The sequence below is a fragment of the Neolewinella aquimaris genome (assembly GCF_014197245.1).
Lineage (GTDB): Bacteria > Bacteroidota > Bacteroidia > Chitinophagales > Saprospiraceae > Neolewinella > Neolewinella aquimaris.
The window spans coordinates 1-57,671 of the sequence record NZ_JACIFF010000007.1; the positions used below are offsets into that span (position 1 = coordinate 1).

Below are 57,671 nucleotides of genomic sequence, written 5' to 3' on the forward strand. Positions count from 1 at the left end.
CCTGCCGCGGTAGCTCGGTTCGTGGCATCCTGCCGCGGTAGCCTGGTTTGTGGCATCCTGCCCCGGTAGCCCGGTTCGTGGCATCCTGCCGCGGTAGCCCGGTTCGCGGCATCCTGCCGCGGTAGCTCGGTTCGTGGCATCCTGCCGCGGTAGCTCGGTTCGTGGCATCCTGCCGCGGTAGCTCGGTTCGTGGCATCCTGCCGCGGTAGCTCGGTTCGTGGCATCCTGCCGCGGTGGCCCGGTTCGTGGCATCCTGCCGCGGTAATTCCCGGAGTAGTTATTCTTAACCCGTGGTGAACCCGGCAAGATGCCGGGAACCAACTTTCCCCGGCAAGATGCTGGGAACCGCTATCCACCCGACGAGACGTCGGGAACCAACACCCCCTCTACCCCCATACCGAATAGCGCGAAATCATACCGAGTAGGATCCACTGCGTCGAATTGCTTCAGGTTATCGGTCAGCTCCTCCACGGCGAGCCAGTCGCACTGTTTGCGGGTGAGGAGTCCGAGCGACCGTCCAACCCTTTCCACGTGAACGTCGAGGGGCATGCACAGCTGATCGGGACGGATGCGGGTCCACTGCCCGAAGTCCACTCCCCGTTCGTCTTGCCTCACCATCCAGCGCAGGAACATACACAGGCGCTTGCACCGGGATTTCCGGGCGGGGGTGGCTACGTGCTTGCGGGTGCGGTTTGGAGCATCCGGTAGGCTGAAGAACAGCTCGTGAAAGCCGCGCAGGGCGGGTTCGATCGTCCGGTCGCCGGGATTCAAGTGACGAGCGAAGGCATCCTCCAGGCTAGTGTGGTGCGTATAGTACCAGCGCAGCCACTGCACGAAGTAGTGGGTATCGATAAGCGTGAAGGTGCGGTGCTTCCAGTCACCCAGCACCCGCGCCACGGTAACCGGACAGTGGCCCTGTTCCATAATGAAGCGGTAAGGTTGGCCGCCCATCGCTTCGATGAGCTGCTGTCCCTTGTCGATGATGGTGGCGCGGCGGCCCCATGCGAGGGTGGCGATCCAGAAACCGACGATTTCCCGATCGCGGGGATCATCAAAGGCGTGCACCAGCCCGATGGGGTCGTCGTGGATGAACTCGGGGCGGTTGAAACGGTCGTGGTAGTGATCTAGAAGCTCCTGCTGATGGGCGGTAGATAATTGAGAATGCTGCACGGAGAGAACTACCCGTAGCCGGAGCGTTTGGTTGGCTAGCGGTTGGACGGGGTGCAGCCGTTGGACGGTGTATATCCGTTGGACGGGTGTAGTGAATTTCAGTGATTGCTCAAAATTATTCGAGGAAATGGTTGAGTATATACACCGCAGCGGTGACCGTAATCCTAATGCGCAGGAAACACTTTCACTCTACGTGTTCAAACTTATTTATCCCCTCAGAGCTACTCCCCCACCAGCCGCAGGTAGTCTTCCACTACTTCCAGGGCGGCGGAACGGTCCTGGCGGCGCAGGGAATCACGGAGGGTAAGGACCTGGCTTACGGACAGTACGGCATCGCGGGCTACCAACTGGGCGCGGTCCTCAATCCAGCGGTCGATGATCAGCAGGTGGTCGGATTCGGTTAGCTCATCGTGGCGGTAAGCGTCCACTCCCTCCTCCAGGCCGACAGCGCGGTAGTCACGGCTACGGGTGTTCAGAAAAAACAGGTGATCGGGGTCGCTGACGTAATCTTCACCGCGGGCCGCACGACGGTCGCGGGTGTTGCCGTCACAGGCCGACAAAAAGAAGCAAAGGAAGACAAGTGACAAAGAGCGCATTCGGGGCACGGTAGTACGTCACTATAATGTAGGTCGCCGGATTTGGTTCGTTCGTTATTCCCCCCTCGGCCCCTTACCTTCGCCCCTTCCCCGACCCTTTCTCCATGCGCTGGACCCTCCCGATATTTTCGGCACTGTTGCTCGTTTTTTGGCTGTGCTTTGGCAGCTTGGCGGGGCTGTTCGGTCTGCAACTGCCCGCCCTTGGCCCTTTTTTCGATCCGGCCCACGGCTTCTGGCAGAACACCGGCGAGGGAGCGCGACTCGAACAGCTGAACTTTCACCTCGACCACCCCTACGCCCGGGGCGAGATCCACTTCGACGAGCGCGGCATTCCGCACATCATTGCCGGCGACCTGGAGAGCGCCTGCTTTCTGCAGGGCTACGTAAACGCCTACGACCGCATGTGGCAGATGGACATCAGCACGCGGGCAACGGAGGGGGCGCTGGCGCAGGTGCTGGGCAAATCAATGGAGCAACGTGATTTGGCACAGATCCGCAGGGGATTTCGGGAAGTAGCCCGTCGCTCCGTCGATACCATATCCAGTCAATTTCCGGACGATTACCGCGCCCTACAAGCGTACTCCGACGGGATCAATGCCTACCTCGATCAACTACAGCCGGAGGACTACCCCGTCGAGTACAAACTACTCGGCCACGAGCCCATCCGCTGGTCGCCCTACCGCACGGCGCTGCTGATGAAGGGAATGTCGGCCGGCCTCAGCGGCCATTATAACGACGCCCGGGCGACCCGTACCCGGGCGGAGCTCGGTCGGGAGCGTTTCGATGCGCTGTTCCCCGAACGGTTTCCGGGTAACAGTCCGGTAGTCCCCGATCCGGAAAGGAATAGTGTGGTGAGCCGATTTTCATTGCTTCCTTCCTTTGGCACTGCACCCGCGACCCCGCCCGAAAAGGTCAGTGCCCCCGCTGTGCCACCTTCTATAAAGCAATCGGAGCATGCCCCATACAGCTGGCTCACTCCCGACCCCGCCAACGGCAGCAACAACTGGGCCGTCGGTCCCCGGCGCTCGAACACCGGCGCGCCCATCATGGCCAACGACCCCCACCTGCAACTGACCTACCCGAGCGTGTGGTACGAAGTACAGATCACCTTCCCCGGTTGCAATGCCCGCGGCGTGGGACTGGTCGGCGCACCCGGACTGATGATGGGCTTCAACGACTACATTGCCTGGGGGGAAACGAACGTCGGCCACGACGTGACCGACTGGTACCGCATGGACTGGACCGATAGTACCCGCACCGCATACCGCCTCGACGGCCGGGAGCAGCCGACGCAGTTCATCAACGACACCCTGCGCATCAAGGGAGAAGCCGACGTGGTAGTGCGGACACCCTGGACCGTTTTCGGGCCGGTTCCCGACAGCGAGGGTGATTACGCCGACCTGGCGATGCGCTGGCGGGCCCACGACGAGCCGGGAAAGGACACGCGGCCCCATACCACCGTGGCCACCTTTCTCAATCTGATGCAGGCCAGGAACTATGCCGACTACGTCGAGGCGCTGCGGGGATACGCCGATCCGGCCCAGAATTTCCTTTTTGCGGCGCGCGACGGAGATATCGCGATCCGGCCGAACGGCTTCTTTCCCCTGCGTGCCGAGGGAGAGGGACGGTTCATCCGCGACGGAGACAGCACGGCGAACAACTGGCGGGGGGTGATCCCCTTCGACCGGCGGCCGGTACACTATAATCCGGCACGCGGGTACGTAAGTTCGGCCAATCAGGAGACGACCGGACCGGATTACCCGTACTACTACCTCGGTAATTTCGACGATTACCGTGGGCGCTACATCAATCGGGTACTTGCGCGCACCCAGACCATGAATCAGCGGCGGATGAAGGAGTTGCAACTGGACGACTACTCCCTCTTCGCCGAAGAGCTAGCCCCGCTGCTGATCGCCCGCCTCGACCGGAGGAGCCTGAACGAAGAGGGGCGGCAACTCCTCCGCATACTCAGCGAGTGGGACTACCACTACTCCGGAGACAGCCGCGGGGCGACCCTTTTTCACCAATTCGCGGAACGGCTGTTTGAATTGACCTTTGATGAGTTTCCGGCCCACTCCGGCAAGCTGCGGCCGGATCGCTGGAAGTGGAATGAGTTGCTGCGCGACCGGCCGGACGACGAGATCTTCGACATCGACTCCACCAAGTCCTTTCGCGAGACCGGCCCAATCCTCACCCAGCGGGTGTTTGACGAACTGCTGGAGGAGTATGCTGGCGAGCTGCCCGCGCCCTGGGCCGTTTACCGGAATGCTTCGATCGACCACCTCGGTAAAATCCCGGGTTTCGGTTCTCCGCTCATTACTACGGGCGGATCGCGCACCACGCCGCGGGTGATCGATGACAACTTCGGTGGAAGTTGGCGGATGGTTGTCGAACTGGGAAAAGAACCGCGGGGGTGGGGCGCACTTCCTGGCGGCGCTTCGGGCAACCCCGGAAGTAAATTTTACGACAACGGCTTCGAGGAATGGGAGGAGGGGCGCTACCACGAGCTGACCCGTTGGCAACAACCCCGGAACCCGATCGGAAGCTGGATCTTCGAATAATTGATATGTACCGATTCTTTCTCTTGCTGGGAGTTTTGTTGGTGAGCGTCGCGTGTCTGATCACGGGTGCGAACTGGTATGCCGTGGCGGTCGGGGCTGCGGCCCTGTGTTTTCTGCTGCCGGTATGGCGGAGGAGTGCCTTTTACTATTCCTTCCTGGCGGTCCTGATGGTGTGGGGGTGTTACGCCGGCTACCTGCACCTTTTCTCCGAGGGCCGATTGGCGGACAGGCTGGCGGTGACCTTCAGCGTGCCGACCGGTTGGGTCCTGGTGGTCGTCACGGCCCTGTGGGGGGGCATTACCGCGGGACTGGGGGGACTCTTCGGGGCCTCGCTCAGAATCGCGCTGGCGGGAGGTAAGCGGTAATTTTGTTTCTTTGGTGCGATTGTTCACCGCTGCTTCAGGCGGACCGTCTTCGCGGATTTCACAGATTACTTGCAGTACAGGCCCCCTGGCGCGACTGCCCAAACCAAGCTTAACCAGACTAAATGAATACTACGACCGTACGGCACCCGGAAGACGGGGGCAGCATTTTCGGCCACCGGCCGGGACTCTTCGTGCTCTTCTTCACCGAAATGTGGGAGCGCTTCAGTTACTACGGAATGCGGGTGTTGCTGGTCGTTTTCCTGGTGGATGTTGCCTTCGGTGATACGCCGTGGGAGCGGGCGGACGCGCTGGCGCTGTACGGAATTTACACCGGCCTGGTGTACTTCACCCCAATGATCGGGGGCATTCTGGCCGACCGCCTGTTGGGGTACCGGCGCGCCGTGGTGCTGGGAGCGTTGATCATGACGGCCGGTCATGCGGCGATGGCCTTCGAGACCTCGGGGCTTTTCTATACCGGCTTGGGGCTGCTGATCGTCGGCAACGGACTGTTTAAACCCAACATTTCTTCCATCGTTGGCCAGCTCTACGCGGACGATACGGAGCGTAAGGATGGCGCTTATACCATCTTTTATATGGGCATCAATGCCGGCGCATTCCTGGGTATCCTGCTGTGTAGCTACTACGGCGAAAGCGAGGCCTACGGATATGGTTATGGCTTCGGACTGGCGGGCATTTTCATGTTCATCGGGCTCATTCAGTTCTGGTTTGCCCAGGATATTTTTGGCGACATCGGGCTTTCCCCCCGGCAGGCGCGCGAGCTGGAGGACAGCAAAACATCACGTACCGAAACCGTTGCCGTAGAGCCCGAGGGCTTTACCGTCGATGCTTCGTTGGAGCCCCTGAGTACCGGTGAGGACATGACACCGTCCGTTGGTGGCGAGGGCGATGGCAAACGGGCCGTCACCTGGGGGATGATCGGACTGGCGATCGCCGCCGTCTTCTACTACCTCATTTCGACCTTCACCGATCCGCAGGCGAATCTCTTGCAGACCGTGAGCCGGGAGTTTATGCCGCCCATTATCTTGGGTTCGGTGGTAGGCTTTGTGGGCTGGATCGTGTCGGATAAATCACTCAAGAAGGTGGAGCGCGACCGGGTTTGGTCGATCATCGTCTTCAGCTTCTTCATCATCTTCTTCTGGTGGGCCTTCGAGCAGGCGGGGGGCTCCATGACCATTTTTGCGCTCGACTACACCGAGCGTTCGCTGACCGGGGAGGGGGCAATGTGGTTTAGACTGGCTAACACCGGTATTACGGTCATTCCGGTGATGGTCCTGACCTGGGTGCTCTTCAAGCTCTTCAGCATCACCTTCAAGAACTACAGCGTATCGAATATGGTGCTGGGGCTTGCCTTTATCATCATCTGGTTGCTCATCGGCAACATGCTTTACGAGCAATTCACCGAGGAGGCTCCCGAGGTACCCGCGGGCTGGTTTCAGATCTTCAATAGCCTGTTCATCATCTGCTTTGCTCCGGCCTTCGCCAAGTTGTGGGAAAAGAAGATCTCGTTTCTGCGGCGGGGTCCGGTCAAGTTTGCGCTCGGACTAACCTTGCTGGGGCTTGGCTTTGCTATCCTGGCCATCGGCTCTCTGAGCATTCCCGACGGAGCTAAGACGGCCAGCGTCAGCATGTTCTGGCTCATTGCGGCCTACCTCTTCCACACGCTGGGAGAATTGTGCATCTCGCCGGTGGGGCTGAGCTACGTTTCCAAGCTGGCTCCGGTAAGGCTGGTCGGACTGATGTTCGGCGTGTTCTTCGTGGCCAACTTCATTGCCAACTTCGCTGCGGGTCTGACGGGCTCTTACATTGATCCCATCGCCGAGGAGATCGGCCTGAGCGGCTTCTTCGCCATCTTCGCCGCCGTGCCCATTACGGCCGCCATCATCTTCGTCGCCATCAGCGGCTGGATGAAAAAGATGATGCATGGCATCGAATAGGTGGTTCCAACAACTGCAGACGATCTTCTACGCCCTGCTCATGGGCCAGTTGCTGTTTGCCATCATCGTCTGGTTCATGATCCGGGGCAAGGAACCGCGCTACTTCATGGACGGGGAGACCGATCTGTGGATCATGGTCGGCTACGCTGTGTGCATGGTGGGCGGGGCCTGGTTCATCGATCAGTTTCGCGCGCGTACCGTGACCAAACAGAAAAACATCCGGGAACGGGCTCCGAGCAGTTACCGGGCGACGGTGCTGATCCGCCTGGCCATCCTCGAAAGCGCTACCCTGCTGCTCACCGCCATCTCTCTCCTGACGTACAACTTCGAGCCGCTGGCCATCCTGGTGCTGATGTTCGGAGTATTTTACTGGTTTCGGCCGACGGTGGAGGAGTTTGCGGAGCGGTACGCGGGCGGCGAAGGATTTTGAATTTACCTATTGCCCAGGGCTCGCGGAGCGTTACTCCGCCCGGATTACTTCCCGGTGAACGGGCGTGCCTTCCACGTCGTGGTGAATAAACGCAATGGTTGGCGTATCCCCCTCCCGGTATACGCTTACCGAGAGAAATCCGCCCTTCACTCGTAAGAATTTATGCTCCGGTCGGTGATCGTCGGGGGTCCAGCCCTGGGCGTGGGAATCACTCGAGGGGCCCTGACTGAATTCCTTTAGGCCCGTCTGCGGATCGACGGATACGTACTGCCAGTGACGGTCGCCGTTGATGACGTACATACCTTCGTCGGCAAGAAAACTACGTAACCACTCTCCTTCCGTGCGGTGGGAATCATTGGCGTGATTGTCCGTCTTGCGGTCGCGGTCGGGACCGACTATCGGAGTAGATGACACCAGGATCTTGAAGGTAGCGTCGGAATCCCGCACGGTCGACTGCAACCATTCGATCTGTTCGCGGCCCAGGATGGTTTTATTCGGGCCGTCAGTCTCCTTGTTATCACTACGAAAATCGCGGCCCTCGGTGATCCATACCTGCAGGTCTTTTCCCCAGCGGATGGTCCGGTAAGCCCTGCTGCCGATCGGCGTTTGTTCCTCCCAGATGCGCTGCCCGTCCCCGAAGGTCAGTTCCCCGTAGGTGGCGGCGGAATCGGATACGTCGTCCTTCAGCAGATCGTGGTCATCTTTCTGAATATAAAGGGGAGTATGGTTGTAGAAATCTACCAGCGCGGGCCAACCGTTTATCGCATTCCACTTATGGCGGGCGAGTGGCAGGGTTATAGCTAGGGGGCCGGGTTTGTCGTAGTAGACGTAATCGCCGGTCTGGCAGTGAAAATCGGGTTCCATCGCGAGCATACTGTCGTACATACGGAAGCCCCGGACGGAGTCGTCGTGGGACCAAAAGTACTGACAGGTCGAAGCGGTAAAGGTCACCGGTACGACCGCATCCGGCCGCGGAGCGGTGCGAAACTTGCCGGTCAACCGCGATATGGGGCCTCCTTCCGCCTTCCGACCCTCCACGACGACGGAATAGCTTGTCGCGGGACGTAGCCCGCCAATTCCGGTCTTGATGGTATAGTCTCGGTAAGGGGAAACGGGATGCCATTCCCGTACGATGCTCGTGTCCACCGACGTCAACTCGATGCGGACTTCGCCGAAGGTGCCCGCTACCGCCCCGTCCATTTGGGCCACCGGCATACCGTCATCGAAGTCGATCGGGTGGCGAAAGGTGGACTCCTGGCGCTCGTGATTGACGGGTACCGGTATGGCGGATAGGCAGAGTCGGGTCCATAAAATGATGGACGAATCCGTCACTTCACCGACCTTGAATCCGTTCGTGAGAAAAACGGAATCAGGCACCTGTGCCCCAGCCGACGCTCCGGTGCACAGCGCCAACAGCATGAACAGGTACCGCCAGGACGGATGACGCGTCCGGGAATCGAAGGGGTATCTATCGGCGGCTTCCATGACCTATACGAACTTCTCCCCGTGCTCCGATTCCGCCTTGCTGCGCAGGGCCTTTATCTCCTGCTCCCGGTTGCGGGGGTATACGAGCAGGACGTCGCCTTCGTCGATGACGAGGAGGTCGTCGACGCCGCCGACAACGATGAGCTTGTCCTTGGGGCCGCGGATGTAGCTGTTGTGGGTGTCTTCGATGATGACCTTACCGGAAATTACGTTGCCGTCCTTGTCCTTGTCGCTCTCGTGGTAGAGGGCTCCCCAGGCTCCGAGGTCCGACCAGCCGAACTGGGCGGGGATGGTGAAGATGTTGCTGGCGTTCTCCATGATCGCGTAATCGACGGAGATGCTGGGAGTTTGGGGGTAGAACTCGTCGATGAAGGACTGTTCCTCATCCGTGTTGTAGTAGTTCAGGCCCTGGGAGAGGAGGGCGTAGATTTCGGGTGCAAAGTTTTCGTAGGCCTCGAGGATGGTCTTGGCGCGCCAGATGAAGATGCCGGCATTCCAGAGGTAGTCGCCGCTGCGGAGGAAACTTTTGGCGGTATCCAGGTCGGGTTTTTCGGCGAAGCGCTTGACGCGGTAGACGTCTTCCGCCTCCGTCGTCTCATCAATGAACTGGATATAGCCGTATCCGGTATGCGGTGCATCGGGTGAGATGCCGAGGGTGACCAGGGCATCATTCTCGGCCGTAAAGCGTAGGGCCTTGTTGATGTTGGCGGTGAAGAGGCTGTCGTTGACGATCAGCGCGTCACTGGGGGCGATCACGAAATTGGCTTCGGGATCGAGGGCGTGCAGCTTGAAGGCGGTATACGCTACGCAGGGGGCGGTGTTGTTCCGGCTCGGTTCGCAGAGAATCTGCTGGGGGGCGATCTCGGGGAGGTGTTCCTGGACGAGGTCCTTGTACTTGCCGTTCGTGACGATGTAGATTTTATCGGCCGTCGTGAGCTTTAGGAAGCGCTCGAAGGTCATGCGCAGCAGGCTGCGGCCATCGCCGGCGATATCGAGGAACTGCTTGGGCTTATCCTCCCGGCTGGCGGGCCAGAAGCGGGAGCCGACGCCACCGGCCATTATGGCTACGTAGGTATGTTCGTTCATGGGGGGTATTCTGTTCTGTGGAGAAAGGGCAAAAGTACGACACCCCCGTACAACGCGGTCTATGACCGCGGCGTGCTCCGCTGCCTCCGGCAGCGGCCTCAACCCGCCAGCGCCCTAACTTTTACGAAATTACTTCTCATCTCCTCCGTGTAGTAGTTTCCGCACCAGTTTGTCGGATCATCCGTCAGCCCTGCCTTAACGGGATTATTAAGTACATACCACAAGGTTCGTTCAAAATGGCCGAAACGCACCGTACGGCTATATTCTTTTTCTGCCCAAACCCTACGACCCTTAGCATCTTGCATCCGATTCAGTTTAGTCGCAGTGAAGCGCTTGTGCTCGGTTAGAATATCCGCAAGGGGGGTACTGGAAGCGGAGCGGTTCTCTAACAGTACATGAACGTGGTTGCTCATCACACTTATGGCATAAATACGCAGTCCGTACCGCCGCGCGATGAATTTCCAGGAATCAATGACTACCTGCTTTGCCGCAGCGTCCTGTAGAAATCTGGGTCCCTGCATGGCTTTGTCCAGTAGCGTATCGAAAGCTATGTAATAGTCCAATTCACTCTCCGTTAGCCTTTGTCGGAAAGTTTTGCGAGCAGTTGCGTTCGTAGCTCGCTCTTCGAGGCTAATGTCTTCCTCCAGCTTTGCCCGCCGCAGTCGGTGTGAACTGTGCAGTTTAGATAGACCTAGATTGGGAATACTGCCGTAGAGGCGGTACGTGATGTGGGTCGGTGTGGAAGGGACGGGGGCGGTTCGCATGGGTGGTTTTTGCGATAAACATACGTTTTGTTTTTTATATCCACAAAACAACATGTTTTGTTTTTCTAGCCGCTGCCGGAGGTAGCGGAGGACTTCGCGGCTGCAAGCCGCATTGTATCTGGGCACCCCGCTGCCGGAGGCAGCGGGGGACGGCGCGGCTGCAAGCCGCATCGTACTTTCGGGGCGTGACGGACCTAGACCACATCACCCGTTTCCAGCGCAGCCGCAAATCCGGGGACCTGCTGCCGCTCTATCAGCGGTATGCGGAGCTCATTTACGGCTGGTGTCTGGGGTATTTGGGGACGGCGGAGCGGGCGGAGGACGCGGGAGCAGAGATCTTTACGGTACTGCTGGCCAAACTGGCAAAGCACGAGGTGGCTAACTTTCGCTCGTGGTTGCAGACCCTGGTCCGTAACCACTGCCTGATGCAACTGCGGCGGGAAAAGCGGGACCCCCTGCGGCAATCCCGGGAACCGCTTATGCAATCGGAAGAATTGATGCATCTACCGGAGGAAGCGGAAGCCACGCCGGATACCCGCCCCCTGCACCACTGCCTGAAGCAACTCGGGGAGGAACAACGGACCTGCATTCGGCTGTTTTACCTGCAGGAAGGACATAGCTATCAATCCATCGCGGACCAACTAAATCTAAGCGTAGGCCGCGTACGTTCTCACCTGCAGAACGGCCGCCGCAACCTGAAAATCTGCCTCGAACGGCGACAAACCGAATAAACCGATCCACGTGACCCCCGAGCAAAATCGTAGCGAAGAGCTGTTGCGCCGCTGGATCAGCGGAGCGATCACCGCGCCCGAGGAGGCCGAACTCGAGCGGAGAGCTTCGGGCGACGACGGCCTGCGGGAAGCCTTCGAGGCACTGCGGGACCTACCGGAAGCAGACCACCACGCCCGCATCGAGGCGATGGTCGCCCGCGGGCAGCCCGCCCAGGGACAGCGACGCAAGCTCTTCCCCCGCTACGCCGCGGCCGCAGCCACTTTGTTGTTGCTCGGCATCGCTACTCTGCTTTTGCCCCATTACTACGCGGAGGAGGAAACTGCAGCTATCGCCATGGAGTCGGCTCCGGTAACCGAGGAACCCAGCTCGCCTCCGACCTTCACTGCTCCCGCGCCCCGCCGCCCCCCCGAAGTGGCGGAAGCCGTTGACCCAATCCCGCCGCAGGCGGAAGTAACCCAGGCCGAAAAAACGGCGCCCCAGACCTCCTTTAATGAATCGAGGGAAATGGACCTGGTGGATCAGGATTCCGCCGAACCGGTCATTGCTGCCGCCTCGCGTAGGGGATTGTCCCGGGTGGCCGACGAATTTCGTGCCCGCCCCGCGGAAGGCTACCCCACCCTGCGCGAACGAATCGTGACCGAACGGCCGGATGACCTTCCCACGGGAGAAGTAAGAGTAGAATTTCTCGTAAACCCGGACGGCAGCCTCAGCGACCTGCGCTTTCCGGATGAGCCCGGAGAGCCTACCGTCAACTACGTAACCAAGGCGTTGGTCGAATCGACGTGGGAGAGTCTAGACCGATCCGGGCCCGTGCGCGTTTACCTTACCTTGCAATTCGAATAGTTTATACCAGTAACATGACGTACGAAAACTTCACCACCAAGGCCCAGGAAGCCATCATCCAGGCGCAGAAGATCGCCAAGGAGATGGACCAGCAGCAGGTGGATACCCCCCACTTACTGGCGGGGATCATGACGGTCGACGAGAGTGTGGCCGACTTTATCCTGAAAAAAGTAGGCGTCGGACTGGCCGACGTACGGCGGGAACTGAAGCAAATCCTACAGGACTACCCCCGCGTAAAGGGCAGCAGTAAGCAGTACCTGACCGGCGACGCCAACCGTGCGCTGAGCCGGGCCAAGAAGATGCTCGTCGATTTTGGCGACCAGTACATCAGCATCGAACTCATGATGCTCGGCATCATCCAGGGAGCCAGCGACAAGGGCGCGCGCATCCTGAAGGACCTGGGCGCAACGAACGACGGCATCCGCGGTGCCATCGAGGAGCTACGTAAGGGAAAAACCGTCGACGAGCCCAGCGGCGACGACACCTACAACCTCCTCGAAAAGTACACCGTCAACCTCAATGAGCGGGCGGAAAACGGCAAGCTCGACCCCATCGTAGGCCGCGACGAGGAGATCCGGCGACTGCTCCAAATTCTGAGCCGCCGCAAGAAAAATAACCCCCTGCTCATCGGTGAATCCGGGGTGGGTAAGACGGCCATCGTAGAGGGCATCGCCTGGCGCATCGTGAAAGGCGATGTGCCCGAGAGCCTGCGCGAGAAGCGCATCTTTGTACTCGACATCGCCGGCATGCTGGCCGGTGCGAAGTACAAGGGCGACTTCGAGGAACGCCTGAAGGGGGTCATTAAGGAAGTGACGAACAGCGACGGCCGCTTCATCCTTTTCGTCGACGAGATCCACACCCTCATCGGGGCCGGCGGCGGCAACGGGGCCATGGACGCCGCTAACATCCTTAAACCCGCCCTGGCGCGGGGCGACCTGCGGACGATCGGGGCCACCACCCTCGACGAGTACCAGAAGTACTTCGAAAAGGATAAGGCCCTGGTGCGCCGCTTTCAAACCGTCCGCATCGAGGAGCCCAGCGTGGAGGATACCGTCTCCATCCTGCGCGGACTGCAGGAACGCTACGAAGTGTACCACAAGATCGAGATCCTTGACGAGGCGCTCGTCGCCGCGGCCGAACTGAGCAACCGCTACATCAGCGACCGCTTCCTGCCCGACAAGGCCATCGACCTCATCGACGAAAGCGCCGCCCGCCTGCGCCTCGAACTGGACAGCGTGCCCGAAGAGATCGACGAGTGGGACCGCCGCGTCCGCCAGCTCGAGATCGAACGGGAAGCCATCAAGCGCGAGAACAGCGCCCCCAAGCTGCAGATCATCGAGGAGCAGATCGCCAACGCCCGCGAAAGACGCGACAGCCTCCGCGCCCGCTGGCACAACGAAAAGGAGCTGGTCGACAACAGTCAGAACATCAAAAAGACCATCGAGGAATTGGAACACGAAGCCGCAAAGGCCGAGCGCAACAGCGACTTCGAAACCGTCGCCAAGATCCGCTACGGACAACTCCAGGACCTAAAGAAACAACTCGCCGCCGCCGACAAGGAACTCGAGAACCTGCCCGACGAAAACCGCTTCACCAATGAGGAGGTCACGGCCAACGACATCGCCGAGGTAGTGGCCCGCTGGACCGGCATCCCGGTACAACGCATGCTGCAGAGTGAACGCGAGAAACTGCTGTTGCTGGAAGACGAGCTGCACAAACGGCTCATCGGTCAGGAAGAAGCGGTGCACGCCGTTTCGGATGCCGTACGCCGCAGTCGGGCCGGACTCCAGGACGAGAATCGCCCCATCGGCAGCTTCATCTTCCTCGGACCCACGGGTGTCGGCAAGACCGAACTCGCCAAGGCCCTGGCCGAAGTGCTCTTCAACGACGAGCGCGCCATCACCCGCATCGACATGAGCGAGTACCAGGAGCGCCACACCGTGAGCCGGCTGGTGGGTGCGCCTCCGGGCTACGTGGGCTACGACGAGGGCGGTCAGCTTACCGAGGCCGTGCGCCAGCGCCCCTACTCCATCGTGCTGCTCGACGAGATCGAAAAGGCCCACCCCGACACCTTCAATATTCTGCTGCAGGTACTCGACGACGGGCGGCTCACCGACAATCGCGGACGGGTGGCCAACTTCAAGAACACCATAATCATCATGACCTCCAATATGGGGTCGGACACCATCCTCGAAAACTTCGAGGACCTGGCCAACCTGGACGAAAAGCACCGACAGGACATCATTCAGACCACCAAGGAAGAAGTCTTCCAGACCCTACAGGAAAACCTGCGCCCCGAGTTTCTCAACCGCATCGACGAGCGCATCATGTTTCAGCCGCTTACGCGGGACGAAATCAAGCAGATCGCCCGCCTGCTGCTCCGCAAGACCGAGAAGATGCTTGCCCGCCAGGGGATGGTCCTCAAGATCAGCGACCGTGCCCTAGGCTGGTTGTCCGAGCGGGGCTACGATCCGCAGTTCGGCGCCCGGCCCATGAAGCGGGTGCTGCAGGCCGATTTGGCCGACGAGCTTTCCAAGGACCTGATCTCCGGCAAATTCGTGGCCGGCGACACCATTTACACTGACCTGAACAACGACCGGCTCGTTTTCAGCAAGGAACCGTTTCCCGTCGCGCCGGCGGAGGAGAGCAGTCCGGAGCTTACCGCCGAGGCCGAGGCCGTCGCGCGTGAACTATCGGAGGGGCAGGACACCGGCAAAAAACGCAGCCGGCGCAGCAAGAAAAAGTCGGAGGAAGAGGTCAGCGATCCCGCAGCCAATGTTGCTGAGCTTAAAAAAGCAACCCAGGACTTACTAGACGCGACGGAGAAAGCGAAGGAAGGATAAACCAGGTGGTGGCGGGATGCAGGGCGGTCCCCGAAGGAAGCGACAAGGTGCTGCGCCGAACCAAATGATAGCAATTAAAGTTGTATAATCTGTTCAAACACAGATTATGAAAACCATCGCGCTCAGGTTCGGCCTCTACTTTTTTGGTGGCTTGGTAGCCATATTTTTACTGAGTTACCTACTTGGTCTCGCGGCGAACTACCAGTTGAGAGTGGTCAATGGTTTTCTGCACATGGCCGTACTTTACTACGGCATCAGGGAACTGCGTGTAAGACAGCCCGACACTCACCAGAATTACGTCAGTGGCGTCGCTCAGGGGCTCTACATAGGTGCGGTGGGCACTGTCCTGTTTTCGATCTTCACCGTCCTGTTCCTTGCCGGTGCTCCCAATCTAATGGCGCAGTTACAGGCAGCGACCCCCCTGGGCAATTCCCTTACCCCCGTTACCGCCGGCGTATTCATCCTTATGGAGGGAGTTGCCGTCAGCCTGATCGGCTCTTACCTACTAACCCGCTACGTCGATGCCCGACTGGAGAAAAAACGGGGGGCGGAGAGTGACTACACAAGTCGCAGATCGATCGCGGAATAGTTATTCTCGGCGAGTAAGCACCCGTGGCAGGAGAAATACACAGGCTGGGCGGCGGCGCGCGGGTGCAATGTCTCACTCCGAGGGCGTAATCGTGTCAATTTTACAATAAGCCGTGCCCATGAAGTGGAAGTGAGTGGAAAGTTGCGGGTGGCAAGCTATCTTTAGCAGTCGTTAACCATCGATTATGCACCGTTTTTTACCCCTCTTCCTGGGTCTCCTGACCCTGGCCTACTGCGCCCAACAACCCGAAAACAAGGAGCCGACCTACCCCGATCGTACCATTGAGCTGGAGCCCGGTCAGGCGGCCACCCTGGCAACTAAGATCCGGGCAGAAAGCAACATCCAACTCGACGGCGACCTGGAGCTGTCTCTCTGGGCCAGCGATTCCCTCGTGACTGACCCAATCGCTATCAGTGTAGCGCCGGACGGAAAAATATTTTACACCAGCGCCACCCGTCAGGAGCACTCGGAATTCGACATTCGGGGCCACCGCGACTGGATGACGGCCTCCATCGCCTTCGAGACCGTCGAGGATCGCCGCGCCTTCCTCCGCAAGACCTTCGAGGAGGGCAGCGAACAGTCGGAACGCCACCTAAAGGACCTTAACGGCGATGGCAAGCGCGATTGGCGCGACCTCACGACCGAGAAGGAACAAGTGTGGTTCGTCGAGGATCGCGACGGCGATTCCGTAGCCGATCGCGCTAAGCTGTACATCGAAGACTTCGGCGAGGAGATTACCGACGTAGCCAACGGAGTAGAGTACGCCAACGGGGAAGTTTACATCTCCGTCGGGCCCGACCTCTGGAGAACGAAGGATACCGACGGCGACGGCGTTGCCGATGAAACTACCTCGATCAGTCACGGCTGGATCGTACACGTCGGCTTCAGCGGCCACGGCATGTCGGGCGTCACCGTCGGCCCGCAGGGCCGCATCTGGTGGGGTGCCGGCGATGTCGGCATGAACGTCGTCGATAAGGACGGCAAGGAGCACAAGTACCCCAATCGCGGCACCGTCGTGCGCTGCGACCCGGACGGCAGCAACTTCGAGGTATACGCCATGGGCGTACGCAATACCCACGAATTCGTCTTTGACGACTACGGTAACCTGATCTCGGTCGACAACGACGGCGACCACAGCGGCGAAAGCGAGCGACTGGTGTACCTGATCGACGGATCCGACACCGGCTGGCGCATCAACTGGCAGTTCGGCAAGTATACCGACCCCGATAATAACGACTACAAGGTGTGGATGGAAGAGCGCATGTACCAGCCCCGCTGGGAGGGTCAGGCCGCCTACTTCCTTCCCCCGATCCAGAACTACGTGAACGGTCCGACCGGCATGGTCTACAATCCCGGCACCGCCCTTGGCCCCGAGTACTACAAGCACTTCTTTGTCGCCGAGTTCCGCGGCAACCCGGCCAATTCCCCGATCCACGCCTTCACGCTCGAGCCGGAGGGCGCGGGCTTTAAGCTGGGAACGACGAAGGAGGTCGTGAGCGGACTCTTGCCTACCGGCCTCGACTTCGGTGCCGACGGTGCCCTCTACTTCGCCGACTGGATCAACGGTTGGAACACCAAGGAACAAGGTCGCATCTGGAAACTCGACGTACCCGGTGGTGCAAGTACTCCCATCCGCCAGGAAGTAAAGCAACTACTCAACCTGGATCAGACCAAAGTATCCCTGGATTCCCTGTCCCTCCTGCTCGCCCACCAGGATCAGCGCGTCCGTCGCAACGCCCAGTTCGAACTCGCTAAGCGGGGCGACGAAGGCTATGAGACCCTACTTGCCGCCGCTCAGTCCAACCCTAATCAGCTGGCGCGCATTCACGGAATCTGGGGCATCGCCCAAATGGCCCGCGAGGACCACGACCGGGGTGATGAATTGGTCGGTCTGCTCGGAGACAAAGACCCCGAGATCATTGCCCAGGCCGCCAAAATGATTGGTGATGTCCGCTACGACGATGCCGGCGAGGAACTTATCGCACTCCTGCGTAATCCCGAGCCCCGCGTCCGCTTCATGGCCACCGAGGCCCTCGGCCGTACCAAAAACGGAGATGCCGTGCAGCCCATTTTAACGATGCTCGAAGAGAACAACGACCAGGACACTTACCTGCGCATGGGTGGCATGATCGCCCTCGGCCGCATTGGCGATACCGAAGCCATGGTGGCACTGAAGGACAACCCCTCCCGGGCCCTGCGCACGGTAGCGGTAGTAGCACTCCGCCGCATGGAATCGCCGGAGATCGCCCAGTTCCTCGAGGACCAGGACGAGTACATCGTCGCCGAAGCCGCCCGTGGCATCAACGATGACTTCTCCATCGAAGACGCGCTACCCCAGCTGGCCGCAACCCTCGACGATCCACGCTTTACTTCCGAGCCGCTGATTCGTCGCGCGATCAACGCGAACCTGCGCGTCGGGGGAGATGAAGCCGTGCAGCGGCTGGTCCGCTACGTACAACGGTCGAATGCCCCCGCCGTGCTCCGCGCGGAAGCGCTGTCTACCCTGGCTACCTGGGGTCACCCATCGGTCCTGGACCGCGTCGACGGACGGTACCGTGGCGAACTCGAGCGAGATTCTACGGTGGCTTCCGAGGCCATTGCTCCTGCGATCGCCGAGCTGATCGCCCGTGGTGAAGATGAGGTGCGTATGGCCGCAATCCAGGCAGCCGGTCGGCTCGGACTGGAAGAAACCATCCCCCAACTCACGAAACTGCTGGAAGGGGACCGCTTGGCACCAGTACGGATTGCTGCCCTCAATGCCCTGAACGACCTGAAAGCCCCCCAGCTGGACCGCAACCTCGAAACCGCGCTGGCCTCCAACGACGGCAACCTCCGCGCCCGCGCCCTGGAGATCCTCCCCAGCTCCGGCATTGCCGAGGAACGCTCGATGCAGTTGTACGATAAGGTGATGCAGGGAGGCACGATCGTCGAACAGCAGGCCGCCCTCATGGGCCTGTCCGAAATGAAGGGAGAAGCTTCCACCGAACTCTTTGCCCGCCTGCTGGACCGCCTCGAGAAAGACGACATCCCTACCACGGTTCGTCTCGATCTCGCCGAAGCGGTCGAACAGCATGGCGACCCCGAACTAAACGCACTGCTGACCGACTACGGCGGCAAGCTGGACAGTGACCTGGGCCTGTACGCACTCGCGCTGGAGGGCGGAAACGCACGCCGCGGCCGTAACATCTTCTACAATAACGAATCCGCCCAGTGCGTGCGCTGCCATGCCGTGTTCGAGTACGGAGGCAACGTCGGACCCGGGCTGGAGGGAATCGCCGACCGGCTTACCCACCGGCAGATGCTGGAAGCCCTTATTCGCCCCAGTGCCCGTATGGCGCCCGGCTACGAAATGGTCCTGCTCACCCTAAACGACGGATCGGCCACCGCCGGCATCGTAATGGAGCGTACCGACGAAGCCATTAAGATCAAAGTGGGTAAGGAAGATATTCAGACCGTCCCCCGCAGCGAAATCGCCGAGGAGGAAACCATTCCCTCCAGCATGCCGACCATGGAGGACAAGCTAACCCGGCGCGAAATTCGCGACGTGGTAGCCTTCCTGGCCAGCCTCGAATCGGAAGAGTCGTAGTACCCGAAGGACATAATGGAAGTCGGTAGAACCCGTCCGTAAACCACCCGTTCAAAAGTGGAATGCATTGACGATTTTCTCACGATCAACAATCTATTATGTCTACTACCCATAAGGACATTGCCGCTAAGTCGGGCACCTACACCCTCGGCAACGACATTACCATCCACCGACTCGGCTACGGTGCCATGCGCCTCACCGGCGAGGGCATCTGGGGACCACCGAAGGACAAGTCGGAAGCCATCCGCGTGCTAAAGGCGACCCAGGACCTCGGCATCAACTTTATCGATACGGCCGACAGCTACGGGCCCAACATCTCCGAAGAGCTCCTCGCCGAGGCCCTACACCCCTACCCCGACGGACTGCTCATCGCCACCAAGGGCGGTCTCGAACGCACGGGACCCAACCAGTGGCCCGTCAACGGTCGCCCCGACCACCTCGAAAACGCCCTGAAGGGAAGCCTCAAACGGCTTAAGCTCGAGCGCATCGACCTGTACCAACTGCACCGCTTCGACGAAAAGGTGCCGGCCGACGAGTTTCTCGGTAAGCTCGCCGAACTGCAACAGCAGGGCTACATCCGCCACCTTGGCCTGAGTGAAGTGAGTGTCGATCAAATCGAGCAAGCCCAGCAGCACTTCGAGGTCGTCAGCGTCCAGAACAAGTACAGCCTCACTGACCGCAAGTGGGAAGACGAAGTACACTGGACCTGCGAAAACAACATCGCCTTCATCCCCTGGTACCCCCTCGACGCCGGTGCCCTGGAAAATAAAAACCTGCAACGCATCGCCGAGAAGCACAACAGCAGCATCTACCAAATCGCCCTCGCCTGGTTGCTCGCTTACAGTCCCAATATTCTACCCATTCCCGGTACCAGCTCGCTCGACCACCTGAAGGAAAACACTCAAGCCGCCGCCACTCAATTAGATGAAGAGGATGTTAGTCTTTTAGTAGGTTAGTCAGTTAGTCAGTTAGTCTTTTAGTCGGTTAGTGCTTTAGATCGACACGGACCAACTGAGCAACCGGTGCTCCGCAGCTAAAGCTGTTTTTCACCACGCATGGAACACCGATTCTCACGGATTCTAATTATAGATTTACGTGGCACACCAGAATCAGAGGGCCCGTCGCCAAGGTGTACTGTCCCTCTCCATACCGTCCTAAACGACTAACGTACTACCCGACTACCGTACTACCCGACTACCCCACTACCCCACCAACACCCTCCACCCCCACCCCTCCACTCCCACCACATCCCCTTCCGTCAAGCTCACCGGGTCACCCGTCAGGCCGTCGGTGTATGCCCCGTGCCACAGCTGTTCCCCGAAACGCAGCTCCCGCGCGCCGCCGCAGAAATTGAAGACGGCCAGGATTTTACTGTGCTCGTCCTGGCGAACGAAGGTGAGCACCTCGGATTCGTGATTGCTGGGAACGCGGATCATGGTGGCGCCCCAGGGTGCGTTGGCGAGTGCCGAATGCTGCTTTTTCAGGGAAATGAGTTTACGAAAGAGATCGGCGAAATGATGCTCGCGCCAGGCGATCGGATCGCGCTCGAAAAAGGCCAGTCGGCGGTCGAGGCCAGCTTCCTGTCCGTTGTGTATGAGGGGGATGCCCTCGCCGATGAAGGAGAGCGCGATGGCCGTTTCCACTCCCGGCCCCAGGAGCTCGTACATGCTGCCCTCCCAGGCGTTTTTGTCGTGGTTGTCGGTGAAGGTCATGCGCATGGCGTCCTCGGGCCAGGCGCGCTCGTTCCAGGAGTAGTAGACGTACAGAGCCGCCACGTTCGCCTTGCCGTAGCAGATGCGGTGGACGGCCTCGTGCCAGCTCCAGGCGTAGGTAGCGTCGAAGGCGGCACGGTGCAGGTCCCTGGCCTCCCACTCCGCCAACAGGAAGACGGGCTTGATTTGATCGAGGCTGGCGCGCACTTCTTCCCAGAAATCGACCGGCACGTAGCCCGCCACGTCGCAGCGGTAACCGTCGATGTCGCACTCCCGCACCCAGTATTCCATGGCCTCGCGCATGTAAGTGCGCAGGGGGGCGTGGCGGTAATCTAAGTCGATGATGTCGGACCAGTCCCACCAGGGTGTCGGCCGAAAGTCGCCCTTGTAGTCAAGGGCGTACCATTCGGGGTGGCGATCGACAAGCACGTTGTCCCAGGCGGTATGGTTGGCGACCCAGTCGAGGATGACGTATAGGCCCAGTTCGTGGGCGTCCTGGACGAAGGATTTGAAGTCCTCCAGGGTGCCAAATTCCGGGTTGACGCCGTAGTAATCCTTGACGGCGTAGGGACTACCCAGCGTACCCTTCCGGTTCTTCTCCCCGATGGGGTGGATAGGCATGATCCAGAGGATGCCGACGCCTAATTCTTGTAGACGGGGCAGCTCTTTTCGCGCCGCGGCCAGGGTACCTTCCGGCGTGAACTGACGGGTATTGATCTGGTAAACGGTGGCGGATTTACTCCATTCGGGGTGCGTCATGGGTCGGTTTCACTTAAGGGTTTTTGGCTGGTGTGGATTCTACACTTTAAGGTTTCGGAAGTTACCTTGTGCGAAAACCATTCATAAATGAGACGTAGAAATTTTATTCGGGCCGGGGCCGCAGGTGCAGTGGCCGTTGCGGCGAGCAGTGCAAGTATGGCATCCCCCATAGTGCAGGAGGGTGCTGAGCTGATCGAGTGGCGGACCTACGAGATGAACTTCGGTGGCAACCAGGGACTCCTAATGAGTTACCTCAACGAGGCACTCAAACCCGCCCTGACCCGTAAGGGAGCTACCCAGTTCGTAGTATTTAAGGAATATGGCGATCCCAATCCGGCAATGATCTATGTCATGATCAGCTATCCCGACGCGACCACCTATATGGCGGCACAAGACCTGAGCGGCGACGACGCCTTTGCCTCCGCCTCCGTCGAATACGATGAGGTGAAGGCCGAAAAGCCCATCTACACCCGTTTCTCCTCCTGGTTGCTCACTGCCTTCGCGGGTATGCCCCAGTCGGTTGCCCCCGATGCCGAGTCGGGACTCTTTGAACTACGGATCTACGAAGGCTACTCCGAAGACGCCGTCCGCCGCAAGATTCGGATGTTTAACGACTACGAGATCGAGATCTTCGACAACACCGGACTAAAACCCGTCTTCTACGGCGACATGATTGCCGGTCCCCACCGCCCCTCGCTGATGTACCTGCTGCAATTTGAGGATATGGAGGCACGCAACGAGAACTGGGGCAAATTCGGCGCCGACGATACCTGGAACCGCATCAAGGTGCTGCCTGAATTTGCCAATTCGGTGTCCAACATTCGGCGCACCTTTCTGGTCCCCGCCTAGTGTGGCAGCGCCTGCTTAAGGGCCTTCGCGAAACGCGCGAAATCTTCAATGTGGGGTAGGTGCCCCAGCCCCTCCAGTTCGATGAGGGTGCCGTCGGGAATTTGCCCGACGATGGTCTTGCCGAGCTGGTCGTAGCGTCCCAGGGTCTTTCTGACCTCCTCACCTACCAGCGGCTTGCCGAGGGCGGTGCGGTCACGGGTACCCAGGATGAGCACGGTCGGCACCTGCAGCTGACTGAATTCGTACACGACTGGCTGGGTAAAGATCATGTCGTAGGTGAGGGCCGCGTCCCAGGCAACGTAGGCGTAGTCCTCACTGATGGCCCATCCGGCCAGCACGTTCACCCAGGGGTCGTAGGCCGACTTCCAGTTGCCGTCGTAGTAGTTCTTCTGTTGGTATTCCCTGATGGATGCGTAGTCCTTCTTCAGTTCACCTTCGTACCACTCGTCAACGGATTGGTAGGGGACCTTCAATTTCCAGTCTTCGAGTCCGATGGGATTTACCAGGATCAGCGATTCCGTCGTTTCGGGGTACATAAGGGCAAACCGGGTAGCAACCATTCCGCCCATCGAGTGGCCCACTACGACGGCACTATCGATCCGCAGAGAGTAGAGCAACCACCGCGTGTTGTGGGCCAACTGGTGAAAGGTAAACTGATACTGCTGGGGCTTGGACGATTTACCAAACCCGACCTGGTCCGGCGCAATGACCCGGTAGCCCTGATCGAGCAGCAGCTTTATGGTGGATTCCCAGTAGGCGCTCGGAAAGTTTTTGCCGTGCAGCAGCAGTGCGGTCTTTCCGTTGAACCGCGGGGGCGTCACGTCCATATATACCATCTCAAGGTCCTGCAACTGAGATTGGAAGGAATAGACCTTGGTCGGAAAGGGGTAATCGTAGTCGGTCAGTCGCTCATCCAGCGGACGCACGGCATCCTCCTGCGCGGCGAGGGGAAACAGGGGCAGGAGGAATAGTAGAGTGAGGATGCAGCGTCGGAAAGGTGTCATAGTGCAAGGGAGGTTAATATCCGTAAGCCGGTTGCCCCCTGTCCGCAGCTTCCGGCTAGCGGACCCGGCAATTCGGTAGGGCCCGGCGTACCCGTTCGATTTCAGCGGCGGGCAGCGGGTTGCCGGTCAGAATCAGGGTGCGCAAGTTAGTGAGCTTGCTCAGATCATCGGGCAGTAAGGTGAGCTGATTATTCGCCAAGACCAGCAGTTTGAGCTCCGTCAGGTCCGTTAGCTGGGGGGGCAGTTCCGCCAGTTCGTTACCGGTAAGGATCAGGGTATGCAGATTACTCAGTGCGCCGATCGCCGCCGGCAGCCGTCGCAGGTTGTTACCTTCCAGGTTCAGTTTGCTCAGTCGCTTCATTCCCGACCAGTCTAGGTCCACCTCCCGCAGCTGGTTGTAGCTCAGGTCGAGGTGGGTCAATTGGTGCAGGCGGCGCAGCGATGCGGGAAGCCGGCTCAGCTGATTGCCCTGCAGGTTGAGCACCCGTAGTTTACGGCAACGGCCGAGGCGCTCGGGGAGTCGATCCAATTCGTTGAAGCCGGCCTGGAGATAGGCGAGTTGTCGCAGGTCCGCAACCGCATCGGGCAGGGTCTTTAATCGGTTCTGGGTCACTTCCAGTTGTTTCAACCGGCAAAGGTTCCCGACGGATTCCGGCAGTTCGCGCAGGTTGTTTTCCTGGAGGTTCAGGAGCTCGAGGCGGCGTAATGCCGTGAGTTGGGGGTCCCATACTTCCAGCTCGTTCCGCATCAGGTTGAGGTACGTCAATTGCCGCAGCTTTTCCGTCCCGGCCGGCAGACTGAAAAGGTGGCGGTCGCGCAGGCTGAGTTGTCGCGCGGGAACGTTCGCCGCCAGGGCTGCGGAAACATCGGTATACACCGGCCATTCGTTGTTGGCATGCTGGGCGGGGAGCGCGGGAGCAACGAACAGGGAGAACAGCAAAGCGATCTGGTACGTCCGAAGCGGCATCACTAACGAATGAACTGAAGCACGCGGCGCGTAACGCGCCGGCCGACGGTGATCTGCAGTACTACCTGATTCGCCGTGGCGAACGGCGACACGTCATACGTCCAGGTCCGGCTGCCGGCAGTTCCGCTTTGGTGATCCAGGGTAGCAAGGTGCCTGCCCGTCAGATCGTACAGATCGAACGTCAACATTTCGCCGGCGGTGTCTTCCATGCGGATGGAGAGTTGTCCGGCGGTCGGGTTCGGGAAAACGGACAGGTGGGTACGTTCGGCCAGTTCATCCACGCGGGTCGACCGCTCAACTTCGATGTATTCCAGTCGGGACAGCGAATCCTCTCCCTGAGTGTTGCTTACGCTGAGTTGCACCCGGTAGCGTCCGGGTTCGCTGTAGCTTACCTCTACGACGGAGTCCGTGGAGACCGCCGGCATCCCGCCGTCAAACACCCACCGCCGGTTTTCCACGCCGTTCGTACTTACGTCGGAGAAGGTCACTATTTCTCCCGGTTGGATGATCCGTAGATCGGAGATAAAGTCAATCACCGGTGCCTGCTCGCCCAGGTTGCCGCTCCGCGAAAATATGACCGCCGACGAGAGGTTAAAGACGATCGAATCGCCGGTCGCATCCCGCTGCGGTTCACTGGTGGCGGCCGGGTGCTGAATGCTAAAGAAGCCGAAGCGGTAGTCGGGGCTGAACGTTAGACCGGTGGGCTCGGCATCAATGGGCATACTGCTGAACAGTTTTACCCGGGGTACTTCTTGGGTATGATCGGGGCCTACCGTCCAGATGTAGTTGTTGTCGCCGTCCTGCAGTACCCACAGGTTGCCCCGGTCGTCGAAGACGAGGTTGTCGTTTCCGATCCCCCAGGGTTCCTCCACGGTTCCCTCTACCGTATTCAGTGAGTAGCTCATTCCCCCTACGAAGGTCGTGAACTCGGTGATGCCCTTGCTTCCATCGGTAAATTGGTAGATACGTCCGGCACCTTTGGAGGCGAAGTGTATCTGTCCGGTCAGGGGATTCACGTCTACGTCCTCGATGCCGTTGAAGTTGGTTGCACCCAGGGCAATGGCCAGCGCACGGGTGTTGTTCCGGTCTTCGGGGGTAGCGTTGGGCACCTCGACCCATTTGCCGGTCGTCCCGGCGGGTTCGAATCCGTTCATTGGCTCGTCGAGCACGAGGGTGTAAAGTTTGCCCGCCCTCAGGTCACGGGCCCGATCGGCGACAAATTTGAACAGGGCCCCCGAGGTTCCGTCTTCTCCGGTGAATAGGGTCTTCTCGTCGGACAGTATAGTGGCGTTTTCGTGACTGGCCCGACCTATCGCCCATAGTTTTTCCGGCTTGCCGTTGCCGTGTTCCAGTACACGGGCGGTGGCGGGGTCGATCTCGACCAACCAGCCTACGTCGTCGTAACCGTCGTTATTCGCATCACCTGAGGTGTAGGTTTCTTCACTGGTGATCACGGTACCCCACGGGGTGACCCCTCCGGAGCAATTGCGCATGGTCGTCACGAGGTCCGCGCCGGAGAAATTTACCGCCCGGGAGCTATCAATTCGCCAGAGGCGGGCGGTTGCATCATAGTGTACGCCAAGGTTCGAAACGCCGCCGGGCGTGGTTTCGTGGTTGATGCTTAGGTAGCCGCGCTCACTGCTTCCTGCGATGGGAAGGTAAGCCGTGAAATCATGGTTGGCCGGTACTATTCCCCCACCGATCGTATACCTCGTCCCTTCCTTGTGGATCTGTTGGAAGCGGTGACTTTCGTGCGGAAGGATGAACTTCGCGGTCGGAGCGGTCGGCACGATGGAGGTGTAACAGCTGAGGTGGGCATCTCCGTCCGCACAGGTCGGTACGGCACTACCACCCCCCTGCACCTGTGCGAACAGCCCCGTTGCACCCAACAGGCAAACCGGGATGAATTGAAGCGCAGTTCTCCATAATGTAAACGTACCCGTGAATCGGTGCATAAAGTTGTAGCCATTAAGTGAGCCAAGCCGGTACTCTAGTGGATAGTTTGCTCTGCAATTCTATCCGTAAGCGATTGCATAAAGGCAATCAACGCTTCCTTTTCTCCGGAGGTCAAATTTAGCGGATTCGCCGGTAACGTTTGCTTTGGCCCGGTATGTCCCGCTCCCGCGCCCCCGCCCAAGTCGTAAAAATCGATCACCGAGGCCAGGTCCGGATACGCCCCGTTGTGGAAGTAAGGAGCCGTATGGGCGACGTTGCGCACGGACGGAGTTTTAAAGGAATGTTCGTAGAGCGAAATTTCCTCGTGGGCAAGCCCCGCCGCCGCGCGTCCGCGATCCGGATCCAGTATAGTGACTTTAGCAAAGGGATCGGCGAGTACGCCCAGCACCTCGCTTTCCGTCTCCGTATACCGGGGGGGCAACAGTCCCGAGAAAGTGGGCGCGAAGTGACAACTGCCACAGCCTGCCTTGCCCATGAACAGGTTGTATCCCCGCCGGGCGTTGGGGTCGAGAACGTTCGTTTCTCCCCGGGCGTAGCGATCGAAGGGACTATTAAAGGAGCGCAACGACAGTACATAAGACACCAGCGCCGCACTGAAGGTCCGCCGGTCGATGGTGCTGCGGGAGCCGAAAGCGGACCGGAACTGTTGCCGGTACCGATCGTCGGCCCGTAATTTGGCTATAATCCCGTCGTAGTGGGTCGCATATTCCGCCCGGTCGTAAATAACGTGCTCGGCCTGCTGTTCCAGGGAAAATGCCCGCAGATCGTAGAAATAGCGATCCGCGTACACGGCATTGATTAGGGTGGGTACGTCGCGATTCGTTCGATCTCCTCCCCCGCTGAAGAATTGATCCGGTTGGTGACAACTGCCGCAGCTCAACTCGCCCGTACCGCTCAGTCCCTTGTCGTAGAATAAGTTTTTTCCCAGCGACCGGAGCGCCGGATTGTCCTCCTCCTCCGTTAGCTCGGTGTAGGCGTAAGGATCGAGAAAACTGTCTCCGTACAAGTCCTTACCCTTATCGTTCAGACCGGTCGGAAAGCGGCGGCTCGGGGGTAAGTCTGCTGTTTGTTGCAAGCTACCTAGAGCACGGTAGAGCCCATTCAGGTGTTCCCGTTGGTAGGTAAGCCGGTCAAAGGTATCAAACTCCAGGTCCGGGGCGAGCGCTGCCGCCGCCGCCCGCATCCGCTGTAGGACGTCTCCGTAGGCGGGGAATTGGTTCAGTTCCGTGTGCTTCTCCAGGACCTTCTGCATGGAGATCAGGGCGGCCCGTGATTCGTCCAGGCCGGCGATTGATCCCGGGGTATCGTAGCCGGTGAGGTAAAGGGTCGGTATCCGGATCAACTCACTCCGCATGGCTTCCACCACTTCACTAGTCGGGTAAGATCGACGGTCGACGTCATGCTGCAGCAAGCGGGCGTGGTTGTGTAGCTTACGCGCCAGTATGGCCAGTTGGGAGCGGTCGATTTCGCGCTCGTAAACCATTTCGTCGAGCACTTGCAGGCCTTCCGGCTGTGTTACCGTGGCGCGTGCACCGGTCTTTACGGCCCTCGGTAGGGGTGGTCCGTTAAGGTGGTCGTTTGCGTAGGTGGGGTAGTAAAATTCGATCAGCCAGGCAACGCTTTTGTAGGCTATTCGGGTAGTGTACAGGGTACGTTGCAGTGATTCTTGGTTTCCACCGCCCCGTCGGTACGCATCGGCGAGGGAAGCGAGGCGATCCGTTTGTGCCACGAATTCGGCAAATGCAGCGGCAGTCGTTTCTTCTGCGGAGGCCTGCCGGAAAGTCATAGCCGACCCCGTCAGGAGCAGCAACATCAGTACAAAAATTACGCCTCCCTTCATTATCCCGGTGCTCGGACTAATTGCCAATGGATGCGTAAAGATAGCCCACCGTGTTCCGGAAGCGGTCAGTCGACCTTACGGTACTGGAGGAGCTCCTCGCCGCTTTCGTCCACCAGCGTCAGGCGCAGCGATTCGATTGCGTATCCGGCTACGCGGTTGAGGGCGGCCGTCACGCGATCCGGCACGTCGCTGTTCATACATGCCTTGCGGGTCATTGCCAGCGGACCGAACCGGAGGTTTCCCTGCTCTGCTTTTTGGAGGGTGCCGTTGAAGGAGTTGCAGCCGTTGTTTCCCATCACCCGCTGTTCGGCGAGCTGAAACTCGATGGTGGGTTGCCGCAGGTCGGTGGCAGCGGTAAGGTCGACGGCTTCGCCCGCGATGCGTTCCAGTACCCAGATGTCATTCAGTAACAGGGCCGGATCGTGATTTTTTTCGAGTACTCGGATAAGGGTGTACTCGATGCTGCTGCCGTCAGCCGGCACCTCCGCATCGATCAGTGGCGTTTCTCGAACCGATAGTTTATAGAGATAGCCGGGTTCGTAGTCGAAGCCGGCGATGGTGGCGTAGAAGTATTCCCATTCCCCCCCGTCGAGTTCCGGACCCCGCTTCACCTGCAGGCAGGTCTGCGGGCCGGCTCCGGTGCAGGGCACCGTCCGGCTATTGATCCAAAAGGTGGAGACGGTCGAGTTGATGACCCGGTTAGCGGTGGACGTACAGCCACCAACGGCCAGAATCAGGAAGCCAATTACCAGGAGGGCAACGGTTGGTTTCATACGTAGGGGATTTCCCATGAAGCGTCTACCATTGGAAAAGGTTGACCCCCGCCCACCGGCCTACTTCCTTGAAATAGAACAGACCAAATAACCACGGGCCCTCCTCAGTGATGAGAAGGGCCCGTTGTAGCGCGAGGGTGACTTCCCCGATATTTATCGGGGCCGACCTCAGGATTATGAATCCTGCACCTCGTACCTCTTTATTAATTTTTCACGCATTTCCGGGTATCTGAGTAGATCTTCCAAATACTTTCTACTCTTCATCCGCTTGACGTGACGCTCAATCCGCAAAGCTTGCAAGCGACTTTGACAGTTTATGGCCACTTTAAGCTGCCACGGTTGACCTCTTCGAGTAAACTTAGTCGCTAAGTCCAGTGAGTTGTGTTGCTCCAATCTTGCCTCCGGCAAGAGTTCGGTGCTACCGATATAGTATCGCTCGAGCTTAGCGCTGTACAGTATGTAAACGTGAAACATATGTAAAAATAACCGCGGGCCCTCCTCATCACTGAGAAGGGCCCGTTGGTAGCGCGAGGGTGACTTGAACACCCGACCTCAGGATTATGAATCCTGCGCTCTAACCGGCTGAGCTACCGCGCCAAATTGCCGTAAGCGGCCGCAAATATAGGAAGCGTACCGGTATTTTCACCAACCCCACCGTAAAAACTACACCACCGCTTCGGCGATCGCCCGAATGGTAGAACTGTCGCCCATCGTGTAGTAGTGCAGACAGGGGGCGCCCCGTTCCTTCAGTTCCTTGCTCTGGGCTACGCACCATTCGATTCCGGCCTGTATCCGACCCTCGGCGTTTTTTGCCTTGGTGATGCTGCACACCAGTTCGTCGGGCAGATCGACGTGGAACAGCCTGGGCAGCGCGTTGAGCTGATACAGCTTAGTGACGGGTTTCAGCCCGGGTACGATGGGCACGTTGATCCCGACCTTACGGCAGGCATCCACGTAATCGAAGTACTTCTGGTTATCGAAGAACATCTGGGTTACGATATAATCGGCACCGGCATCCACCTTAGCCTTCACGTAGCGAAGGTCGTGTTCCAGGTTGGCCGCTTCGAAGTGCTTTTCCGGATAGCCAGCTACTCCGATGCAAAAATTGGTCTTGCTGGCGTGCTCGTCCTTGATGAGTTCGTCCAGGTAATGGCCCTGGTTCATATCGACGATCTGCTTAACCAGATCACTGGCGTAATGGTGGCCTTCTTTTTCGGGCACGAAGCGACCCTCGAATTTCCGGGCGTCCCCACGCAGGGCAAGCACGTTCTGCACATCTAAGAAGGCCAGGTCGATCAGGGCGTTTTCCGTATCCTGCTTGGTGAATCCACCGCATAACAGGTGGGGGACCGCATCCACGCCGTAACGGTGCATGATGGCAGCACAGATACCCACCGTTCCGGGGCGTTTGCGGATCGCGGTCTTTTCGTAGTATCCGCTCGGCCGCTTCTTGTACACGTACTCCTCGCGGTGGTAGGTCACGTCGATAAACGGTGGCTTGAACTCCATCAGCGGATCCAGGGTATCGAAGATGGCCTGCATGCTGCCGCCCTTGAGGGGGGGCAACACTTCAAAACTGAGGAGCGTCTGACCCTTGGCCTGCTCAAAATGATCGGTTACGCGCATAAGAAAGTGGAATCCAACTGGAACCGCAAAGGTAATAACCCCAATGTGTATTCTCTAACGCCGCCGTCTTCTACCGGCCCAGCACCCTACCCCCCCAGCGCCTCAAATAAATCCCCCCACCCCTTCCGCGTTCGTACCACCACGTCTAAATATTCCCGCCAGACGGCCCCGTCCTGTTCCGGATCCTTCACGACAGCTCCGGACAAGCTAGCCGCCAGGTGTTCCGTCTCGATGTCGCCAGTACCGAAGTGGTAACTGAGCGCCCGACTCTGGTTTACCACGGAGATTGCTTCGGCGGTCGAAAGGGTGGAACTGGGCGATTTGAGTTGGGTACGACCATCTTCAGTACGGCCGCTTCGCAATTCGCGGAAGATGGTGACCAAGCGGGTAATTTCCGCAGCAGCATCCTGCCGCACGGGAGGCAACTGCATACGGGCAGCCGCGGCCCGACTACGATCGGTGACGATCCTGACTTCCTCCTCCAGCGTTGCCGGCAGGGGCATCACGACGGTGTTGAAGCGCCGGCGCAGCGCACTGGATAACTCATTCACGCCACGGTCGCGGTCGTTCGCCGTAGCGATCACGTTGAATCCCCTCCTTGCCTGCGTTTCTCGGTTGAGCTCGGGGATGGGCAAAATCTTTTCGGACAGAACGGTGATCAGTGCATCCTGGACATCGCTGGGAACGCGGGTCAGTTCTTCAATGCGCACCAGCTTGCCTTCCCGCATTCCGACCATTACCGGTGATGGTACCAGGGCGGCTTCGCTGGGTCCTTCCGCCAGTAAGCGGGCATAGTTCCAGCCGTACCGCAGGGAATCCTCGCTCATGCCCGCCGTGCCCTGTACCAACAATTTGGAATCGCCACTGATGGCCGCCGTAAGGTGCTCGCTCACCCAGGTTTTGGCGGTACCGGGCACCCCCACGAGCAGCAGCGCCCGGTCGGTCACGAGGCTGGCCACCGCTACTTCCATCAGTCGGCGGTCGCCGAAGTACTTCTGGGTGATTTTCGTGCCGTCCGCCAGGGTGTCACCCATCAGGTAGCGAACAACGGCGCGCGGACTCAGTCGCCAACCACCCGGTTTGATGCCGGCATCGTCAGCTTCCAGTGCGGCCAGTTCCTGCGCGTAGGCGGTCTCGGCGTGGGGCCGGAGGATGTCTTGTTCGGCCATGATTAATTCAGTCGGCCGGTGAGGCGATCGCGGTCCATGAGCAGGGTGGTCAATCGGTCTTTGCCGTTGAACAGCTTGACGATGTTCTTCTGGTCCGCGTAGAATTCAGTGAGCACACTGTTCTGTACCGTTACGTTCTGGGGGGGATCGGATGCTTCGGCGACCAGGTAGATCCACAGGCCGTGCATGTCGTCTTCCAGTTCCCATCCGACCAGCGCCACGGGGAGCAATTCGCCGTTCCACTCGATCTTAAAGTGCTTTTCCAGGTAAGCCGTGACGTAGCGTTCGCTGTCGATGTGCTCATCCGCCGTGCCGAGGTCCAGAACGGGTGCGCCGGCGTCCTGCATAGCCTCCTCCAAATCGTCCACGAAGACGTGCATTTCCACCTGAACCTCGCTTTTTGCGGAAACGTAGCGGACATTCGTCTTGCTCACGTGATAATCGTGGGCGGGCGGGGCAAACAGCAAGAGTAGGATTAACGGCAAATTCATGGCGGTAAAGATACTTACAACCGTCGGACGGTGTCACCCCGTCCAACCGCTTAGCCGTCGGACGGGGTCGGGTTACTCGAGTCGGTAGTAGAAGGCTAAGTACAGCGTATCGGCAATGATCGCACCCTGCTGCGTGATCGGCGTAAAGCCGATATCCACCAGGAACCGACCCAGTCGCTCGGTTTCTTCCAGCAGGGCCCGGTCGGCGTTGACTTTCATCTGTCCGGATACGGGAGCAGCCTGGGTGTCGTCGGTCGCGATTACGGATAGGTTGATCGGCTCGGCCCCCTCCGGCAGTTCGGTCAGCGGCATGGCCTCCCAGCTCGATCCCTCTTCATTTACGTGAATGGCCAGCAGGTACCTGCCCCCACGGCGGGCCTCCCGCGCCACTTTGGGGTACTTTACTTCCTTGTAAATGGTCTTCAGCAGGTGCCGCTGGGCCGTCATTTCCGCCGGAACCTCCCGCAGGGTAGGCGCGGTGTTAGCGGACTGCGCAGTTAGGAAGGTAGCGGACAAAAGAAACGCGAGGACGAGAAAGAGGGTCGGTACGGAGTGGTAGCCCAGGGTGTAATTGTACATAGTTGGTTATAGTCTTCAGTAATGAATAGTCAGTTCGGAAAGAACGGCTCCGACAGTAAAATGGATTAACGCTGTTGACCAAATTGCGTTGCACCTGCGCGCCGCCGCCCCCCCCGTCCGGCAATTCATTTAACCGACGGGGTCACCCCGTCCGACGGCTATAGCCGTCGGACCGCTACCGCCCACCCCCACCCCACCCGCCACTCACGGCCCCACCCGCATCTTTTATTCCCCTCAAAATGTTAGTTTTACCTAAATAATTTCAGACGCTATGGCATTCCTGCGCCTCTTTAAGACTCCGAAAAATCAGCAATTCGCCTACAAGCCCCGCTACTGGGACCCTAAAAAAGAAGAGGCGGAAGAGCGGCGCCTGCGCGTCGAAGCCCTGCAGAACGGGGGCGTGGACGGTATAAAGGAACGCCTGCGCGGCGGCTTTCGTCGGGGGGCGGGCGGAGAGGCGGCCGGCCGCTACCGCAGCCAACGGGTAAAAAAATCGAACTACAGCCTGATCATTATCCTGATCACGCTCATCGTAGTTTGCTACGTGGCGTACAAACTTTACTTTCCCGACTTCGAGCAGTTGCTCGGTTAATTCTGCGTAGTTTGGCCCCGAATAGTTGCACCGCCTTATGACGGACAATCTCGTCCACCTACTACCCGATGCCATCGCCAACCAGATCGCCGCCGGTGAGGTCATTCAGCGACCCGCCAGCGTGGTGAAGGAGTTGGTGGAAAACGCCATAGATGCGGGTGCCTCCGAAATCAGCCTGATCGTCAAAGACGCCGGGAAAACGCTGATTCAGGTCATCGACAACGGCTGTGGGATGTCAGAAACCGACGCCCGGATGTCGCTCGAACGCCACGCCACCAGCAAATTAAGTACCGCGGCAGACCTCTTCACGCTACGCACCATGGGGTTCCGGGGGGAAGCGCTCGCCAGCATCGTGGCCATCAGCCAACTGGAAATGAAGACCCGCCGGGCCACCGACGAACTCGGCACCCGCCTGGTAGTCGAGGCCTCGGAAATTACCGTTCAGGAACCGGTCGCCGCCCCGCCCGGTACGAGTATGGCGGTACGCAACCTGTTCTTCAACGTACCCGCCCGCCGCAATTTCCTTAAGAGCGATTCGGTGGAGCTCCGCCACGTACGCGACGAGTACATCCGCATCGCCCTTGCCCACGCCACGGTGCGTTTCGACCTGCACGTCAACGATCGGCTGGACCTTTCGCTCCCGGCCGGCAACCTACGCCAGCGCATCACGGCCGTCTTTGGCAAAAAGTACCGCGACCTGCTGGTCCCCATCGAGGAGGCCACCGACGTGCTCAGCATCGGCGGTTACGTAGGTAAACCGGAAGCCGCCCGGAAGACCAAGGTGGGTCAGTTCTTCTTCATCAACGATCGCTACATCCGCAGCAGTTACCTGCACCACGCGGTCACCACGGCCTACGACGACCTGCTGGGAAAAGATGCCTATCCCTTCTACGTTATTTTCCTGGAGATCGATCCGGCCCGCATCGACGTCAATGTGCATCCCACCAAGCAGGAGATCAAGTTTGAAGACGAGCGGCTGATCTACAACTACCTCAAGGCCACCATCCGTCACGGACTCGGCCGCGCCAGCATCATGCCCACCATTGATTTCGAGAGCGACAACCCCTTCTCCCCCTCCCGCACCAGTGGCGCGCCCCCTCCGGTGATCTCGGAAACCGGCGAGGCGCTTCCCAGTAAGATGAATTCCGATACCCCGCGCACGGAATCCCGCCGCCACGCCAGCAACCTGCGCAACTGGGAAATGCTCTACGACGACCTGGGCATGGAGGTCGATACCGATACCGGTGAAATTCTGCAGAGCCGCATGGGACGGGAAGAGGCCGAAGATACTCCCCCCACCCAGGGACGGGCGCCCTACCAGCTCCACCACCGCTACATCGTGAGCGCGATCAAGGGCGGCTGGCTACTGATCGATCAGCAATCGGCCCACGAGCGCATCCTGTACGAGAACTTCCTGGCCAACCTGCGCGACAAACCGGCCGTCACCCAGCAGTCTCTTTTCCCCCAAACCATTGACCTGGCCCACAGCGACGCCGGGCTGATGACCTCCCTCCTGCCCGACCTCAACAAAATGGGGTTCGACCTGGAAGCCTTCGGGGGCGGTAGCTTTATCGTCCGGGGCATTCCCGCCGAGCTGGCCGGCCATAACAGCGAGCTGGACCTGCTCGAGAAGTTGCTGGAACAGTACAAGCAGAATATTGATCTGCAGAGCGAGGGCCACGAACGGCTCGCCCGGGTGCTTGCCCGCACGGCCGCCATCAAACGGGGCACCCCGCTGGACGAAGCCGAAATGCGTTCGCTCATCGATCGGTTGTTCGCCTGCAACCAGTCCCGCCTGGCTCCGAACGGTCGCAAGTGCTACATCAAGTACGTGGTGGAGGAGGTCGAACGACTGTTCCTGTCGTAGCCATCGGGAACCCTCCGACCGCTTCAAGCATTCTTACTCAAACCTTTCTTCCGGATGCCACCCCTGACTCCTATTGTAAAGAACTTGCTCATCATCAATGTAGCGGTCTTTGCCCTCATCTTCCTGCTTCCCTATTTGGGGGTCGACACCAGAGAATTAGCGGACTACCTGGCCCTCCACTACCCCACCAGCGACCGCTTCCACCCCATCCAGTTGGTGAGCCACTTCTTCGTACACGGCGGACTCACCCACATCTTTTTCAATATGTTCGGGCTGGTCATGTTCGGCCCGCTGCTGGAAGCCCGTTACGGGGGGAAACGCTTCCTCATTCTTTACCTCGCCGCCGCCGCAGGAGCCGTGGCGCTCCACTTCGGGTACACCTGGTTCCAGATCGAGCGCCTGCAGGATATTCTGGCCGACTTCCAGAGCGACCCCACGTTGGCCAACTTTAACGACTTCTTCGGTCGCATCGACGTCAAGGACCTGACCATGGACGACGGTACCCAGGTAAGCACGATCGTGGCCAACATCCAGAATGAGATCGTACTGGCAAAGGGGGATCCCGCCCAGACCGTTCGCGACGGAGCCGGCATGATGCAGGAGTACATCGACTTTAAGGCGAGCATCCCGATGGTCGGGGCTTCGGGGGCGCTGTACGGCGTGGTGGCGGCCTTCGCCATACTGTATCCCGACTTTAAGCTGATGCTGATTTTTCTCCCGATCCCCATCAAGGCGCGGTACTTCGTTCCCGTGCTTCTGGCGGTCGACCTCTTCCTCGGCATCATGGAGTACAGCTGGGACCCCATTGCCCACTTTGCCCACCTCGGCGGGGCGGTGGCCGGCGGACTGCTGGCTTACTACTGGTACAAGACCGATCCGCCGGCGGGATCACGGCGTTGGGATACCGGCGTGCCCCGGTGAACCGGGCTAAATTCGTAGTTTGTAAGCCTTTATCCGGCTTAGGATAAATCTTTTCCGGCCGAAAACGTTTTTACTGGCAGACCACCGCCAACTATGCTACAATCCATCTGGGATGATATCCGCCGGGAGTTCGATTATGGCAACATGATCAGCCGCATCATTATCGTAAATGCGGCCATCTACCTGTTCATCAATCTGGCGTGGGTATTTCTGCGCGTCTTCAACGGCTGGGAAACCCCCAACCTTTACCTCGACATCCGCAATTTCCTGGCGATCTCCAATTCGGGTTGGCACTTACTCACCCATCCGTGGTCGATCGTCACCCACATGTTCCTGCACGAGGGCTTCTGGCACATTCTCTGGAATATGCTTTTCCTCTTCTGGTTCGGACGCATTTTCGGCGACTTACTGGGCGACCGGCGCGTGCTTCCCCTGTACATTTTGGGCGGGCTCGCGGGAGCGGTGTTCTTCTATGTAGCAGCCAACCTCACGGGTTTCGGCGGCGACGGCGGCGTGGCTCACTACGCCTTCGGGGCCAGTGCGGCAGTGATGTGTATCCTGGTTGCCACCGGTGTTTTCGCGCCGGATTACAGCATCCGGCTCTTTTTGCTCGGTAATGTGCGGCTGAAATACATCGTCGCCTTCGTGGTGATCATGAACGTCATTAGCCTGGGGAGCGACATCAATACCGGTGGTGCCTTTGGCCACATCGGCGGCATTACCATGGGTTTCCTGTTTGCCTGGTACCTCAAGCGGGGAACCGACCTTACTCAGCCGGTGCAATCGGTAATCTCCGGAGCGGGCAGGTTATGGAACGGACTCCTGAGTCCCAGTAAGGACCACCCCAAGCGTGGGCCCCACGCCGCCTTCCGTGGCGGTCGCTCGGTCAAGGAGACGGCCACGAAGGAGCGTCCCAGCTTTATGCGGCGGGCCGGAGGCGCCGCCCGCCCCTCCTCCAGCACCAAGGATACGCCCCTCAAGGGGGAGGCCAGCCACCAGGAGCAGCTCGACGCCATCCTCGACAAGATCAAGGAGCGGGGCTATAACAGCCTGAGCAAGGACGAAAAAGAATTTCTCTTCCGGGCCAGCAACCGCAACTGAAGCTAGTGCGTACGATTATTCTGTGGATCGGAAACTTGGTCACCTTCGTCACGGCCTTCGGACTGATGGCCCGTTACGTTCCTCCCCAGACCTTCTGGCCACCCGCCATCGTGGCCCTGCTGCTGCCGGGGTTGCTGTTGGTTACCCTCTTCTTTTTTCTTAGTTGCCTCAGCCGATTCAACTGGCGGGCCGCCTTGTTTCCCCTCGTTGTACTGCTGTTTTCGATTCCGTTGTTGGGGCATTTGCTTGCTTTTCCCAGCTCCTCTCCACTGATGGATGACACCGATCCTACCCTCACTTTGGTAACCGCCAACGTAAGGGCCTTCCGCTCCGTAGACGGGACCGATGCCGACACTTTTCAGGTACGCGAAGTGGTCGATCAGTTTGGGGCCGACTTGCTCCTTATGCAGGAAGTCCGGACCTTGCGATACCGGCTAAATTATATTTCCCTAATCCTGGATTCAGGTGGTTTTCGGGAGCGTCACCAAAAGGAGGGCACCGTTATTGCGACCTACGGCAATGATATTACTCCGGTCACCGCTTCCTTCACTCCTCCGAATGAATACAATGGCTATGTCGTCACCGATGTAGCGACAAAGCTCGGCCCCTTGCGCATCATCAACGCTCACCTGGAATCCAACCAGATCAGTCGTATGACTTCCGGGATGAGCGACGACAACTCCGTAACCAAACGCGTAGAGACTTTTAGCGAAATGCTCCGTGGATACGGTCGTGCTACCCGTACCCGCGCCCGGCAGGCGGAAGCTATTCGGAAGATAGTGGAAGATAGCCCCCACCCCGTGATCCTTGCCGGAGACTTCAACGATGTCCCCTCCTCCTATACCTATAATCACATTCTCTCCCCCCGCCTGCGCGATGCCTGGTCGGAACGGGGGACGGGCCTGGGTACCACCTTCACCGGTCCGCTGCCCGGCCTGCGCATTGACTACTTCATGGTAGACACCAGCCTCAACGTACTCGAAATCGAACGCTTGCCCTCCCGCTGGTCGGATCACCGCCCCTTACGTATCACGCTCGCCCGTTAGCAACCTGCCGCCGGCCCCCGATCAGCTGCTGGAAATTGTTGTAACTTTCAGTGGCCCACTTGGCGATCCGACGGTATGGCGCTACGTACACTATGTATCACACTTTTTCTTTTGTCCCCCCTGATCGGTGCGGGGCAGGCTACCGCGGTGGTGATCGGGATTGCTGATTTCCAGGACCCCGGCATCACCGATCTGCGCTACGCCGACGACGATGCCCGTGCCTTCGCTGAGTTTCTTTTTTCCCCCATGGGTGCCGACCTTCCCCGTGACCGCGTCAGGCTACTGACCGATACTTCGGCTACGCTCGCCGCCATCCAGTCCGCCCTGGCCTGGCAACTGAGTATGGCCGCGGAGGGGCAAACGGCCTACCTCTACCTGGCCACCCACGGCGACGTCGAGGCCACCGACCTGCAATCCAGTGGATTCCTCCTCGCCCACGATACGCCGCGCAGCAACTACGACCTGCTGGCCCTCAGCGTCAGCTTCCTCAACGACCACCTCGCCGCGCTGTCCGAAAAGCACGTTATGCCAGTCGTGGTCACCGACGCCTGTCACGCGGGTACGCTGGCCGGTGACGCCGTGGCCGGACGCCGCCTGACCGCCGCCTCACTCATGCAGCGGCAGGGCACCGAAGTGCGTATGCTGGCCTGCCAACCCTACGAACTCTCCCACGAGGGCGAACGGTGGGGCGGGGGACGCGGAGCTTTTTCCTACCACCTGCTGGAAGGGATGCGCGGAGCGGCCGACGAAGACCGCAACCGCCAGATCGACCTCTTCGAACTTGAGCGCTACGTCCAAAACCGGGTGAGCGAGGACACCGACCGCGAGCAGCACCCGGAGCTGTTCGGCGACCGTAAGGACCTGTCCCTATTCACCGTCGCTTCGGAAAGCCAGTCGACCTTCCAGCGGGAATCTACCCAACGGCTGGAGGTCAGTTTTGAGGAATCCACCGTAGCCCTAGCCCCCCCGGAGGCGCAACGCGATTACCTGCGTTTCAGAAGGGCGCTGAGCGCGGGAGCACTCCTCATGCCGGAAGAGCAATCCGCACTGGCCTACTACCGCAAGCTGCGTAGCGCACCCGCACTGCTCCCCCTGCGCGGACTGCTGGACGAGCGGCTGACCGTCGCCCTACTGGACGCGGTACAGCAAGCCATTGTCGCCTATCTGGATTCGGATCCGGAGGAGCTTACCGCCCGCGACCGCATCGACGAAAAGTACCGCGTCTTCCCCCTATATCTATCCACTGCCGCGGCCATCCTCGGTCCCGAAGACCCCCGCATTCCCGGCATCCGGGCGAAGGAGGCCTATTTCCGGGGCATGGTGCTGCGCCTCGAAGCCGACTGGAACGGTCGTACCGATAGCAGTTACCACCAGGCGCTCGACCAACTTGAATCCGCCGTCGCGCTGCAGCCCGAAGCCGCCTATCTACACAACGAACGCGGGCTGATTCTGATGCGACTCGCAAATGCCGAGGCGGCCTACGGCAGTTTCATCGAAGCGACCAGGCTTGCTCCCACCTGGGCCCTTCCCTACAGCAACCTGGGTATCCTCCTGAAACAACAAAACGCCCGGGCGAACTACCAGCTGGCGGCGGATTACTTCGATCGGGCCATTGCCCTGAAGCCCGACCTTGCGGGGGCTTACATGAACTACGGCAATCTACTGTACGATACGGGCCGTACCGACAGCGCCGAAATTCTGCTGCGGCAGGCACTGGACCTGAAACCATCCGATACCTACGCGCGGTACAATCTTGCCCTCCTCATCGGTGAAGATCCAGCGGGAAGACGGGATGCCCAACGGATTTACGCGGCCATCATCGAGGAAAATCAGGCGCTCGTAGCGGACAGCCACCTCGAAAGCGGGCGAATCTACCTGGACATGAACCTGCTGGATTCCGCGGAACACCACCTCAAGCAGGCCATCGCCCTACAGCCTACCGACCGCAACGCCTACGCTTTACTGCGAAGAGCTTACCTCGCTGACGGGCGGGAGGAAGTGTCGGCCGCATACTTTAGCGAGCTGATCGCCACCCGGCCCGACCGCCCCTTTGGCTATTATAATCTGGCGATGACGGATACGCTTTCCTCCGACTGGTTGCGGCAGCTGAGGAACGCATCGCTACCCGACTCGGTATTTTATGAACTGGCCACCACGCTCGGATTCTCGTTCTACTGGGAGGGGCGGTATTTGCAGGCCGAAGAGAGCCTGAAACTCGCCACCCGGAGCACCCAGTACGGGCCGGCCGCACGCTTTAACCTGAGCGCCTTCCTGGCCGCTACCGGGCAGGAAAAGAAAACGCTGGCTGCCGTACGGGAGGCGCTGCGCCTGGCCGACAACCCGGAAGCCGTGACCCTCTACTGCCGGCGTTTCGCCGCCGATGCCGACTTTGAAAAACTGAGGAGCACCGAAGGTTTCCAAAAGCTCTACGATAAACATTGCGGCGGGTTACCGCCTCCCGATTGACCCGGCACCCGCGTACCCGCCCATTTCTTTACCCTATGACGCTCCCCCATGAAGTACTTTCTCCCCCTGCTCTGCTGGCTGCTCTGCGGGTTTCTCTACTCCCAGCAGACGCTGCACGTGATCGCTACCATCAACCCGCATCCCGACGACGACATTGCCGTCGGCTGCCGGAAGGATCAGCAGAACATAGACAAACTCTTTTCTTTCGTCGCCAAGTCGCTGCGGGAACGTGGTTCCGGTATGACCGTACAGACTTACACGCCCGGCTATGATCCGTGGGAGGTGTACACCTTCCTGGAAGATTTGACGGTCGGACCCGACGATGCGGTGTTCTTCATTTATTCCGGTCACGGCCTGGAGAACACCCAATCGCCCCGCTGGCCCCTACTCTACTACTGCCCGAAGGGCAACGAGGCGGCCGATCCGGAAAACTGCGGCTACTCCCTGCACGACGTACACGAACAGCTCAAAGCCAAAGGGGTACGCATGTCCCTGACCATCGGAAGCAGTTGCAACGCCGAGCCCGAAACCGATGCCGCCGACCGCGTGGTGCGGCGCTTAGGATCACGGGAAGAGGAGATGAACGACCTGAACGAAATGGCTCACGAAAACTTCGGGCTGTTTACCAATTACGAAGGCCACATTCTGGCCTCCTCGGCACTACCGGGCCAACTGGCTTACCTGAATGATGAGGTGGGCTCCTACTACGTTGACGCCCTGGTGAATACCATGGCCGCGGGGCTACAGGCTCGGCAATCCGTGTCCTGGGCCAGCATCCTGCGCCGCACCGACCGCACCGTACGCGAGGAATGGAAGAAGGAACAGGAAGCCCAGTTCATGATCTTCCGCGACGACGTGGCCATGTATTCGGATACCGATCACCACTACCCGGGAGATGAAGAGGACATGCGGGCGATCTACGAAGACGAATATACCGAAGAGTGGGAGTCGGAACTCGACCAGCTGGAAGCCCTGGAGTTACTGCCTTACTACCTCATTGCCTCCGCTGCGGAACAAGGCGAGGACGACGAAATTCTGGCGCATGACCTGGAACTGGCCGAAGCGTTCTACCGCTCGATCCTGGTGGAGTACTACCCCGACGACGAAGATTACTTTTGGGATGTCGCCTTGTCGGATTTCGCGGAAGACCCGGAATGGTTCTACGAAGAACTGGAGTACGGCTCCGACCTGTATGAATCACTCGATGACGACTTACTACAGTCCATCAACGAATTTTTACTTAAACTGGGGCAGTAAGTCCACTCAATCCCTACACTATGCGATACATCATCCTTCTCTTTCTGTTGAGTGCCGGCCTGCTGACCGCCCAGTCCGACCGACCGACCTTCGGAGGTTCGGGCACCGAATCGGGCACCTTCACCGGCTCCAATCCTTCCGGGACCCGGACCAGGGACAAGGGCATGGGCTTCGGCAAGAAAGCCGCGCAGAATGCCAGCACTAACGCCCGCCTACAACAAGCCAGGGAGCAGACCATGGAGAGCATGGAAACGAACGGCCCGGTCGCCCCGGACGAAACCACCACCTTCGACGAATCGGCCGGCATGGGACTATACTACCTCGAGACCGGTGAGTCGCTCTACGAAGTCGCCGATTACCTCGAGTACGCCAGAGAGGAGCTGGACCTTGGCGACGGTGAGTCGGTGCTCGGCCTGATCAGCCTCTACGGTCTGCTGGCGGAGGAAGCCAGCACCGCGGGCGATGAGGACCTCGCCAATTCTTCCTGGACGCTGGCCGAGGATTTGATCGACGACTTCTTCGCCGACGAGCCCTCAGACGACGATGCCCTGCTCATCAATACCGAACTGGGCTACATGTACTACGAGCTGGGCTACAACGGTACGGCGGGTTACTTCTTCGACGCGGCGCTGGACCTGGACCCCGGCAATGCATACCTGGCCTACATGGTCGCCAGCTGTCGTGCCCTGGACGACTTAGAGGAAGAAGCGCTGGACTACCTGGATTATGCCCTGTCGCTCGGGCTGCTGGAGGATTACCCCGATGTGGACATCGCGGAGGACAGCGACTTCGACAGCATTCGCGAAACCTCCTATTACCGGACGCTGGCAGAGGACTACGGTTTCGAGTAAGCCGCCATGCTGCTGCCCACACGCCACCTGCACGCGCTGATCATTACGGCCCTCATCTTCGTACTGATCGGCGCGGTGCGGCTGGTGACCTTCAATATTCACTACTTCGATCCCTTCAACAACGGGATCCGGGATTATGAGATCACCGACATCCTCTTTTCCCAGTTGCGCGACCCGGAGCGGGTGGACCGGGAAGACCGTATCGTGCTGGTCCACGTCGCCAAACCGCAGCGGGCCGAGATAGCGGAGTTGCTCACCAAGATCGGCAGCCGCTCGCCGCGCGTTATTGGGGTCGACATCCTGTTTTCCGGTCGGAAGGACCCGGTAGGCGACTCCCTGCTTGCCGCTGCGATCTCCGCTACCCCTTCTATCGTTATGGCCTCGAACCTGGCCCCCTACGACGGGCAGCGGAAGGGCATACCCGGCATGATCTATTCCGACTCTATATTCACCCGGGGAGCGCGCAGTGCGTACACCAACTTCCTGGCGGGTACCGACCGCACGGTGCGGCTGTTCAATCCCTTCATCACCACCCTCGACGGACGACAGGAGGTGTCGTTCGGCGCGGCACTGGCCCAGGCCTACGCCCCCGACCGGGTCGGAAAACTGCGGTGGCAACGGGGTGAGCGGCCCGTGCGCATCAATTATTCCGGAGGGTACCGCGGCTTTTTGCGGGTGGACGGCGGGGCCATCCTGGAAACCGAAGCGGAAGACCCCCTGGCGGTATTTCGGGACCGGATCGTCATCATCGGATTCATCGACAGCCAGGAACCGGATGCCCCGATCGAGGACCGCTACTTCACTCCACTCAACGAGGTCTACACCGGCCGCAGTCTGCCGGATATGTACGGCGCGGTCATTCACGCCAACATCGTTTCCATGATCCTCGACGGCAGCTACATCTTCGAATTGCCGGGCTGGCTGGAGGCTTTGCTCGTGGTGGGCTTCACGTACGTCAACGTCCTGGTCATTCACCGCATCTACCACCGCCTGCCGGACAGTTACCACGGGGTGACCCGGGTGATGCAGTTGGTCGAACTTTTTTGTTTTTTCTTCATCGTAGCCCTACTTTTTTACCATTTCCGGCTGAAGATTGACTTCTCTACCGGTTTCCTGGCACTGGTCTTGGCTTACGACATCGTGATGATCTACGAGAGTTTTATTCGCAAGCGTATTCCCGCACTAAATCCACCCGACCATGTGTAAGGCATTCATCCTCCTGTTCTTTCCCCTGCTGCTGTGCGGCCAGGTCAGGGACGTTCCGCTGGTGATGTACGCCACCGGGCCGATCGACTACGAGGGGGGCACGCCGGGTACTTCCGTCTCCGTTTACACCGGCACCTACCTTACCGGCCAGGGTGCGCTTTCCCTCGGCGAGGATGCAACACTGGAGGCGGTGAGTGGGGACCGGTTCGTACGCCTGAGCGAGCCCGGCCGTTATCCCATTTCGGAGCTGTTCGAGCAGGAGCCGAAGAGCGATGGGTTCATCGACCGCTTCATCAACTTCGTGCGCCGGGGGCTGGATCAATCCGCCTCCACCGAAGACCTTGAGCACGCCTACCAGGAAAACCAGGGCAACATCAGCGGGCTCGGCGATGCCGGACTCTCCGGTTTGCTTCCCTTCGGAGGCTCCCTCTTTCCGGTAATCACCACCTTTACCTGGCCCGAAGACGACGCGGCAACCTCTTACCGACTGCGGGTGGTCGACAGCCTGACCGAAGCCGTCGTGCTCACCGCCACCGCCCGCGATACCTCCGTACAGCTTGACCTGGCGGGCCTGTACCTACAGGACGACCGGCGGTACTACTGGGAGGTCTTCCCCAATGCTGCCCCCAGCAATACTCCCTCACGCCTGGGCGCTCAGGCACCCGCGGTGGCCGGTACCCGCATCTACTTTACGTTCCGTACCCGGGATCGGTCGGAGGTACTGGCACCGGTCACCGAGCTATCGATCTACCGCGGCACCGCAAGCGAGGCCCAGCGGCGACTGCTCGAAGCCATGGCCCTTGAGGAAGCGGATTACCTCTACGCCGCCGACCGGGCCTACCGGGATGGACTTGCTCAGGAACCCGACAATCCGGTCATCCGCCGCGCCTACGCCGCATTTCTTAGCCGCTGGAACCAGCGTAGCCGGGCCCGCACCATGATTCAACTCCGATGAAACGCCCCGCTCTCCTCTTACTCCTCCTTACCGGCTGCCTCCTCCTCGGGGCCGAAGGAAGCGCCGTGGAAAAAGAGGCCATCGCCCGCACTATTTTCGAACGCCTCGTTGCCGCCCGGGGGGACGCAAGCAAGCCCGCACCATACTTTGCCTTCACTTCTTCCAAACGCAGCGGTGCCCGGTGCGAGGGCAATCAGGTCATCCTCGAAGAGGCCGCGTACGATGTTTGTACTTCCTTTGGCCCGGATGCCGAGGCGGCCCTGGCCGGTATGTTGGCCCACGAGATCGTTCACTACTACGCCGGTCATACCGACGGCGGTACGGCAATTGGTTTGGTCGGGGACGCGGGTGCAGCGCAGCAGGAAACGGAAGCAGACTATTTGGGTGGGTTCCTGGCCTACCTGGCCGGGTTTCCGGTAGCAAACGTCATGCCCCGGGTGCTGGAGGCCGTGTACACGGCATACGATCTGCCGGATGCCCTGGCCGGATATCCTACCCTCAGCGAACGGATGGCACTGAGCGAGCGGACTTTCCGGGAAACGCAGCAACTGATTACGGTTTTTGACATGGCAAATGTGCTCACCGCGCTGGATCGTCACGCCGAAGCGGCCCTTTACTTTGACTACCTACTTCAGATTTTCCCCAGCCGCGAAATGTATAACAACGCCGGGCTGGTGTACGCGCGGGCGGCGCTTCCCCTGTTTCAGCCGGCTACCCTGACCTACGTATATCCGTTGGAACTCGACCTGCGTTCACGGCTTTCCGGCCAGACCCGCGGGCCCGTCGTCGACTCCCTCACCCGGTCCTTTTACCTGCAAACCGCCGGCGAACACTTCGAGCGCGCCCGCCTTCTCGATCACGACTACGCCCCCGCCCTGCTTAATCTGGCGAGCGTTCATGCCCTGCTTAGTGCCTCCTTGCTGGCGGGCAATCCGGATAGCCTGAGTCGGGAAGTGGCCGGTGATCGGCGCATGGAAGCCACCCTGCGGGCCAGGGAAGCGGACCGGCTGGCCATCCGACACGGACAGGGCGTCACCGCCGCCAATGCCCGGGTCATGCTGGGAATACTCGCAAGCCTGAACGACGAACGGGATGCCGCAGAACGCCACTTCTCCGGTGCCGCGGAAAGTTCGTTGGCTGTAGTAAACCTTTCCGTGCTGCGTAACGGCAAGCCACCTGCCGCAACGAGCGGATCGCGGAGTGGGGACTTCGTGATGGAAGAGCGGATCGCCGGCCGGTCGATCGCGGACCTACGGATGGAAGCCGGAACGCCCCACCAGGAAATCCAGGTTTCCCGGGGCAGCTTTCCCATTCGGTTGGCGATCCTACCTCCACCGGATGAGCACACGAGCCTGCTACGTCACTCAGCCAACGACGGCGCGCAGACCCTGGTGGTTGCCGCTACGCAGTTTGGATACGACGGGACCACGGCCCTTGAAATTGCGGCGGGGGCTGACCGGTCCGCCATCGTTGCCGAGTATGGTTCGCCGGCGTATTCCCTCCTTACGGTGGGGGGTGAGTTGCTGGTCTACCCGGAAAGCCGGTTGATCTTTTCGTTACGGGACGGGGTGCTTACCTACTGGATGGTGTATTCCGAAGATTGATCCGCTCAGGCGACTATGCTTGCTACACGTGCAGCGCCCGATCGCCCGTTGCTGCCAGGGCTGCCTCACGGAAGGCTTCCGTGTAGGTGGGGTGAGCGTGGCTCATGCGGGCGGCATCCTCGGCACTCGCGCGGAACTCCATGAGGGCGACGGCTTCGGAGATCATATCGGCGGCACGGGCACCCACCATGTGTACGCCCAGGATCTCATCGGTGTCGGCATCAGCCAGCACCTTGACCATTCCCTCGATGTCGGTACTGGCACGGGCGCGGCCCAGGGCCTTGAAAGGAAACTTACCGGATTTGTACTTGACGCCAGCCGCCTTTAATTCCTCCTCGGTCTTGCCGACCGCGGCCACCTCGGGCCAGGTGTAGACGACTCCCGGGATCAGGTTGTAGTCGATGTGTGGCTTTTGTCCGGCAATGTGCTCGACGGCGTAGATGCCTTCTTCCTCGGCCTTGTGGGCCAGCATGGCACCCCGAATGACGTCGCCGATGGCGTAAATGTGGGGCACGGAGGTTTCTAAATGATCCCCGACAATTACGCGGCCGCGGTCGTCCAGGTCCACGCCGGCCTTATCGAGACCTAATTTATCGGTGTAGGGACGGCGGCCCATGGCGAGCAAGCAGTAATCGTACTCTTTGGTCGTGGACTCCCCGTTGCTTTGCTTTTCGAAGGTGAGCGTTGCACCCGCGTCCCCGCCCTTGACGGCCGTGACTTTGTGGCTGAGGAAGAAATTCAGTCCCGTTTTCTTGAGGGCGCGCATGAGTTCCTTGCTGCAGTCCTTGTCCATGGTGGGCAGGATACGGTCTTCCAGTTCGATAACGTCCACCTCGGTCCCCAGGCGTCCGAACACGCTGCCGAGTTCGAGGCCGATGACTCCGCCGCCGATGACGGCCATGCTCTTCGGCACCTCGGTGATGTTGAGGGCTTCCGTGCTGGTGATGACCCGCTGCTTGTCGTAGTTAAACATGCCCGGCGTAATGGGCTTCGAGCCGGTGGCGATCAGGAAATGCTCGGAGGTGAGGGTGCGGTCGTCGCCCTCGTTCATGGCTACCCGCAGCTCATGGGGACCGGTGAAGGTGCCGTGGCCGTAGAGCACCTCGATCTTGTTCTTGTTCATCAAAAACTGGACGCCCTTGACGGTCTGGTCGACCACCTCGTTCTTGCGCTTGATCATCTGGGGCATATTGACCTTCAGGTCCGCAAGATCGATGCCGTGCTCGGTAAATTTCTCGTGGGCATTGTGGTAATGCTCGGAGCTATCCAGCAGGGCCTTAGAGGGGATACAGCCGACGTTGAGGCAGGTGCCGCCGAGGCTGTTGTAGCGCTCGACGATGGCGGTACGGAGACCAAGTTGCGCGGCGCGAATAGCGGCCACGTAGCCGCCGGGGCCACTACCGATGATGGTTACGTCAAAATCCATTTAGTATAGGTTTGGGATGTTCAGCAAAGGGAACCGGTGGGTGGGTAAAAAGATTTAGGCATCCCCGCCGGGCTTTTTCTTGGCACGGCGGCGGCGATTGTTGCTGCGTTTGTTCCGGGATTTCGACTTTCCCTCGGCCCTTGGCTGGGGTGTCGTATCCTTACTTTCCCGGGATGCGGTGGAAGTTCGTTTGCGGCCGCGTCCTTTGGTTTTGCCCTTGCGGCGGCGCTTTTCGGCGGGCAGCTCGACGGCACCGGTGACGTCTTCGTACTCGAAGTCGTCCTTCACCTCCGTGACGGCCTGGAAGGTTTGCAGGTCGGCGGGCTTCTTGTCTTCGCGGTTGAGGGCCAGGATCTCGTGCACCTTGTCGACCGGGATGGGGAACAGCAGCCCCCGGTTTTCGCGGTAGGTGTAGTACATGAGTCCCTTGAAGATGTCGGTCTTGATGAGGATCCCGAGGCCGGCTTCGGTGCGCAGCTTGTCCGCCTTTTTGGGGAAGGCTTCCAGGGCTTCCATGTAGGTATCCAGTTCGTAGTTGAGGCAGCACTTGAGGCGGCCGCACTGTCCGGACAGTTTTCCCTGGTTGATGGCGATGTTCTGGTAGCGGGCGGCGGCGGTGTTGACGCTCTGGAAGTCGCTGAGCCAGGTGGAGCAGCAGAGTTCGCGGCCGCAGCTGCCGATGCCGCCGAGGCGACCGGATTCCTGACGGGGCCCGATCTGCCGCATTTCGATCTTCACCCGGAGTTGGTGGGAGAACTGGCGGACGAGTTCGCGGAAATCGACCCGCTCGTCGCTGGTGTAGTAGATGGTGGCCTTGCGGCAGTCGCCCTGGTATTCTACGTCGGTCACTTTCATGTTGACGTGATTGGTGCGGGCGATGGCGCGGGACTTAACCAGGGCGGGGTACTCCAGCTGGCGGGCCTCGTGCATTTTTTCGAGGTCGCGGGTATTGGCCTTGCGGAGTACGCTTTCGGTCACTTTGGCCTGTTTGACGTTCTTTTTTTTCATCTGGAGGAGCACCAGTTCCCCGCTGAGGGTGATGCAGCCTACGTTGTAGCCATTTTTGGTTTCTACGGCCACGTAATCTCCCGTGAAGACGCCGAGTGCGGGGGGAGCGTGGTAAAAATCTTTGGAGGCACCGTCCTTGAAGCTGACCTCTACGATATCGGTGGTGTAGCTGTCGTCGATGCCCAGGTGACTGAACCAGTCGAAGGTGCTCATTTTGTTACAGGAACCCGTTCCGCAGTTGCCTTTGCTTCCGCAGCCTTGGGGGGTTCCGCAGGATGTACATCCCATGGTATGTCAATTTATGTTTACGCCCTTGCGGCCCGGCTTTCCGGTTCGCGGTGGCGGAGTAGTTGGTGAATGCGGATGCCCGCATCCAGAAAAAGGATTTTGGGGTTGGCGTTGCGTTCGATGTGTTCGGCGCACGCGCTCAACAGATTTATGATGCCGGCCAGTTGATCGTGGTCGATCAGGGGCAGCATTTTAGTAGCACTGCGCAGCTCCGCGGGGGGTAGGCGCACGCCGTTGTTTTCGTTTCCGGTTACCGACAGCAGGAGAAATTCCCGCCAGTAGTGGAGGCAGTACCGAATGAAGTGTTTCTGGGTTTCGCGGCCGAGCTTGGCGAAGTCGTCGGTCCAGGCGATGAGTTTCGCCGGACTGCCCTGAAAGCAGGCGCGCATCCAGTCGAGGAGGCGGGGGCCGTGGGATTCGGTTTCCGTTTCGGCCAGGGAGATGGCCAGGTTGTAGTTGCCTCCGGCCAGGCGGGCGGCGGTTTCCAGTACTTCCGGTCGGGCGCCCTCGATGCCCCGACTCACCAGGGCACGGGAGATCTCGGCGTCGGTGGGCGGACCGAGTTTAGTGAGTTGGCAGCGGCTCAGGACGGTGGTGAGGATGAGGTCGAGGCGTTCGGCGACGAGCAGGAAGATGGTCCGCTCGGGGGGCTCCTCGATCATTTTCAGGAGGCGGTTGCCCTCATTGCCCAGGTACTCGGGCAGCCAGATCAGCATGATCTTGTAGCGCCCCTCAAATATTTTGAGGTTGAGTTTGCGCAAGATGGTGGCACAGGATTCACGGGTGATGTTGCCCTGCTTGTTTTCGGCTCCGATGCGCTGCAGCCAGTCGTTGGCCTCCTGGTAGGGGGATTCCTTCAGGGACTCGCGCCACTGGGGAAGGAAGGGATCGCTGGTCATTTTGGACCCGACGGTCGGGAAGGTAAAGTGTAGGTCGGGGTGAACGACTCCGGCCGTCTTGCGGCACGCGCGGCAGCGGCCGCAGCAGCTGTCCCCACCCGGGCCCTGCCGGTCTTCGCACAACAACAAATTAGCTACGGCGAGCGCGGCGGGTAACCCGCCGGTACCCGGTGGGGCCAGCAACAAATTGGCGTGGGGGAGCCGGTCGGTAGCGGCCATTTGCCGCAACTGACTGATCCCCGAAGGTAGATGTATGAGTTGGTCGAAGTACATGATCGTATCGGGGGTAAAGGTAGCAATTTGGGGCGGGTAAGCGCTTGCCGAACTGCGGCGGATGCTGCGATGTACGTATATTGCCCTAACAACCCGTACCCAACATGAAAAAGATAATGGTCGCCACCGATTACTCCGATAGCGCCGGCAGCGCCGTTCACTATGGCGTCTCCCTCGCCAATCACTTCGGCAGCCAGCTCTCCCTGGTTTCCGCCGTCGAGGAACCCTACAGTGCCTCGGCCGGAGCGCTCGTGGATATCCGGCAAAAGATCCGGGAGCAGGCCATGGAAACCATGACCCAGGTGAAGAATGAAGTCAGCGGTCAACTGACCAACGGCGCATCCATCGATATCCATACCGTTGACGGTGATCCGGGCAGGACCATCACCCGGGTCGCTAAGGCAAAAGACTATGACCTGATCGTGATGGGAACTAAGGGATCGACCGCCGCGCGGGAGCTCTTTACCGGCAGCGTAGCGAATTCGGTGATCAAAAATTCCAAGCTGCCGGTCCTGGCCGTGCCGGTCAAGGTGCCCTTCAGCGACATCAACCGGGTCATCCTTTCCGTAGACGACCAGCCCCTCGCCGGTCCGCACGTACTCCAACCGCTCATCGAGCTCATCCGGGCCTACGGCGCCGAATTGATCGTTTACCACGGCGACCGGGATGGAGACGGCAAGGGCTACGATCCCAAACTGCCCGAATACCTTTCCGGCATTACCCACCGGTTCGAAGTACGCCGGGGCGAGGAAGAATCCATCACCGAGGGCATCCAGAAAACGATCAAGCTGCACCGGGCCGACCTGCTCTGCCTGATCTACCACGATCGCGGATTCTTCGGCCGCCTGTTCAACGAAAGCACCGTAAGCAAGGTGGTCTTCGACAGTCCCGTTCCGCTGCTCGTACTACAGGACGCGTAGGACTTACCTTCGCGCCATGTATAGCATCCTGAAGCCGCTACTGTTTAGACTACAACCGGAACGCGCCCACGCACTGACCGTACAGGGGCTCGCGGCCACCCTCGCGCTGCCCGGAGTGAGCGATATTTTCCGGCGTACTTACCGCTACGAAGATCCCCGGCTGGAGACCGAGCTATTCGGCATCCCCTTTCCGAACCGGGTGGGGCTGGCGGCCGGCTTCGACAAGGATGGTAAATACTACCGCTATATGTCGAGCCTCGGCTTCGGCTTCCTCGAACTCGGTACCGTCACTCCCCTGCCCCAGGGCGGCAATCCGCACCCCCGGCTCTTTCGGCTACCGGCCGACCGCGCCCTCATCAACCGCATGGGCTTCAACAACGAGGGCGTGGAGGCCCTGGCCCGCCGCCTGCTCCGCGACGGGCGGCCCGATCGGGTCGTCCTGGGCGGAAACATCGGCAAGAACAAAGCGACGCCCAACGAGGAAGCAACTACCGACTACGTAACGTGCTTCGAGCGGCTCTTCTCCCTGGTCGATTACTTCGTAGTCAACGTCAGCTCCCCCAATACCCCCAACCTGCGCGAATTACAGGACCGGGCCCCGCTGACCGCTCTGCTCACCAAGTTGCAGGAACTCAATGCCCAATTGAGCCGTTCGGAACACCGCACCACCACCGAACTCGGTCGCCCGGGCGAACTCTGGCACCGGAAGCCCATCCTCCTCAAGATCGCGCCGGACCTGACGGAGGGGCAGCTGGACGACATCCTTCAAATCGTACAGGACACGCACATCGCCGGCATCATCGCCACCAATACGACGGTCGCCCGCAGTCCATTGCGTACCGACATCAGTGAGATCGAGGGAATTGGCAACGGCGGGCTGAGCGGCGCCCCGCTACGCCGGCGTGCTACCGAAGTGATCCGTTACCTCTACGAGCAGAGTGGGCGTACACTGGACATCATCGGCGTCGGCGGAATCGAAGACCTAGCGTCGGCCCAGGAAAAACTGGATGCCGGAGCCAAATTAATCCAGGTGTACAGTGGTATGGTCTACGCAGGCCCGGGCCTGGTACGGGACATCAAGCGGGGCCTCGTGGAAAAAAGCTAGCGACGCTTTCTCCGTTTTTTACTATCCTTTTTCGATTGCCGGCGCGCTTTCCCCTTCACTACCTGGGGGCACAGTACGTCGCCGAAGTAGTAATTGAGTCCGATGCCGAGCATCAGGTAGCGGTCGTTGAGGGAATCGTCGCCGCGCTGGGTGCCCTCGCGGTTGACGGGGGGCCCACCCTCCTCCGAAGGAAGGCTGCGGTCGCTAAGGTAGGAAGCAATATTGCCCCGGTCCTGGGCCAGCCTGATCTGGTTTGGATACACGGTACTTACGTCATCGAGGTAATCGGTAGCCGTATTGCGGATGCTCAGGTTGGCGTCGAAGCTCAGGGCGTAGGTGAGGTCCCAGCGGATGCCGATGCCGTACGTAAGTGCGGTGCTGAAGCTGCTGTACTCCTTTCCCTTCGGCTGGCCTTCGGTACCCAGGGGGCGTAGTTTGACCAAGTCGCCATTACTGGCCCTTGCGCGGGGGGTAAAGCTGAAGAGGGAAACCCCGGCGAAGGCGTAGGGGGTGAAGAAATATTCCCTGCTGCCGTGGAAGTAGGGTAAGAAGTTGAATTCCGCTTGTGCGGTCAGGTCGCGGACCCGCGTCTGGAAGCTGAGGTTGCGCAGTCGCTCGAAGGTATTTTCGCTTTCGCTGTCGTAGGCCTCGACCGATCCGTAGTTAAAACTTCCCCGCACGGCCAGGCGGTGGTTGAAGTTGTAGCGGGCGGCGAATCCACCGGCCAGATTGGGGTGATTGAACCGAAACTCGGTGTTGAGGTCCCCCAGATAAAAGGAGGAGCCTACCCATGGCCCCAACTCCAGTCCCCGCATCTGCAACTGGGCCTGCGCGCCGGGAGTGAAGGAGAGGAAAACCACTAAGGTCAGAAAGATGATAGTTGGCCGCATGCAATCGGGAATGGTGAGCTTAACGTCGAAGGCTGTCGCAACGGTATATCCAGCCAAAGGTTTTCCGCTTTCGGCAATTCACCTTGCACCCGCGTCCCCGCCAAAAGCGTCAAATGTTGAGCCAGTAGGTGACCTTGGCAACGATGGCGCGGTTCTTGACTCCGAAGTCGAGGCTATCGTAATTGTCGGTATACACCAAAAAGAAATCGCTGACCGGAGCAAAGCGCCACTGCAAACGGGCGTTGATGTTGATGTTGTCGATCTGGTCGTTGTACTGCACGAAGGTGGTCAGGAAGACCGACTTGGAGAAGGTAAAGTCGATGCGCGGCCCGATGAGGAAAAGCGCCGTGCTGGCGTAGGGAGCGGGCAGATCGAGGTACTGGTAGCTGAAGCGAAGGTCGATGCTCCCCAGCGGCTGGTAGCGGTACTGCAAATTACCACTCAGGCTGTACCCGTAGCCGTTGAAGAACTGGCCCGCCTCGGCTTCGAGTCCCGTACTCAACCGCTTGCGGTTGTCGCTCTCGTACTCCGCGCCGCCGCGCCAGTAGCCGTATCCCCGTCCGCCCGGCAGGGGGGTGGCGCCGGTCCGCGAGGGATCGAAATCCTTGAACAGAAATATGTATTCATAACCCGTTCCCAGGCTCAACCGACTCGTATTGGCGAACCGCCAGCGGTATCCGGCCATGAAGTTGCGGTCGGTAAGGCCGTCGCCGGGTTGGGAGAACAGGCGGGCCTCCACCACCGGCCCCTTCTCCACCACCTGCGGATTTGCAGGATAACGAATGTAGGATGCCTCGACCCCGCTGGTAAAGTAGCCGCGGCGGGGCACGAAGCCGACCTCAGCGTTAAAATCTTCCCCTACGTACAGGTGATCGTATTCGACGTTCCAGTTGCGGTGGCGGTACTCGAGGTTCAGGCCGTGGGTGTAATCATCGCCGCCTTCTTGCGCCGAAAAACTGCGGTGAACGAAAGTCTTGCCGTTCCAGGCGTTGTCGCGGGTGGCCAGGTTGTAGTCGAAGCCGACCACGCGGTTGAAGTCGGGATTGGTCTCGGTGGTATCCGTGAAGTTGGTGAAGTTCTGCTTGTTGACGAAGATACCGCCGACGCTGCTGCGGGCGCCGATCCGCCGCTGGGTGGTAGCTACCGTATAGTTGAAACTGGGCAGGCCCTGGTCGAGGTTACGGGCCGCCTGCATGTTCAGCAGGCCGATGCGCCAGTCGTCGTTGAGCTTGCCGCTGAGTCGGGCCCCGAAATAAATGGGGTTCTGCAGTCCCTCCCCCGTCGTCGTATCGCGGGTGACGCCGATGCGGCGGCTGAAGAAGGGGTTGGCCCGCTCAAACCCGAAGGAGCCGAACAGGTCGGCGTTCTCCAGAAAAAACTGCCGGCGTTCCGGGAAGAAGACTTCGAAGCGGGTGGTGTTGATGACCTGCTCGTCGACCTCCACCTGGCTGAAATCGGGGTTGAAGGTGAGGTCGAGGTTAAGGCCGCTGCCGATGCCGATCTTCGCGTCGCCGCCGACGTTGCCGTCGAAGTCGGTGGGTTTATCGTTTTGGTAATCGCGGCGCATGCCTCCCCCGGCGTAGGGGATCACGGCAATGTTCTTGGTCTGCGCCCGGGGGGCGCCACCCTCGAAACGGAGGCTGCCCATATAGGCGAGGCTCATGATGATCTGGTTCTGGGGGATGCGGTGCCAGGTGCTGCGCGTATTGCTCTGGGTGTCCATCCGGTAGCTGTTGAAGAACCACTCGGCAGCGCCGCTGGGAAAACGGAGGCTGGAAAAGGGAATCACCATTTCGCACGACCAGTAGTCGTCGCCGATGAAGCTCTCGCCGCGCCACTTGTTGTCCCAGTTTTCCTGAAAATCCTCCCGGTTTTCGCCGCCGTTGGAGATCAGCGCTTCGCGGGTCACGCCGTAGGGGTTCATGCCGAAGACGATGGCGTTGGTCTTGTCGCGAAAGGGATTGAAGACGAAGGTGATGTTGTCGTTGCCCCCGGCGCGGTAGTCGCGGCGCAGGCTGGGAATGACGAATTTATTGCCCTTCGTACGGCAGATGGCGGCTACGTAGAGGTTCTGATCGTCGTAGCCGAAGTACACCTCCGTGGGGTAGATCGCCCGGCTGGTATCGGCGGGGAAGGTCTCCCAAAAATCTTTGGCGGGCTGTCCGTTTTGCCATTCCATTTCGTCGAGCTTGCCGTCCAGGTTGATGCCCTGCGCAAAGCGGACAACGGTGGCGGAGGGAGGCTCATTGGCGGTTTGCGAATCGAAAGTAAGCGTCTGAGCGCCTATTGTGGTGACGAAAAGCAAATAAAGAGCGAGTAACGGTAATCTCACGGGCAAATCTGGTCGGGGTGCAAGGCTAAAGATAGTTTTTTGGCGGGGACGCAGGAGCGGTGAATTTAGGAAAGAAGCCGTCCGGCCTAACGCAGCAGCTCCAGCACCTTTTCCACCGGCAGGGCCTCGCGGTGGCGACCGTTGTGGCCGGTCATGTCCTCGGCGGCGAAGAGCGAATTAATGATGGCCTCCTCGGTAGCTTCGATCACGGCCAGGAAGAGGGGGGAGACGGCCCCATTGCTCAGTTCACTTAGGGTGCGCACGCGTGCACCCCCGGCCACGATCCGGTTTTCGGTAGCGGTGGAGAAGGCGATCACGTAGTCTCCACTGCCGTTGCTGGCGATGCCACCGGTGCGGGCCAGTCCGAGCATGGCGCGCTTGGCGAGCCGTTCGAGATTACGGGGACCGAGGGGGGCATCGGTGGCCACTACGATCATGCAGGAGCCGTCGGCGTGACTTTCCAGCTCGTCGCGGAAGTAGTACCGGCCTAATTTTTGACCCACGGGCACCCCGGCAATCTGGAGCACACCACCGAAATTCGTCTGCACGAGTACGCCGACCGTGTAGCCACCAAGGCTTTCCGGTAACAGCCGGCTGGAGGTACCGATGCCGCCCTTCCAGCCGAAGCAACTGGTTCCGGTGCCCGCGCCAACGTTGCCCTCTTCCACTTCGCTCCCGGCTGCCGAACCGAGGGCCGCCAGCACATGGGCCTGGGTGACATGGCGGCCGCGGATGTCGTTCAGGAATCCATCGTTCGTTTCCCCGACGACGGCGTTTACGCTCTGCACTTCTGGATTATCGGCCAGGCAGGCCGTGATCAGGGCATTCGTGGCGGTGGCTACGCTGAGCGTATTGGTAAGTACGATGGGCGTCTCCAGTTCGCCCAGCTCCTTCACCTGACTGTAGCCGGCCAGCTTACCGTAGCCGTTGCCGAGGTAGATTGCGGCCGGCACCTTTTCTTGGTATAGATCACCCGCGTGGGGCAGGATGGCCGTCACGCCGGTGCGGATGCTGTCGCCCTCGATCAGGGTGGTGTGCCCTACCCTTACGCCGGCCACGTCCGTGATCGCGTTGAGCGGGCCGGGCGTCATGACGCCGAAGGGCACGCCGAGCTCACGGGGGCGGGACTGGGCAGACAGTGACTCGGTCATCAAAAGAATAATCGGCAGGAGGAAGTAAATACGTTGCACGGTGCACAAATTAAGCCTTTCTCGTTACCGACAACGTACCTTCGCGGCGCAATCAGGTAAGGGAATCCGGTGAAAATCCGGAGCTGTCCCCGCAGCTGTAAGCCCCACACGCCGGCCACCACGATGCCACTGAACCCTTCGGGTTTGGGAAGGCGGTGAACCGGAGGGGTGAGCCAGAAGACCTGCCGGGTCGCGTCATATTTCTTTGCTTTTCGGTGAGAAGGAGGAGGGATTAGTAGGGGAGTACTTTAGTACGGTAGTACTTTAGTCGGGTAGTACGGTAGTACTGGGGCTGCCTGCGTTTTCCTTTGCCTTTTGCCGATAAATTCGCGCTTATGTATCGGCAGTATATTCTATTCCTATTTCTGATGTCCGGTTGCTGCCTGTTTGGGCAGGAGGTGCCTGCGTTGACGACTACTTCGGAGGAGGTGGTGGTGACGGGGGCGCGGTATGCGCGCTTGCGGGCGGAGAGTCCGGACAAGGTGACGGTGATTGATTCGGCGACGATCGCGCGGGCGGTGGACCTGGGTCAGTTGCTGAACGAGCAGGCGGGCATCGTGATCAACGGGGCGTACAGCAATCCGGGGAAGGACAGGAGTATTTTTCTGCGCAACGGGGGTAACCAATTTACCCTGATTCTGGTCGACGGGCAGCCGCTGGTCGACCCGTCCTCGCTAGGGGGTGCGGTAGATTTGCGCCTACTATCGCTGCGGGGAATCGAGCGGATCGAGATTCTGCGTGGGG

47 protein-coding genes, 1 tRNA gene and 1 riboswitch (1 of these 49 running past the window's edge) are annotated in these 57,671 nt (G+C 59.7%); of the genes, 25 read left to right on the forward strand and 23 right to left on the reverse strand.

Features of this window, described 5'->3' with window-relative positions:
• Positions 1 to 348: 348 nt before the first annotated feature.
• Positions 349 to 1,170, reverse strand: coding sequence for a TIGR02757 family protein (locus GGR28_RS13250; protein WP_183496294.1), 822 nt, complete (start codon positions 1,168 to 1,170; stop codon positions 349 to 351).
• Between the two features lie 221 nt (positions 1,171 to 1,391).
• Positions 1,392 to 1,766: a hypothetical protein gene (locus GGR28_RS13255; RefSeq protein ID WP_183496295.1), complete on the reverse strand. Its 375-nt coding sequence runs from the start codon at positions 1,764 to 1,766 to the stop codon at positions 1,392 to 1,394.
• Positions 1,767 to 1,870: 104 nt separating this feature from the next.
• Here GGR28_RS13255 and GGR28_RS13260 point away from each other — a divergent pair, with 104 nt between their 5' ends.
• From GGR28_RS13260 to GGR28_RS13275, 4 genes are all read left to right on the forward strand, one after another.
• Positions 1,871 to 4,327 (forward strand): penicillin acylase family protein, encoded by a 2,457-nt coding sequence (locus GGR28_RS13260; RefSeq protein ID WP_183496296.1) that lies wholly within the window; start codon positions 1,871 to 1,873, stop codon positions 4,325 to 4,327.
• A 5-nt stretch (positions 4,328 to 4,332) separates the two neighbouring features.
• Complete coding sequence (locus tag GGR28_RS13265; RefSeq protein WP_183496297.1) at positions 4,333 to 4,692, forward strand: hypothetical protein; 360 nt, start codon at positions 4,333 to 4,335, stop codon at positions 4,690 to 4,692.
• A gap of 122 nt (positions 4,693 to 4,814) precedes the next feature.
• Positions 4,815 to 6,647, forward strand: a complete 1,833-nt coding sequence (locus GGR28_RS13270; RefSeq protein ID WP_183496298.1) for a peptide MFS transporter — start codon at positions 4,815 to 4,817, stop codon at positions 6,645 to 6,647.
• Entirely contained in the window at positions 6,634 to 7,077 is a 444-nt protein-coding gene (locus GGR28_RS13275) for a hypothetical protein (protein WP_183496299.1), read from the forward strand. The genes GGR28_RS13270 and GGR28_RS13275 overlap by 14 nt, the downstream gene beginning before the upstream one ends.
• A 30-nt stretch (positions 7,078 to 7,107) precedes the next feature.
• Here GGR28_RS13275 and GGR28_RS13280 read toward each other — a convergent pair whose 3' ends face one another.
• From GGR28_RS13280 to GGR28_RS13290, 3 genes are all read right to left on the reverse strand, one after another.
• A complete protein-coding gene (locus GGR28_RS13280) occupies positions 7,108 to 8,562 on the reverse strand; it encodes an alkaline phosphatase D family protein (RefSeq protein ID WP_221233892.1) in 1,455 nt (484 codons plus the stop codon).
• A 3-nt stretch (positions 8,563 to 8,565) separates the two neighbouring features.
• Positions 8,566 to 9,648, reverse strand: coding sequence for a mannose-1-phosphate guanylyltransferase (locus tag GGR28_RS13285; RefSeq protein ID WP_246416736.1), 1,083 nt, complete (start codon positions 9,646 to 9,648; stop codon positions 8,566 to 8,568).
• Between the two features lie 98 nt (positions 9,649 to 9,746).
• A complete protein-coding gene (locus GGR28_RS13290) occupies positions 9,747 to 10,211 on the reverse strand; it encodes a transposase (RefSeq protein ID WP_183496300.1) in 465 nt (154 codons plus the stop codon).
• Between the two features lie 386 nt (positions 10,212 to 10,597).
• Between GGR28_RS13290 and GGR28_RS13295 the strand changes: the two genes are divergently transcribed.
• From GGR28_RS13295 to GGR28_RS13320, 6 genes are all read left to right on the forward strand, one after another.
• Complete coding sequence (locus GGR28_RS13295; RefSeq protein ID WP_183496301.1) at positions 10,598 to 11,143, forward strand: RNA polymerase sigma factor; 546 nt, start codon at positions 10,598 to 10,600, stop codon at positions 11,141 to 11,143.
• A gap of 10 nt (positions 11,144 to 11,153) precedes the next feature.
• A complete protein-coding gene (locus GGR28_RS13300; protein ID WP_183496302.1) occupies positions 11,154 to 11,987 on the forward strand; it encodes a hypothetical protein in 834 nt (277 codons plus the stop codon).
• A gap of 14 nt (positions 11,988 to 12,001) precedes the next feature.
• Entirely contained in the window at positions 12,002 to 14,830 is a 2,829-nt protein-coding gene (gene clpB, locus GGR28_RS13305) for an ATP-dependent chaperone ClpB (RefSeq protein ID WP_183496303.1), read from the forward strand.
• A gap of 106 nt (positions 14,831 to 14,936) precedes the next feature.
• Positions 14,937 to 15,419 carry a DUF4199 domain-containing protein gene (locus tag GGR28_RS13310; protein WP_183496304.1) on the forward strand — a complete coding sequence of 161 codons (483 nt, stop codon included), beginning with the start codon at positions 14,937 to 14,939 and terminating at the stop codon, positions 15,417 to 15,419.
• 184 nt (positions 15,420 to 15,603) lie between these two features.
• Positions 15,604 to 19,005: a HEAT repeat domain-containing protein gene (locus tag GGR28_RS13315; RefSeq protein ID WP_183496305.1), complete on the forward strand. Its 3,402-nt coding sequence runs from the start codon at positions 15,604 to 15,606 to the stop codon at positions 19,003 to 19,005.
• A 98-nt stretch (positions 19,006 to 19,103) separates the two neighbouring features.
• Positions 19,104 to 19,961: an aldo/keto reductase gene (locus tag GGR28_RS13320; protein WP_183496306.1), complete on the forward strand. Its 858-nt coding sequence runs from the start codon at positions 19,104 to 19,106 to the stop codon at positions 19,959 to 19,961.
• 246 nt (positions 19,962 to 20,207) lie between these two features.
• On the opposite strand, the gene GGR28_RS13325 is transcribed toward GGR28_RS13320, so the two are convergent.
• Entirely contained in the window at positions 20,208 to 21,476 is a 1,269-nt protein-coding gene (locus GGR28_RS13325; protein WP_183496307.1) for an alpha-amylase family glycosyl hydrolase, read from the reverse strand.
• An 87-nt stretch (positions 21,477 to 21,563) separates the two neighbouring features.
• Here GGR28_RS13325 and GGR28_RS13330 point away from each other — a divergent pair, with 87 nt between their 5' ends.
• Positions 21,564 to 22,325, forward strand: coding sequence for an NIPSNAP family protein (locus GGR28_RS13330; RefSeq protein ID WP_183496308.1), 762 nt, complete (start codon positions 21,564 to 21,566; stop codon positions 22,323 to 22,325).
• Here GGR28_RS13330 and GGR28_RS13335 read toward each other — a convergent pair.
• The 11 genes from GGR28_RS13335 to GGR28_RS13385 form a co-directional block, all read right to left on the reverse strand.
• Entirely contained in the window at positions 22,322 to 23,329 is a 1,008-nt protein-coding gene (locus GGR28_RS13335; protein WP_183496309.1) for an alpha/beta fold hydrolase, read from the reverse strand. The genes GGR28_RS13330 and GGR28_RS13335 overlap by 4 nt on opposite strands.
• Before the next feature lie 55 nt (positions 23,330 to 23,384).
• The gene (locus tag GGR28_RS13340; protein WP_183496310.1) at positions 23,385 to 24,296 is read right to left on the reverse strand and encodes a leucine-rich repeat domain-containing protein; all 912 of its coding nucleotides are present in this window, start codon (positions 24,294 to 24,296) and stop codon (positions 23,385 to 23,387) included.
• Between the two features lie 2 nt (positions 24,297 to 24,298).
• Positions 24,299 to 26,251, reverse strand: coding sequence for an alkaline phosphatase PhoX (locus GGR28_RS13345; RefSeq protein ID WP_183496311.1), 1,953 nt, complete (start codon positions 26,249 to 26,251; stop codon positions 24,299 to 24,301).
• A gap of 35 nt (positions 26,252 to 26,286) precedes the next feature.
• Entirely contained in the window at positions 26,287 to 28,065 is a 1,779-nt protein-coding gene (locus tag GGR28_RS13350; protein ID WP_183496312.1) for a cytochrome-c peroxidase, read from the reverse strand.
• Positions 28,066 to 28,157: 92 nt separating this feature from the next.
• Complete coding sequence (locus GGR28_RS13355) at positions 28,158 to 28,865, reverse strand: DUF4377 domain-containing protein (protein WP_183496313.1); 708 nt, start codon at positions 28,863 to 28,865, stop codon at positions 28,158 to 28,160.
• 174 nt (positions 28,866 to 29,039) lie between these two features.
• Entirely contained in the window at positions 29,040 to 29,339 is a 300-nt protein-coding gene (locus GGR28_RS19495) for a GIY-YIG nuclease family protein (protein WP_183496314.1), read from the reverse strand.
• Positions 29,340 to 29,385: 46 nt separating this feature from the next.
• Positions 29,386 to 29,462, reverse strand: a tRNA-Met gene (locus GGR28_RS13365).
• 66 nt (positions 29,463 to 29,528) lie between these two features.
• Positions 29,529 to 30,491 (reverse strand): methylenetetrahydrofolate reductase [NAD(P)H], encoded by a 963-nt coding sequence (gene metF / locus GGR28_RS13370; RefSeq protein ID WP_183496315.1) that lies wholly within the window; start codon positions 30,489 to 30,491, stop codon positions 29,529 to 29,531.
• 86 nt (positions 30,492 to 30,577) lie between these two features.
• Positions 30,578 to 31,660, reverse strand: coding sequence for an ATP-binding protein (locus tag GGR28_RS13375; protein WP_183496316.1), 1,083 nt, complete (start codon positions 31,658 to 31,660; stop codon positions 30,578 to 30,580).
• Between the two features lie 2 nt (positions 31,661 to 31,662).
• Positions 31,663 to 32,151, reverse strand: a complete 489-nt coding sequence (locus GGR28_RS13380; protein WP_183496317.1) for a DUF6702 family protein — start codon at positions 32,149 to 32,151, stop codon at positions 31,663 to 31,665.
• Positions 32,152 to 32,223: 72 nt separating this feature from the next.
• Positions 32,224 to 32,730: a hypothetical protein gene (locus tag GGR28_RS13385; RefSeq protein WP_183496318.1), complete on the reverse strand. Its 507-nt coding sequence runs from the start codon at positions 32,728 to 32,730 to the stop codon at positions 32,224 to 32,226.
• A gap of 271 nt (positions 32,731 to 33,001) precedes the next feature.
• On the opposite strand from GGR28_RS13385, the gene GGR28_RS13390 reads away from it, so the two are divergent.
• The 11 genes from GGR28_RS13390 (at position 33,002) to GGR28_RS13440 (ending at position 46,596) form a co-directional block, all read left to right on the forward strand.
• The gene (locus GGR28_RS13390) at positions 33,002 to 33,322 is read left to right on the forward strand and encodes a hypothetical protein (RefSeq protein ID WP_183496319.1); all 321 of its coding nucleotides are present in this window, start codon (positions 33,002 to 33,004) and stop codon (positions 33,320 to 33,322) included.
• A 37-nt stretch (positions 33,323 to 33,359) separates the two neighbouring features.
• Entirely contained in the window at positions 33,360 to 35,189 is a 1,830-nt protein-coding gene (gene mutL / locus GGR28_RS13395; RefSeq protein WP_183496320.1) for a DNA mismatch repair endonuclease MutL, read from the forward strand.
• A 54-nt stretch (positions 35,190 to 35,243) separates the two neighbouring features.
• The gene (locus tag GGR28_RS13400) at positions 35,244 to 36,110 is read left to right on the forward strand and encodes a rhomboid family intramembrane serine protease (RefSeq protein WP_183496321.1); all 867 of its coding nucleotides are present in this window, start codon (positions 35,244 to 35,246) and stop codon (positions 36,108 to 36,110) included.
• 93 nt (positions 36,111 to 36,203) lie between these two features.
• Complete coding sequence (locus GGR28_RS13405; RefSeq protein ID WP_183496322.1) at positions 36,204 to 37,211, forward strand: rhomboid family protein; 1,008 nt, start codon at positions 36,204 to 36,206, stop codon at positions 37,209 to 37,211.
• Positions 37,212 to 37,216: 5 nt separating this feature from the next.
• Positions 37,217 to 38,257: an endonuclease/exonuclease/phosphatase family protein gene (locus GGR28_RS13410; protein ID WP_183496323.1), complete on the forward strand. Its 1,041-nt coding sequence runs from the start codon at positions 37,217 to 37,219 to the stop codon at positions 38,255 to 38,257.
• A 111-nt stretch (positions 38,258 to 38,368) separates the two neighbouring features.
• Positions 38,369 to 40,723 (forward strand): caspase family protein, encoded by a 2,355-nt coding sequence (locus tag GGR28_RS13415; RefSeq protein ID WP_183496324.1) that lies wholly within the window; start codon positions 38,369 to 38,371, stop codon positions 40,721 to 40,723.
• Positions 40,724 to 40,771: 48 nt separating this feature from the next.
• A complete protein-coding gene (locus GGR28_RS13420) occupies positions 40,772 to 41,980 on the forward strand; it encodes a caspase family protein (protein WP_183496325.1) in 1,209 nt (402 codons plus the stop codon).
• A gap of 20 nt (positions 41,981 to 42,000) precedes the next feature.
• Positions 42,001 to 42,831, forward strand: a complete 831-nt coding sequence (locus tag GGR28_RS13425; protein WP_183496326.1) for a tetratricopeptide repeat protein — start codon at positions 42,001 to 42,003, stop codon at positions 42,829 to 42,831.
• Between the two features lie 6 nt (positions 42,832 to 42,837).
• Complete coding sequence (locus GGR28_RS13430) at positions 42,838 to 44,037, forward strand: CHASE2 domain-containing protein (RefSeq protein WP_183496327.1); 1,200 nt, start codon at positions 42,838 to 42,840, stop codon at positions 44,035 to 44,037.
• Complete coding sequence (locus tag GGR28_RS13435) at positions 44,030 to 44,992, forward strand: hypothetical protein (RefSeq protein WP_183496328.1); 963 nt, start codon at positions 44,030 to 44,032, stop codon at positions 44,990 to 44,992. The genes GGR28_RS13430 and GGR28_RS13435 overlap by 8 nt, the downstream gene beginning before the upstream one ends.
• A complete protein-coding gene (locus GGR28_RS13440; RefSeq protein WP_183496329.1) occupies positions 44,989 to 46,596 on the forward strand; it encodes a M48 family metalloprotease in 1,608 nt (535 codons plus the stop codon). Before GGR28_RS13435 ends, GGR28_RS13440 begins: the two co-directional genes overlap by 4 nt.
• A gap of 22 nt (positions 46,597 to 46,618) precedes the next feature.
• Here GGR28_RS13440 and lpdA read toward each other — a convergent pair whose 3' ends face one another.
• The 3 genes from lpdA to GGR28_RS13455 all read right to left on the reverse strand — a co-directional run bounded on the left by lpdA (position 46,619) and on the right by GGR28_RS13455 (position 50,490).
• A complete protein-coding gene (gene lpdA / locus GGR28_RS13445) occupies positions 46,619 to 48,022 on the reverse strand; it encodes a dihydrolipoyl dehydrogenase (protein ID WP_183496330.1) in 1,404 nt (467 codons plus the stop codon).
• A gap of 54 nt (positions 48,023 to 48,076) precedes the next feature.
• Positions 48,077 to 49,243, reverse strand: coding sequence for a PSP1 domain-containing protein (locus tag GGR28_RS13450; protein WP_246416737.1), 1,167 nt, complete (start codon positions 49,241 to 49,243; stop codon positions 48,077 to 48,079).
• Between the two features lie 92 nt (positions 49,244 to 49,335).
• Positions 49,336 to 50,490, reverse strand: coding sequence for a DNA polymerase III subunit (locus GGR28_RS13455; protein WP_183496332.1), 1,155 nt, complete (start codon positions 50,488 to 50,490; stop codon positions 49,336 to 49,338).
• A gap of 104 nt (positions 50,491 to 50,594) precedes the next feature.
• Here GGR28_RS13455 and GGR28_RS13460 point away from each other — a divergent pair, with 104 nt between their 5' ends.
• Both GGR28_RS13460 and GGR28_RS13465 read left to right on the forward strand, forming a co-directional pair.
• Positions 50,595 to 51,410, forward strand: a complete 816-nt coding sequence (locus tag GGR28_RS13460; RefSeq protein ID WP_183496333.1) for a universal stress protein — start codon at positions 50,595 to 50,597, stop codon at positions 51,408 to 51,410.
• Between the two features lie 16 nt (positions 51,411 to 51,426).
• On the forward strand, positions 51,427 to 52,515 hold the full coding sequence (locus GGR28_RS13465) for a quinone-dependent dihydroorotate dehydrogenase (protein ID WP_183496334.1): 1,089 nt from the start codon (positions 51,427 to 51,429) through the stop codon (positions 52,513 to 52,515).
• Here the strand turns inward: GGR28_RS13465 and porG are convergent.
• From porG to GGR28_RS13480, 3 genes are all read right to left on the reverse strand, one after another.
• Complete coding sequence (gene porG, locus GGR28_RS13470; RefSeq protein WP_246416738.1) at positions 52,512 to 53,462, reverse strand: type IX secretion system protein PorG; 951 nt, start codon at positions 53,460 to 53,462, stop codon at positions 52,512 to 52,514. The two genes, GGR28_RS13465 and porG, sit on opposite strands and share 4 nt — an antisense overlap.
• A 52-nt stretch (positions 53,463 to 53,514) precedes the next feature.
• Positions 53,515 to 55,737 (reverse strand): DUF5916 domain-containing protein, encoded by a 2,223-nt coding sequence (locus GGR28_RS13475; RefSeq protein ID WP_319936732.1) that lies wholly within the window; start codon positions 55,735 to 55,737, stop codon positions 53,515 to 53,517.
• 86 nt (positions 55,738 to 55,823) lie between these two features.
• Positions 55,824 to 56,888: a DmpA family aminopeptidase gene (locus tag GGR28_RS13480; RefSeq protein ID WP_183496543.1), complete on the reverse strand. Its 1,065-nt coding sequence runs from the start codon at positions 56,886 to 56,888 to the stop codon at positions 55,824 to 55,826.
• Positions 56,889 to 56,964: 76 nt separating this feature from the next.
• Positions 56,965 to 57,131: riboswitch (cobalamin riboswitch) on the forward strand.
• A 131-nt stretch (positions 57,132 to 57,262) separates the two neighbouring features.
• Between GGR28_RS13480 and GGR28_RS13485 the strand changes: the two genes are divergently transcribed.
• Positions 57,263 to 57,671: the start of a TonB-dependent receptor plug domain-containing protein gene (locus tag GGR28_RS13485; protein WP_183496335.1), read on the forward strand. The gene runs 1,484 nt beyond the window's last position; only the first 409 of its 1,893 coding nucleotides appear in the window; the start codon lies at positions 57,263 to 57,265; its stop codon lies off the right edge, out of view.

Coding starts and splice junctions, on each gene's coding strand:
- GGR28_RS13385 (WP_183496318.1), bottom strand. CDS start 32,730: ATGTACAATTACACCCTGGGCTACCACTCCGTACCGACCCTCTTTCTC.
- GGR28_RS13320 (WP_183496306.1), top strand. CDS start 19,104: ATGTCTACTACCCATAAGGACATTGCCGCTAAGTCGGGCACCTACACC.
- GGR28_RS13270 (WP_183496298.1), top strand. CDS start 4,815: ATGAATACTACGACCGTACGGCACCCGGAAGACGGGGGCAGCATTTTC.
- mutL (WP_183496320.1), top strand. CDS start 33,360: ATGACGGACAATCTCGTCCACCTACTACCCGATGCCATCGCCAACCAG.
- lpdA (WP_183496330.1), bottom strand. CDS start 48,022: ATGGATTTTGACGTAACCATCATCGGTAGTGGCCCCGGCGGCTACGTG.
- GGR28_RS13265 (WP_183496297.1), top strand. CDS start 4,333: ATGTACCGATTCTTTCTCTTGCTGGGAGTTTTGTTGGTGAGCGTCGCG.
- GGR28_RS13425 (WP_183496326.1), top strand. CDS start 42,001: ATGCGATACATCATCCTTCTCTTTCTGTTGAGTGCCGGCCTGCTGACC.
- GGR28_RS13325 (WP_183496307.1), bottom strand. CDS start 21,476: ATGACGCACCCCGAATGGAGTAAATCCGCCACCGTTTACCAGATCAAT.
- GGR28_RS13380 (WP_183496317.1), bottom strand. CDS start 32,151: ATGAATTTGCCGTTAATCCTACTCTTGCTGTTTGCCCCGCCCGCCCAC.
- GGR28_RS13400 (WP_183496321.1), top strand. CDS start 35,244: ATGCCACCCCTGACTCCTATTGTAAAGAACTTGCTCATCATCAATGTA.
- GGR28_RS13335 (WP_183496309.1), bottom strand. CDS start 23,329: ATGACACCTTTCCGACGCTGCATCCTCACTCTACTATTCCTCCTGCCC.
- GGR28_RS13340 (WP_183496310.1), bottom strand. CDS start 24,296: ATGCCGCTTCGGACGTACCAGATCGCTTTGCTGTTCTCCCTGTTCGTT.
- GGR28_RS13255 (WP_183496295.1), bottom strand. CDS start 1,766: ATGCGCTCTTTGTCACTTGTCTTCCTTTGCTTCTTTTTGTCGGCCTGT.
- GGR28_RS13345 (WP_183496311.1), bottom strand. CDS start 26,251: ATGCACCGATTCACGGGTACGTTTACATTATGGAGAACTGCGCTTCAA.
- GGR28_RS13315 (WP_183496305.1), top strand. CDS start 15,604: ATGCACCGTTTTTTACCCCTCTTCCTGGGTCTCCTGACCCTGGCCTAC.
- GGR28_RS13465 (WP_183496334.1), top strand. CDS start 51,427: ATGTATAGCATCCTGAAGCCGCTACTGTTTAGACTACAACCGGAACGC.
- GGR28_RS13390 (WP_183496319.1), top strand. CDS start 33,002: ATGGCATTCCTGCGCCTCTTTAAGACTCCGAAAAATCAGCAATTCGCC.
- GGR28_RS13350 (WP_183496312.1), bottom strand. CDS start 28,065: ATGTTGCTGCTCCTGACGGGGTCGGCTATGACTTTCCGGCAGGCCTCC.
- GGR28_RS13330 (WP_183496308.1), top strand. CDS start 21,564: ATGAGACGTAGAAATTTTATTCGGGCCGGGGCCGCAGGTGCAGTGGCC.
- GGR28_RS13355 (WP_183496313.1), bottom strand. CDS start 28,865: ATGAAACCAACCGTTGCCCTCCTGGTAATTGGCTTCCTGATTCTGGCC.
- GGR28_RS13480 (WP_183496543.1), bottom strand. CDS start 56,888: ATGACCGAGTCACTGTCTGCCCAGTCCCGCCCCCGTGAGCTCGGCGTG.
- GGR28_RS13310 (WP_183496304.1), top strand. CDS start 14,937: ATGAAAACCATCGCGCTCAGGTTCGGCCTCTACTTTTTTGGTGGCTTG.
- GGR28_RS13420 (WP_183496325.1), top strand. CDS start 40,772: ATGAAGTACTTTCTCCCCCTGCTCTGCTGGCTGCTCTGCGGGTTTCTC.
- GGR28_RS13460 (WP_183496333.1), top strand. CDS start 50,595: ATGAAAAAGATAATGGTCGCCACCGATTACTCCGATAGCGCCGGCAGC.
- GGR28_RS13285 (WP_246416736.1), bottom strand. CDS start 9,648: ATGAACGAACATACCTACGTAGCCATAATGGCCGGTGGCGTCGGCTCC.
- GGR28_RS13440 (WP_183496329.1), top strand. CDS start 44,989: ATGAAACGCCCCGCTCTCCTCTTACTCCTCCTTACCGGCTGCCTCCTC.
- GGR28_RS13280 (WP_221233892.1), bottom strand. CDS start 8,562: ATGGAAGCCGCCGATAGATACCCCTTCGATTCCCGGACGCGTCATCCG.
- GGR28_RS13375 (WP_183496316.1), bottom strand. CDS start 31,660: ATGGCCGAACAAGACATCCTCCGGCCCCACGCCGAGACCGCCTACGCG.
- GGR28_RS13455 (WP_183496332.1), bottom strand. CDS start 50,490: ATGTACTTCGACCAACTCATACATCTACCTTCGGGGATCAGTCAGTTG.
- GGR28_RS19495 (WP_183496314.1), bottom strand. CDS start 29,339: ATGTTTCACGTTTACATACTGTACAGCGCTAAGCTCGAGCGATACTAT.
- GGR28_RS13275 (WP_183496299.1), top strand. CDS start 6,634: ATGGCATCGAATAGGTGGTTCCAACAACTGCAGACGATCTTCTACGCC.
- metF (WP_183496315.1), bottom strand. CDS start 30,491: ATGCGCGTAACCGATCATTTTGAGCAGGCCAAGGGTCAGACGCTCCTC.
- GGR28_RS13405 (WP_183496322.1), top strand. CDS start 36,204: ATGCTACAATCCATCTGGGATGATATCCGCCGGGAGTTCGATTATGGC.
- GGR28_RS13260 (WP_183496296.1), top strand. CDS start 1,871: ATGCGCTGGACCCTCCCGATATTTTCGGCACTGTTGCTCGTTTTTTGG.
- GGR28_RS13430 (WP_183496327.1), top strand. CDS start 42,838: ATGCTGCTGCCCACACGCCACCTGCACGCGCTGATCATTACGGCCCTC.
- GGR28_RS13450 (WP_246416737.1), bottom strand. CDS start 49,243: ATGAGCACCTTCGACTGGTTCAGTCACCTGGGCATCGACGACAGCTAC.
- clpB (WP_183496303.1), top strand. CDS start 12,002: ATGACGTACGAAAACTTCACCACCAAGGCCCAGGAAGCCATCATCCAG.
- GGR28_RS13435 (WP_183496328.1), top strand. CDS start 44,030: ATGTGTAAGGCATTCATCCTCCTGTTCTTTCCCCTGCTGCTGTGCGGC.